The 57,671-nt window shown below is 40.1% G+C and carries 46 protein-coding genes and 1 tRNA gene (1 of these 47 running past the window's edge); 30 read left to right on the plus strand and 17 right to left on the minus strand.

The genetic code is table 11. From position 1 onward, the window contains the following. The first annotated feature begins 284 nt into the window (after positions 1 to 284). The 3 genes from H6A61_RS00005 to H6A61_RS00015 all read left to right on the plus strand — a co-directional run bounded on the left by H6A61_RS00005 (position 285) and on the right by H6A61_RS00015 (position 7,059). Positions 285 to 3,425, plus strand: a complete 3,141-nt coding sequence (locus H6A61_RS00005) for a SusC/RagA family TonB-linked outer membrane protein (RefSeq protein ID WP_204390306.1) — start codon at positions 285 to 287, stop codon at positions 3,423 to 3,425. Between the two features lie 11 nt (positions 3,426 to 3,436). Next, positions 3,437 to 5,140 (plus strand): RagB/SusD family nutrient uptake outer membrane protein, encoded by a 1,704-nt coding sequence (locus H6A61_RS00010; RefSeq protein ID WP_204390307.1) that lies wholly within the window; start codon positions 3,437 to 3,439, stop codon positions 5,138 to 5,140. Between the two features lie 212 nt (positions 5,141 to 5,352). After that, positions 5,353 to 7,059 (plus strand): DUF5597 domain-containing protein, encoded by a 1,707-nt coding sequence (locus tag H6A61_RS00015; RefSeq protein WP_204390308.1) that lies wholly within the window; start codon positions 5,353 to 5,355, stop codon positions 7,057 to 7,059. Between the two features lie 56 nt (positions 7,060 to 7,115). Here the strand turns inward: H6A61_RS00015 and H6A61_RS00020 are convergent, their stop codons facing one another. The 7 genes from H6A61_RS00020 to H6A61_RS00050 form a co-directional block, all read right to left on the minus strand. After that, positions 7,116 to 8,396, minus strand: coding sequence for a murein hydrolase activator EnvC family protein (locus H6A61_RS00020; protein WP_204390309.1), 1,281 nt, complete (start codon positions 8,394 to 8,396; stop codon positions 7,116 to 7,118). A gap of 6 nt (positions 8,397 to 8,402) precedes the next feature. Next, complete coding sequence (locus H6A61_RS00025) at positions 8,403 to 9,227, minus strand: DUF4292 domain-containing protein (protein ID WP_204390310.1); 825 nt, start codon at positions 9,225 to 9,227, stop codon at positions 8,403 to 8,405. Between the two features lie 10 nt (positions 9,228 to 9,237). Beyond that, entirely contained in the window at positions 9,238 to 11,022 is a 1,785-nt protein-coding gene (locus H6A61_RS00030; RefSeq protein WP_204390311.1) for a tetratricopeptide repeat protein, read from the minus strand. Between the two features lie 13 nt (positions 11,023 to 11,035). Then, entirely contained in the window at positions 11,036 to 11,470 is a 435-nt protein-coding gene (gene dut, locus H6A61_RS00035) for a dUTP diphosphatase (protein ID WP_154043395.1), read from the minus strand. Positions 11,471 to 11,523: 53 nt separating this feature from the next. After that, positions 11,524 to 12,855 carry a deoxyguanosinetriphosphate triphosphohydrolase gene (locus H6A61_RS00040; RefSeq protein ID WP_204390312.1) on the minus strand — a complete coding sequence of 444 codons (1,332 nt, stop codon included), beginning with the start codon at positions 12,853 to 12,855 and terminating at the stop codon, positions 11,524 to 11,526. 137 nt (positions 12,856 to 12,992) lie between these two features. Further along, positions 12,993 to 13,970 (minus strand): GNAT family N-acetyltransferase, encoded by a 978-nt coding sequence (locus H6A61_RS00045; protein ID WP_204390313.1) that lies wholly within the window; start codon positions 13,968 to 13,970, stop codon positions 12,993 to 12,995. Between the two features lie 27 nt (positions 13,971 to 13,997). Beyond that, positions 13,998 to 14,816, minus strand: coding sequence for a 1-acyl-sn-glycerol-3-phosphate acyltransferase (locus H6A61_RS00050; RefSeq protein WP_204390314.1), 819 nt, complete (start codon positions 14,814 to 14,816; stop codon positions 13,998 to 14,000). 504 nt (positions 14,817 to 15,320) lie between these two features. On the opposite strand from H6A61_RS00050, the gene rsmH reads away from it, so the two are divergent. From rsmH to H6A61_RS00125, 15 genes are all read left to right on the plus strand, one after another. Continuing rightward, positions 15,321 to 16,235: a 16S rRNA (cytosine(1402)-N(4))-methyltransferase RsmH gene (gene rsmH / locus H6A61_RS00055; RefSeq protein WP_204390315.1), complete on the plus strand. Its 915-nt coding sequence runs from the start codon at positions 15,321 to 15,323 to the stop codon at positions 16,233 to 16,235. An 8-nt stretch (positions 16,236 to 16,243) separates the two neighbouring features. Next, positions 16,244 to 16,600 carry an FtsL-like putative cell division protein gene (locus H6A61_RS00060; RefSeq protein ID WP_154043400.1) on the plus strand — a complete coding sequence of 119 codons (357 nt, stop codon included), beginning with the start codon at positions 16,244 to 16,246 and terminating at the stop codon, positions 16,598 to 16,600. After that, positions 16,600 to 18,714, plus strand: a complete 2,115-nt coding sequence (locus H6A61_RS00065; RefSeq protein WP_204390316.1) for a penicillin-binding protein — start codon at positions 16,600 to 16,602, stop codon at positions 18,712 to 18,714. Before H6A61_RS00060 ends, H6A61_RS00065 begins: the two co-directional genes overlap by 1 nt. 43 nt (positions 18,715 to 18,757) lie before the next feature. Then, positions 18,758 to 20,209, plus strand: coding sequence for a UDP-N-acetylmuramoyl-L-alanyl-D-glutamate--2,6-diaminopimelate ligase (locus H6A61_RS00070; RefSeq protein ID WP_204390317.1), 1,452 nt, complete (start codon positions 18,758 to 18,760; stop codon positions 20,207 to 20,209). A gap of 26 nt (positions 20,210 to 20,235) precedes the next feature. Then, positions 20,236 to 21,504: a phospho-N-acetylmuramoyl-pentapeptide-transferase gene (locus H6A61_RS00075; RefSeq protein WP_154043403.1), complete on the plus strand. Its 1,269-nt coding sequence runs from the start codon at positions 20,236 to 20,238 to the stop codon at positions 21,502 to 21,504. A gap of 10 nt (positions 21,505 to 21,514) precedes the next feature. Then, positions 21,515 to 22,849, plus strand: a complete 1,335-nt coding sequence (murD, locus tag H6A61_RS00080; protein ID WP_204390318.1) for a UDP-N-acetylmuramoyl-L-alanine--D-glutamate ligase — start codon at positions 21,515 to 21,517, stop codon at positions 22,847 to 22,849. Between the two features lie 12 nt (positions 22,850 to 22,861). Then, a complete protein-coding gene (locus H6A61_RS00085) occupies positions 22,862 to 24,145 on the plus strand; it encodes an FtsW/RodA/SpoVE family cell cycle protein (protein ID WP_204390319.1) in 1,284 nt (427 codons plus the stop codon). A gap of 142 nt (positions 24,146 to 24,287) precedes the next feature. Continuing rightward, the gene (murG, locus tag H6A61_RS00090) at positions 24,288 to 25,418 is read left to right on the plus strand and encodes an undecaprenyldiphospho-muramoylpentapeptide beta-N-acetylglucosaminyltransferase (RefSeq protein ID WP_154043406.1); all 1,131 of its coding nucleotides are present in this window, start codon (positions 24,288 to 24,290) and stop codon (positions 25,416 to 25,418) included. Then, on the plus strand, positions 25,408 to 26,784 hold the full coding sequence (locus H6A61_RS00095) for a UDP-N-acetylmuramate--L-alanine ligase (RefSeq protein ID WP_204390320.1): 1,377 nt from the start codon (positions 25,408 to 25,410) through the stop codon (positions 26,782 to 26,784). The genes murG and H6A61_RS00095 overlap by 11 nt, the downstream gene beginning before the upstream one ends. Then, the gene (locus tag H6A61_RS00100; protein ID WP_154043408.1) at positions 26,781 to 27,515 is read left to right on the plus strand and encodes a cell division protein FtsQ/DivIB; all 735 of its coding nucleotides are present in this window, start codon (positions 26,781 to 26,783) and stop codon (positions 27,513 to 27,515) included. Before H6A61_RS00095 ends, H6A61_RS00100 begins: the two co-directional genes overlap by 4 nt. An 8-nt stretch (positions 27,516 to 27,523) precedes the next feature. After that, positions 27,524 to 29,299 (plus strand): cell division protein FtsA, encoded by a 1,776-nt coding sequence (gene ftsA, locus H6A61_RS00105; RefSeq protein ID WP_204390321.1) that lies wholly within the window; start codon positions 27,524 to 27,526, stop codon positions 29,297 to 29,299. Positions 29,300 to 29,364: 65 nt separating this feature from the next. Beyond that, the gene (ftsZ, locus tag H6A61_RS00110) at positions 29,365 to 30,672 is read left to right on the plus strand and encodes a cell division protein FtsZ (RefSeq protein ID WP_154043410.1); all 1,308 of its coding nucleotides are present in this window, start codon (positions 29,365 to 29,367) and stop codon (positions 30,670 to 30,672) included. A 45-nt stretch (positions 30,673 to 30,717) separates the two neighbouring features. Next, on the plus strand, positions 30,718 to 31,167 hold the full coding sequence (locus H6A61_RS00115; protein WP_154043411.1) for a GatB/YqeY domain-containing protein: 450 nt from the start codon (positions 30,718 to 30,720) through the stop codon (positions 31,165 to 31,167). Between the two features lie 119 nt (positions 31,168 to 31,286). Continuing rightward, positions 31,287 to 32,204, plus strand: coding sequence for an ABC transporter ATP-binding protein (locus H6A61_RS00120; RefSeq protein WP_204390322.1), 918 nt, complete (start codon positions 31,287 to 31,289; stop codon positions 32,202 to 32,204). Positions 32,205 to 32,231: 27 nt separating this feature from the next. Continuing rightward, entirely contained in the window at positions 32,232 to 33,530 is a 1,299-nt protein-coding gene (locus tag H6A61_RS00125) for an ABC transporter permease (RefSeq protein WP_154043413.1), read from the plus strand. A gap of 103 nt (positions 33,531 to 33,633) precedes the next feature. Here H6A61_RS00125 and recO read toward each other — a convergent pair whose 3' ends face one another. The 3 genes from recO to H6A61_RS00140 are packed head-to-tail and all read right to left on the minus strand — an operon-like array spanning position 33,634 to position 36,294. After that, positions 33,634 to 34,359 (minus strand): DNA repair protein RecO, encoded by a 726-nt coding sequence (recO, locus tag H6A61_RS00130; RefSeq protein ID WP_204390323.1) that lies wholly within the window; start codon positions 34,357 to 34,359, stop codon positions 33,634 to 33,636. A gap of 34 nt (positions 34,360 to 34,393) precedes the next feature. Beyond that, a complete protein-coding gene (locus H6A61_RS00135) occupies positions 34,394 to 35,845 on the minus strand; it encodes a catalase (RefSeq protein ID WP_204390366.1) in 1,452 nt (483 codons plus the stop codon). Between the two features lie 11 nt (positions 35,846 to 35,856). Further along, on the minus strand, positions 35,857 to 36,294 hold the full coding sequence (locus H6A61_RS00140; protein ID WP_204390324.1) for a flavodoxin family protein: 438 nt from the start codon (positions 36,292 to 36,294) through the stop codon (positions 35,857 to 35,859). 174 nt (positions 36,295 to 36,468) lie between these two features. Between H6A61_RS00140 and H6A61_RS00145 the strand changes: the two genes are divergently transcribed. The 5 genes from H6A61_RS00145 to H6A61_RS00165 all read left to right on the plus strand — a co-directional run bounded on the left by H6A61_RS00145 (position 36,469) and on the right by H6A61_RS00165 (position 43,005). Continuing rightward, positions 36,469 to 37,353: a LysR substrate-binding domain-containing protein gene (locus H6A61_RS00145; RefSeq protein WP_204390325.1), complete on the plus strand. Its 885-nt coding sequence runs from the start codon at positions 36,469 to 36,471 to the stop codon at positions 37,351 to 37,353. 194 nt (positions 37,354 to 37,547) lie between these two features. Beyond that, positions 37,548 to 37,619: transfer RNA gene (locus H6A61_RS00150), tRNA-Glu, on the plus strand. Between the two features lie 42 nt (positions 37,620 to 37,661). After that, on the plus strand, positions 37,662 to 37,916 hold the full coding sequence (gene rpsT / locus H6A61_RS00155) for a 30S ribosomal protein S20 (protein ID WP_154043419.1): 255 nt from the start codon (positions 37,662 to 37,664) through the stop codon (positions 37,914 to 37,916). Positions 37,917 to 38,103: 187 nt separating this feature from the next. Continuing rightward, complete coding sequence (gyrB, locus tag H6A61_RS00160) at positions 38,104 to 40,065, plus strand: DNA topoisomerase (ATP-hydrolyzing) subunit B (protein WP_154043420.1); 1,962 nt, start codon at positions 38,104 to 38,106, stop codon at positions 40,063 to 40,065. A 261-nt stretch (positions 40,066 to 40,326) separates the two neighbouring features. Further along, positions 40,327 to 43,005 carry a 4-alpha-glucanotransferase gene (locus H6A61_RS00165; protein ID WP_204390326.1) on the plus strand — a complete coding sequence of 893 codons (2,679 nt, stop codon included), beginning with the start codon at positions 40,327 to 40,329 and terminating at the stop codon, positions 43,003 to 43,005. Between the two features lie 163 nt (positions 43,006 to 43,168). Here H6A61_RS00165 and H6A61_RS00170 read toward each other — a convergent pair whose 3' ends face one another. Beyond that, on the minus strand, positions 43,169 to 43,738 hold the full coding sequence (locus H6A61_RS00170) for a hypothetical protein (protein ID WP_239469040.1): 570 nt from the start codon (positions 43,736 to 43,738) through the stop codon (positions 43,169 to 43,171). 98 nt (positions 43,739 to 43,836) lie between these two features. Beyond that, positions 43,837 to 45,384 (minus strand): sigma-70 family RNA polymerase sigma factor, encoded by a 1,548-nt coding sequence (locus tag H6A61_RS00175; protein WP_239469041.1) that lies wholly within the window; start codon positions 45,382 to 45,384, stop codon positions 43,837 to 43,839. Positions 45,385 to 45,625: 241 nt separating this feature from the next. On the opposite strand from H6A61_RS00175, the gene H6A61_RS00180 reads away from it, so the two are divergent. The 3 genes from H6A61_RS00180 (at position 45,626) to H6A61_RS00190 (ending at position 48,333) form a co-directional block, all read left to right on the plus strand. Continuing rightward, positions 45,626 to 46,228: a ribonuclease HII gene (locus tag H6A61_RS00180; RefSeq protein ID WP_204390327.1), complete on the plus strand. Its 603-nt coding sequence runs from the start codon at positions 45,626 to 45,628 to the stop codon at positions 46,226 to 46,228. 453 nt (positions 46,229 to 46,681) lie between these two features. Beyond that, on the plus strand, positions 46,682 to 47,119 hold the full coding sequence (locus tag H6A61_RS00185; protein WP_154043423.1) for an Hsp20/alpha crystallin family protein: 438 nt from the start codon (positions 46,682 to 46,684) through the stop codon (positions 47,117 to 47,119). 278 nt (positions 47,120 to 47,397) lie between these two features. Next, complete coding sequence (locus H6A61_RS00190) at positions 47,398 to 48,333, plus strand: DnaJ C-terminal domain-containing protein (protein WP_204390328.1); 936 nt, start codon at positions 47,398 to 47,400, stop codon at positions 48,331 to 48,333. A gap of 37 nt (positions 48,334 to 48,370) precedes the next feature. On the opposite strand, the gene H6A61_RS00195 is transcribed toward H6A61_RS00190, so the two are convergent. Then, positions 48,371 to 48,763 (minus strand): antitoxin HicB, encoded by a 393-nt coding sequence (locus H6A61_RS00195; protein ID WP_154043425.1) that lies wholly within the window; start codon positions 48,761 to 48,763, stop codon positions 48,371 to 48,373. A 39-nt stretch (positions 48,764 to 48,802) separates the two neighbouring features. Then, a complete protein-coding gene (locus H6A61_RS00200; protein WP_154043426.1) occupies positions 48,803 to 48,991 on the minus strand; it encodes a type II toxin-antitoxin system HicA family toxin in 189 nt (62 codons plus the stop codon). A gap of 218 nt (positions 48,992 to 49,209) precedes the next feature. Between H6A61_RS00200 and gpmI the strand changes: the two genes are divergently transcribed. The 3 genes from gpmI to H6A61_RS16160 all read left to right on the plus strand — a co-directional run bounded on the left by gpmI (position 49,210) and on the right by H6A61_RS16160 (position 51,869). After that, entirely contained in the window at positions 49,210 to 50,724 is a 1,515-nt protein-coding gene (gene gpmI / locus H6A61_RS00205; RefSeq protein WP_204390329.1) for a 2,3-bisphosphoglycerate-independent phosphoglycerate mutase, read from the plus strand. 77 nt (positions 50,725 to 50,801) lie between these two features. Then, positions 50,802 to 51,383 (plus strand): DUF3109 family protein, encoded by a 582-nt coding sequence (locus H6A61_RS00210; protein ID WP_204390330.1) that lies wholly within the window; start codon positions 50,802 to 50,804, stop codon positions 51,381 to 51,383. A 357-nt stretch (positions 51,384 to 51,740) separates the two neighbouring features. Continuing rightward, complete coding sequence (locus tag H6A61_RS16160) at positions 51,741 to 51,869, plus strand: hypothetical protein (protein ID WP_262897240.1); 129 nt, start codon at positions 51,741 to 51,743, stop codon at positions 51,867 to 51,869. Between the two features lie 78 nt (positions 51,870 to 51,947). On the opposite strand, the gene H6A61_RS00215 is transcribed toward H6A61_RS16160, so the two are convergent. From H6A61_RS00215 to H6A61_RS00225, 3 genes are read right to left on the minus strand one after another with little or no spacing between them, the layout of a single operon-like run. Next, positions 51,948 to 53,663, minus strand: a complete 1,716-nt coding sequence (locus tag H6A61_RS00215) for an outer membrane beta-barrel protein (protein WP_204390331.1) — start codon at positions 53,661 to 53,663, stop codon at positions 51,948 to 51,950. Positions 53,664 to 53,668: 5 nt separating this feature from the next. After that, complete coding sequence (locus H6A61_RS00220) at positions 53,669 to 56,677, minus strand: tetratricopeptide repeat protein (protein WP_204390332.1); 3,009 nt, start codon at positions 56,675 to 56,677, stop codon at positions 53,669 to 53,671. 11 nt (positions 56,678 to 56,688) lie between these two features. Continuing rightward, the gene (locus H6A61_RS00225) at positions 56,689 to 57,213 is read right to left on the minus strand and encodes an NUDIX hydrolase (RefSeq protein ID WP_154043433.1); all 525 of its coding nucleotides are present in this window, start codon (positions 57,211 to 57,213) and stop codon (positions 56,689 to 56,691) included. 273 nt (positions 57,214 to 57,486) lie between these two features. Here H6A61_RS00225 and H6A61_RS00230 point away from each other — a divergent pair, with 273 nt between their 5' ends. Continuing rightward, positions 57,487 to 57,671, plus strand: partial view of an Lrp/AsnC family transcriptional regulator gene (locus tag H6A61_RS00230; protein WP_154043434.1) — the beginning only. Its footprint extends 280 nt past the window's final position; the window shows 185 of its 465 coding nt (coding positions 1–185); its start codon is at positions 57,487 to 57,489; its stop codon lies beyond the right edge, outside the window.

The raw sequence follows: 57,671 nt of genomic DNA on the forward strand, positions 1-57,671 counted from the left end.
TATATTGTAACATACGTGATAAAAAATGTAACATTCATCTTCTTTTGTGTTACATCTAAGAAACTATTGGTAACGTCTGAAATTTTATCTTATTGATTAATACGTACCTTTGTTTTGTCAATAACAATTGTTTTACTTTAATATACTAAGTATGAAAAACGGTTCAATTTAAGTATATAAAAAAATTGTTATTAGGTTACTTATTACCTATATATTAATTAATAGAAGAAGTGATATTAATTTATAAAGCTTAATACTTAATGTTTAATTTAATTATTTCAATCATGAAAAGCACAAGAAATCTGAAACCTTTATGGTTATTGATGTTTTTTTGCCTGATACCTTTTTGGGCAATAGCACAGACTGTAACTATTAGTGGTAACGTTAAGGACTCATCAGGCATACCGGTTATTGGTGCCAGCGTGCTAGAAAAAGGTACTACCAATGGTATTATCACCGACTTTGACGGAAACTTCACTTTATCTGTAGAAAGCAACTCTACACTTGTTATTTCTTTTGTCGGATATAAGACACAAGAAATAAATGTAAATGGTCAGACTTCATTCAATGTGGTATTAAAAGAAGATACAGAAGTATTGGAAGAAGTTGTTGTCGTTGGTTATGGTGTTCAAAAGAAGAAACTTGTAACAGGTGCTACAGTGCAAGTAAAAGGAGATGACTTACAGAAGTTAAACACCGTAAGTGCTTTAGGTGCATTACAGAGCCAAAGTCCGGGCGTGAACATTACACAAAGTTCCGGTATGCCTGGAGAAGGATACAAGGTTAATATCCGTGGTATGGGTACTATTGGCTCTTCAGCACCTCTATATGTTATTGATGGTGTGGCTGGTGGAGACATAAATATGCTTAACCCATCAGATATCGAATCTATCGACGTATTAAAAGATGCTGCTTCGGCTGCAATCTACGGTGCCCGTGCGGCTAACGGTGTAATCCTTGTCACAACCAAACAAGGTAAAACAGGAAAAGTACGAGTATCATATGACGGATATTACGGTGTACAGCAAATAGCTAAAAAACCGGAGTTATTGAATGCCAAGCAGTATATGGAGATAATGGATAGAAAAGACGGCGCATACGATTGGGAAAGCTTACTTCCGTCATACCTTTATGATTCTATTATGGACGGTTCATGGAACGGAACAAATTGGCTTGATGAAGCAACAAACAATAATGCACCTACACAGAACCATGCATTTAATATCACAGGCGGAAATGAATTCTCGAAATTCTCATTAGGTTTATCATATACTTCCCAGGAAGGAACTATCGGAAAACCTGTAGAACCTAATTATGAACGTTATACATCTCGTCTAAATTCAGAACATGTAATTTTGAAGAACAATGATTTTGATGTTATCAAGTTCGGAGAAAACATGACCTACAGCTATACAGAAAGATCAGGTATAGGAATTGGTAATATATATTGGAACGACGTCCATAACTTCCTTGTAGCAAATCCTTTGATGCCTGTTTACGACAGCGAAGGCAATTATTATGACCAGGACGACAAAGTAGCAGAAGGTTGGGGGTTTGAACCTAATGCTGCCAACCCTATTGCTTCGATGGTTTATCAAAGAGGTAAAAACCTTACAAGGAATCATGCTTTCCGTGGAAACTTCTATTTGGAAATACAGCCAATAAAGAATTTAAAATATAAAACCAGCTTTGGCTATCGTTTCAATTCATCAAGTTACAGATCTTATACAGACAAGTTCAATTTATCTGCAGCCACAATAAATACAAACGATAGAGTAACCCAAACTCAGAGCATGGATTTGGCATGGACATGGGAAAATACTTTAAGCTATAGCCTGAAAAAGAACTATCATGCTTTTGATGCCGTTATCGGTCAATCAATGGAAAAATGGGGTATAGGAGAAAATGTTTCTGCTACAAATGCAAACTCATTGTTCCCTGGACTGTTTGACTACGCTTATTTGAGCAATACACAAGGTATTAATTCAAGTTTGACAACTGTCAGCGGAGCACCTCAGACCGCAGGTCGTCTGGCTTCTTTCTTCGGTAGAGTTAACTACAACTATAACGAAAAATATATGTTCTCTGCAACTTTACGTGCCGATGGTTCAGGAAACTTTGCAAGAGGAAACAGATGGGGCGTCTTCCCATCATTCTCAGCAGGTTGGGTAATTACTAATGAATCGTTCATGGAAAGTGTTCAAAACTGGATGGACTTTTTGAAGATCCGTGCCAGCTGGGGTCAGAACGGTAACTCAGACATAACTAACTTCCAGTATCTTTCAACTATTGCTTTTGATGCCCAGAACTCATATGTATTTGGAACAGATAAAGTTACACAAACTACAGGAGCCTATGCAAATATATTGCCAAATAAAGACATCTCATGGGAAACATCAGAACAGTTAGACTTGGGTATTGATGCACGTTTCTTTAATTCCAGACTTGGATTAGCTTTCGATTACTATCACAAAGTAACTAAGGACTGGCTTGTTCAGGCTCCTATCCTTGCCAGCTACGGTACAGGTGCTCCATACATAAATGGTGGTGACATTGTAAACAAAGGTTTTGAAATAGCTTTGAACTGGAATGAAAGAATAAGAGACTTTAATTATGGTATCAATTTCAACCTGTCACACAATAAAAACGAAGTTACAAGAATCGCCAATACAGAAGGCATTATCCACGGTCCTAGCGATGTGCTTACAGCTATGAGTGGCGGTGAAATTTACAGAGCCGAAGTCGGTTATCCAATAGGATATTTCTGGGGATATAAAACTGCAGGAGTATTCCAGAACCAGGCACAAGTAGATGCTACAAAAGCTAAATTATCAACAGCTGCTCCAGGTGAACTTATATTTGTTGATGTAAACGGTGACGGAGAAATATCAGAGGCTGATAAAACTATGTTAGGTGATCCAAACCCTGATTTCCGTATGGGATTCTCTTTCAACCTCGGTTATAAAGGATGGGATTTGTCTGTTACAACTAACGGTGCTTTCGGACAGCAAGTTGTAAAATCATACCGTCAATATTTGGGTGAAACAAAACAGAACTTTACAACAGATGTTTACGAATGCTGGAATGGTGAAGGCACATCAAACACTATGCCGTCTATCTACAAGATGGAAAGTAGCGAAAGCTGGAAAAACTTCTCTGACATTTTCGTTGAAGATGCCAGCTATCTGAGAATACAGAACATCACATTAGGATATGATTTCAAGAAATTGTTCCCTAAAATGCCTCTTGAACAAGCCAGAATATATTTGTCTGTTCTTAATGCTTACACATTCACAGGTTATTCTGGTATGGATCCGGAAGTTGGTGCAAGCGGTAACGATTCTTATAGCTGGGCTTCAGGTATAGATTTAGGTTTCTATCCAAGTCCCCGTACATATATGGTTGGTGTAAATCTTAAATTTTAAATAGTATAGTCATGAAACTAAAATATATATACGCAGCAATTTTTGCAGCACTTACATTAAACAGTTGTGAAAACTTTCTCGATACTGAGAATTACACACAGAAAACTACAAGTAACTTCCCTAAAACATCTGAGGATATCAGTATGATGTTGTCAGGTTTGTATTCAACATTGAATCATCAAAACAGACAGCACACTGTCAATATATACTATGTGGCAGGAGCAGCTTCAGACGAATTATTCGGCGGTGGCGGTTCTGCAGATAAAGCATTCCAAATGACAGACAAGCTTTTAAATGTAGGAGTTGATGCATTCCAATCATTCTGGGAAGAAAATTATAAGGGAATATATCGTGCAAACATGATACTTGAATACGTTGGCAATGTAACTGATTGGGTTGACGAAGCAACGAAAAATCAGGCTATCGGCGAAGCCAAGTTCATGAGAGCCTTGCTTTATTTCCAGATGGCACAAATGTTTGGCGAAGTTCCGATGCCGTTAACTTCTGAGGCGCAAAACCTGCCAAAATCTTCTGCCGAAGAAATATATGCCCAAATAACTACAGATTTGAAAGAATGTATTGAAAGCATGCCTGACAAGAAATATTCTCCTGATTTCTCCGGTCATGCAACAAAATATGTAGCAGAAGCTTATATGGCAAGGGTATTCTTATTCTATACAGGTTATTACAAGAAAGATACTTTACCTTTGACTGATGGTGGAAGTGTTACAAAAGATGAAGTTATAATCTGGCTGGAAGATTGCAAGGATAACAGTGGTTATGATCTTGTAAATGATTATAGGGAATTATGGCCATATACTAATCCTTATACTATAAATGACTATTCTTATACAAAGGGGCAAAATGCAATTGACGGTACAAAACTGGCATGGGAAACGGATGTGAATAATGAAGTGCTTTTCGCTACTAAATATAACGTATATGGTTCATGGGATGATGTAAGTCTTTCAAACATGTTTCCACTTTTCTATGGTCTCAGAAATCAGGATTACGCCAAGACTTTCCCATTTGGCCAAGGTTGGGGATGTGGAACTGTAAACTCGGTATTATTTAATGACTGGTTGGCAGACGAGCCTAACGACCCAAGACGTAATGCTTCTATCTTAGATGTTAAAGAAGAAGGAATAACATATTCATGGGACGGTAATGACCAAATGGAATATACAGGATATTTCCAGAAGAAATATATGAATATAAATGCTAAAGCATCTGATGGTTCACTTGTGGTATATTCATATTTAATGTATGGTGCACAAAACAATATGCAGCTAGGTCAGACTCAGGATTTGGTAATGATGCGTTATGCCGATGTTCTTTTAATGCACTCTGAATTGACAGAAACAGCAGATGGCTTGAATAAAGTACGTAACAGAGTAGGACTTCCAAGTGTTGACTATTCACTGGACAACATAAAAAAGGAAAGAAGATACGAACTAGCATTCGAAGGTATCCGTTGGTTTGACCTTATGAGATGGGGCGATGTAGAAACTCAATTGGAAAGACAGATAGGCGTAAAAATCATAAATGCCGGAAAAGAAACTACAATGCAATCATTCGGTGGCGGATTTACCAAGAGATATCAGGAAACAGGTGGTTTCTGGCCAATACCTAAATCTCAGATGGATTTGTCAGGCGGTGTACTAGTTCAGAATAAAGGATGGGGTACTACTGATGCTGAATTCTTAGGCTGGTAAAAAATCTAAATTCAAAATACTTAAAATAAAACCGACATATATCGTAATTAAAAAAATTGATATATGCCGGTTTTTTTATACTCATTAATATAAACAACGAATATGTTACAAATGCTTCCGTATATATTACATACACCATTTTTACATCAGATATTATTATTTTGAAGAAATAAAATAATTTACCTTTGTCTCATTCTCAAAATATAATATCAATGAAAAAACATTTATTATCCATGGCATTATTTTTTGCCATATCAGCATCGTACGCACAAGAACTGCCTCATTGGACCAGACAAGGGACAGCCACACAAATGACAGTCAATGACAAGCCCATGCTTCTTCTGGCCGGTGAACTTGGAAACTCCTCGGCTTCATCGCCAGAAGACATTGAGAGTATATTCCCAAAATTAAAACGTATCGGACTGAATACCGTACTAGTACCGGCTTATTGGGATCTGATAGAGCCGGAAGAGGGGAAATTCGACTTCTCACTCATTAACAAGACCATCACTGAAGCAAGGGATCAAGATATGAAAGTCGTTTTCCTGTGGTTCGGCGCATGGAAAAACTCCATGAGCTGTTATGCCCCGCTATGGTTCAAAAGCAATTACAAGAAATATCCACGGTGTTATACTGAAGCCGGAAAGCCACTGGAAATAGCCAGTCCTTTTTCGGAAAATGTTTTCGAAGCCGATTCCAGAGCTTTCGTGAAACTGATGAGCCATATAAAGGATTTTGATTCAAAGGAGAATACGGTAATCATGATTCAGGTGGAGAATGAGATAGGTATGCTGGAAAGCGCCAGAGACCACTCAAAGACGGCTGATAAGCTGTTCAAATCTCCGATACCTGAAGAGCTGAAAAAATATCTGAAGAAGAATATCAATACTCTTCACCCATGGCTGAAAGAAAAATGGCAGAAAGCCGGTGGAAAAACGGAAGGCACATGGGAAGATGTCTTCGGAAAAGACATTTTCACTGATGAAATATTTATGGCATGGCAATATGCCGCATACGTAGAGAAAATGATTCAGAAAGGAAGGGAAGTATATAACCTGCCAATGTATGTCAATGCAGCGATGAACAGCCGTAACAGGAAACCGGGCGAATATCCTTCAGCGGGACCGCTTGCACACCTTATTGATATATGGAAATGTGCAGCTCCAAGCATAGACCTTCTGGCTCCGGACTTGTATGACAAAGGATTTGTGGACTGGGTTGCACAGTACAAACTTCATAACAATCCGCTTTTCATTCCCGAAATAAGGCTCGAGCCTAATGATGGGGTGAGAGCATTCTATGTGTTCGGACAGCATGATGCCATAGGCTTCAGTCCTTTCTCAATAGAGGATGCTCCCGACGACGGCAATTACAAACTCACCAAGGCCTATGCCAAACTTGAAGAACTTATGCCTCTGATCACCAAATATCAGGGTAAGGAACAGATGAAAGGCATATTATTCGACCAGACGAACAAGGAAAAGAACATTAAGTGGGACGGGATTACGCTTTCATGCAAGCATTTCTTCACTCTTCCTTGGGATGCCCGTGCCACTGACGGAAGTGTATGGCCCGAAGGCGGAGGTATCATAATAAAGCTTGACAGTTACGAATATATTGTTGCCGGAAGCGGTATTGTAATAGAATTCAAGAATCCTGATGAATTGAAGGGATTTATACAGAAGAAGCTTGGCGAGGACGGTTTCATTGCTGCCGGTGGTAATACTGCCAATGAAGAAAAATGGTATGCGGAAAAACGTATAGGAATAGGTTCGGTAGATGAGGTCAGTATAGACGAGGAAGGAAATATGAAATATTTGCGCCGGCTTAACGGCGATCAGGATCATCAGGGCCGACACGTCAGAATTGGAGTCGATGACTTCAGTATTTTACACGTGAAACTATACGAATATAGATGAGCGTTCATTTAATTTAAAACGACAGTTCATTTTACATCGAATGAACTGTCGTTTTTTTATCTTGCTATCCAAAGCTCTGGATTAAGCTTTTCTTTCTCCTTTCGTAACTGAAAATGAAGTACTGTATTGCCGTCTGTATCAGTATTTATCTGCCCTATTACATCACGCGTTTTCAACTGGCTTCCTTGTTTCACAATCACTGATTCCAGATTACAATATACGGAGATATAACTTCCGTGACGAACCAGAACATTTGCCAGACCGTTATATTGGAACACAGCAGTAACTTCTCCATCAAATATGGTACGTGCCATCGCACCGGATTTAGCCTTAATGTCTATACCTTTATTATCGAGACGAACATTTTTCAATCCTTCCACCTGATACTGACCGTAACGACCGACAATTACATATGGGCCTGTAACAGGTATAGGAAGTCTTCCTTTATTGCGTTCGAATGTTCCTGATAATTTACGGTCCGAATAATCAACTTTATAGACGTCCATCTGTTCCTTTTCTTTCTTGACACTTTCACCTGCAGGCTGTTTTTTGGTCTGTGCCTGTTTACGCCTGCGTTCCTCCTCTGCCCTTTTACGTGCCGCTTCTATTTCTATGGCAATCAGACGATCTATTTCCGCATTAAGTCTGTTTGCTGCCTTTCGTTGTTTTTCCAACTCACTTCGCAGTTGTATCTGCTTTTTTTGCATAGATGCAAGCAGTTTCTTTCTGTCAGCCTCTTGAGTTTCAAGTTTCTTTTTCTCGGCTTCCTGATGCTTAAGCAATGCAATCTTTGCCTGATAGGTTTCTTCGGTCACCTTCTTCTTCTCCTGAATCTCAGACATTTTCGCCTTTATTTCCTCACCTTTAAGACGCTGGAAGTTGGCATACTGTCTCACATAGCGCAAGCGCCGGTACATCTGACTCAAATTATCTGCAGAGAAAATGAACATAAGTTTTTCCTGTATAGTGCTGTTACGATGAAGATATTTGAGAGATTTTTCATAACCGGCACGTTTACGTTCCAAATCTCCTTCCAATACTTTCATCTCACTTTCCAGACGGTTTATTTCCTGCTGTATGCTATTTACATCACTCTGTATAGCTGATAGATAGCGGCGTCTTTCGGCAATCTGTCCGCTTATAAGAGCCAGATTGTCCAACTGGCTTTTAACGTCCTTCCCTGCCGACTGTAAAAGTGTTTCAGATTCGTTTATGCGCTGATGAAGTTCATTACGTTCTTTCTCCAACTGCCTTATCTTGGGAGTTGACTGTGCACAAACAAACTGTACAAGTTGTATGCAAATAAATAGTAATATGTACCTTGATGAAATATACATCTTTGCTTACTGTTTTATAAATAGTTTCAACAGTTCCTGTACTGACATTTTTCTATATTTTGATGATAGTTCAGTCTTGGAATCCCAATTGGAATCTGTATTGATACGGGATAATTTCATATCCAATGAATACTTCTTGTCAGTTCCTTCGGACATCATTTCTATAGACTGAGGGAATACGTCATTTCCCAACATGGTGAAATCCGCATAACGGCAATGAAGCGAATATGGCAAGTCCTTAAGCGCTATGACTGTCTCTTCCAGACGACCGTCTGTGGCCGACGTAAAGAAACTATAACCGATACGCTTTGTTCCTTTCACCTGCAATCGTGCCCTGTCTGCGTAAGGAGACAAAGTAAATCCTGAAGCATCAGCCACTGAAAGCTTATCCTTTCCGGGAATAAATATTTCATTCAATATTAAAGACTGGAGAATATTAAAATCCAGTTCAGTATTCAGAAGACTGCTTATTTCGGCAAAACCTAACTCAACATAACGCTTGTTCATCCTGTCAACTGCCATGATTTTATCAGGAGTTATGTCTATACGTGCCACTTCTATACCCAATATAGGAGCCACACTGAAACGTATTATCTCACCACGACGCACACGCATATTTGCATTAACACTCATAGGCGAGGATGAGCCTACATTCAACTCTATACGGGCACGGGCGGTCAGATTATCACGTGATGGAGTCCACTCTATCACCTTTTCCATATATTCAGTTCCGGAAAGACCACCAATCGTAGTATTACGCAATGTATTCCTGGAAGTTGAACACGATGTCAGGATTAATACAAGCAGAACTATGTAGCTGATTTGTTTCATAAAAGCACTATTATTCAATGTATTTACGCAGGGCTATTTTCTGTTTCAGTCTTTTTATCTCTTTTTCTGGACGTGGAGTTGCACCCTCTTCCTTAGAATCATCAATAGTTAAAGCTTTCTTCCATAACTCCAGGGCCTTTCCTTTCTCTCCCAATTTGAAATATATGTCACCGCAATGCTCTACTATTACCTGACTGCTGTCGCCACCGTTTTTCATCGCCTGTTCTATATATATGCGTGCTTCAGTAAATTTACCTTTTTCAAACAGTATCCATGCATACGTATCCAGATAAGTAGAGTTTTCAGGCTCAGCTTTAACAGTCAAGAAACTCATCTCCTCAGCCTTATCCAGATTTGTACGTTCTACAGAAAGATAGTAGGCATAATTGTTAAGTGTATTGATATTATTAGGATTATATACCAAAGAAGAGTCGTATGCAGCATAAGCCTCAGCCTTCATTTCACGCGAATGATATAAATCGCCCAGTATGGAATAAAAATCCGAAGCTATATTCTTATCACTCTTTTCGTTTATCTGCTGTACTCCTTTTTTGAACACTTCAAGAGCCTTTTCTGTCTGGTCTTTCTGATAATGCGCCAAACCCAGATAGTAATAAAACTCCATAGCGTCAGGATTATATACCAATGCCGGAGTCGCCACACGTATAACTTCATCAAGATTGTTATCCGCTATGGCATAACTTAGCAATTGAAGTCTGGCTGGTTTATTTTCAGGATCAAGTTCCAGTACCTTATTCAATACAGGAACCGATTCTTTTTCCATTTTCTTTGTTATAAGATACTGTGCATAAAGCATCGGCACATCGGCATTCGGCTGTTTTCCAGTAAGAATTGTCTCAAAAAGACTTATGATTTTTGTACTGTCCTTATCTGTCTGTTCCGATTTTACTATAAGCTGACGCATAAAGTCAAGTTTGAGTTTTGTATCTACATTCTCATTGACCAGAATTGAATCAAGCTGAATGTTATACAAGCTGTCCTGACCGGTTTTCTGATAATATGAAGCCAGAGAAACCATGGCAGGAGCATAATCAGGTTCTTCTTTAAGAATATCCTGATATACTTTCAGGGCCTCTTCATTGCGTCCGTTGCTGAGATAAACATCTCCAAGCACCGTACGATAACGCATATCATATGGATATTCGTCCACCAACGACTGTATTTCCATAAATGCCTTATCCATATTGTCCAACTGGAGATATGCACGGAATTTCTCCATACTTATCTGCTCTGATTTTCCGTCAAGTTCTTCTATGCGGTCAAGTGTAGAGACAAGGCTGTCATAACTCTTGGTTCTGTTATATAAGTCTGCCAGTGAAAGCAACGGTTCCAGACGTGACGGAAATATCTGTGCCATATCCTCATATACAGATATAGCTTTAAGCCAGTTTTGCTTTGACTGGTAATATGAAGCCAATGTCTGCTTATACCAAAAATTGGTATCATCCGAACGAGACGCCTGTTTCAAAGCTTCTTCTCCTTTGGCCTCCTGTCCAAGGAACATATAGAACTGTGATATTTCATACAAAACGGCAGCCGACTGCGGATATATGTCCAGACAATGGGTATATAGCTGAAAAGCAGCATCGTATTCCCCCTTCTGTTTCATACGGACAGCTTCCAGAAAATAATAGTCAAACTTTCGGCGTTGTTCGTATGTCAAAGGATCTTTCAATTCAGACGATACCTTATTAGCGCGCTGTTTTCTCTGATTTAATGTTCCACATGACGAAAGCAACGGCAATATAAGAATTAATAAATAAATGTACTTCATTGTTTTTATATTATTATTTCTTTCCGCTGTGACCGAATCCTCCTGCTCCACGCTCGGTTTCATCAAGCGTATCTGTCTCTTCCCATTCAGCCTGTTCATGACGTGCTATGACCATTTGAGCCACACGCTCTCCGTCTTCTATTACAAAAGGTTCGTTAGACAGATTTACAAGTATTATACATATTTCACCCCTGTAATCGGCATCAATAGTGCCCGGGCTGTTCAATACCGTTATACCTTTCTTTATTGCAAGTCCGCTACGTGGGCGCACCTGTGCCTCATATCCTTCAGGCAGAGCTATATAAAGACCTGTCGGAACAAGACAACGCTGAAGAGGTTGGAGTGTTATTGGAGTATCTATATTGGCACGAAGGTCAAGACCTGCCGAAAGAGGTGTTGCATACTGTGGCAACGGATGTTTTGACTTATTGATAATTTTAATTTTCATACGAGTAATATTTTTACGTCACAAAGTAAATAGAAATATTTTATTTCTCAAAATCAAACGGCAGGCAGGCTGTTCCCGTTAATTTTTCTATACAAATCAAGAGCATACACATCTGTCATTCCTGAAATATAGTCCAATACCGCTATTATTCTTCCGTAAAGCGTAGGAGCAGAAATGTCATACTGGGTAGATACCCTGTTTATCAACAATTGAGAATATGCCTTTTCAGGGTAGCGTACGGCTTCTATCATCAAATCGGTAAGTGTGGATATCACCTGATAACCTGCCAATTCTATATCAACCACATCTTTAGAGCAATATATACGCTTGAATGCAGTTTCCGAACATATTTCGTACGCCTTTCTGACATGTTCGTCAAGATGACTTATCAACGGACCGGTAAAAGTACCGTCCAATATGCTTTCTTCATTTTCTACGAACACACGTGTACACTCCTTTACCAATATTCCTATAGCCGTACTTCGAAGATATGCTATTTGTTCGTTCGTATCAGTCACCATAGAACATATCATGTCTGTGCGTTCAAGCCTTTCTTTGCTCAGAAAGCCTCTATACAGCTGTTTGGTTTCTTCGGTTGTCAGGATTTTAAGCTTATGCGCATCCTCTATATCCATCATCTGATAACAAATGTCATCAGCAGCCTCAACAAGATACACTAAAGGATAGCGTGCATATCTCACCGGTTCTCCGTCTTTGCTAAGTCTTATAATACCTAATTCATCAGCTATCTTCTTGAAATATTCTTCTTCTGTGATAAAGAAGCCGAATTTCTGTTTCTTTCCCGCCAGAACTGAAGAATAGGGATATTTTACAATCGAGGCCAGAGTGGAATATGTCATTACGAATCCTCCCTGACGACGCCCCTTAAACTGATGCGTAAGCAAACGGAAAGCATTGGCATTTCCCTCAAAATGTATGATATCGTTCCATTCTTCAGGAGTAAGCATGTCTTTCAATATCTGTCCTTTTCCTTCCGAAAAATAAGTTCCGATAGCTTTTTCACCAGAATGTCCGAAAGGAGGATTACCAAGGTCATGGGCAAGACACGCAGCCGACACTATTGCTCCTATCTCACTAAGATGAGTATTTGCCAGTTCAGGATGTTTTTCAAGAAGTCTTTGAGATACCTCATTCCCCAACGAGCGTCCCACGCACGACACTTCCAGGCTATGGGTAAGACGGTTATGAACGAAAATGCTTCCCGGTAGCGGGAAAACCTGAGTTTTATTCTGCAATCGGCGGAAAGTAGCCGAAAACACCAGTCTGTCATAGTCACGCTGGAACTCGGTTCTGTCATCCTTACGCAATTCGTGAAGATGTTCCAGACCGAAACGTTTATTTGATATAAGTTGTTGCCAATTCATGTACATTTGTATTAACTATGCAAATATATAGTTTTGTTTCCCAATATTCAACTTTTTGATAATCAATAAGACTTACACACAAAAAGGGCAGAGATAGAAACCTCTGCCCTTTACATATATAATAATTCATTTTAAAATCATCTGACAATAGGATTTGCTCCTGATGTTAAGTTCAATGCTTCAGGATGCTCTTTAATATAAGATTCGATATGACGCACACGCTTTTCTTCCAGAATTTCATCTACCGCTATAAGTATTCCTGTTTCCTCCACATCGCCAAAACCGTAATTGATGGCTGTACCGAACATACGCATTGTAGGTGACAGACTCATATAAGCATTAACCAAAGGAGGTATGTTATATCCTAATTTACGGACTTCAGCGTTCAAGATCTTATAGTCTTCCTTAAACGTATTGCAACAGAACAGTTTTTCAAGAGCTTTCTCGTCAGTCTCTATTTTAAGAGGTTGTTCCGGCAAAATAAGTCCGTCGGGATCATTGAAATGTTTGTTCAGGAAATAAAGTATCATGTCACGACCAAATCTGTTATAACTTGGATACATTGTCATCTTACCGAAAAAATATTTCATTTTAGGATTTATAACTGTAAGTGCTCCAAGTCCGTCCCATAAATTGTCAAGGGCAAACAACCCCTTAGAACCGGCACGGCTAGACTGATATTCCAAAGTTACAAATGAACGTCCTAGTTCAACAGTGTATGGCATGTATTCTTTAAGGAATTTTTCTGAAAAGTTGAACATGTGGGCAGTTGCCAATACAGGCTTGCCATGTTCGTCGAATTCCACCTCATCTCCAAACAGATAACGATAACCACCAAGTATCTCTTCGGCATCAGGATTCCATACAACCAGCTGTTTGTAAGGATTTTCCATCAAGTCATATTCGTCAAGGTCAAGCGATTTACCGGTACCTCCACCCGCCTCACGGAAAGCTATCTCGCGAAGACGACCAATTTCTTTAAGGACATTAGGAGAGTCTTTCCATGTAACAATATATATTTCATTGTTACTTTTATTGGTAAATCTCAATCGTTTTTCTTCTGTCAATTCCGATTTAAGGACTTCCTTGTCAATCGGAGCAATAATATCTTCCATATATCTTCTTGTTTATTTTCTTCTTTTCTATAACTTGTAAACAAGTTCGCGGACATAAGCTGCCCATGCTGCCTGAGAGCGCGATTTATCGAATGTCTGCCAAGGTATAGGCTTTCCAATAGTAATCTTAAACGTCTTATGTCTGTTCTTATACATCTCGTCAGCAAGATACAGCATGGCAATATTGAATTTTATGCCAAAAAATTTGCACAAATTTGCCAAATTATAAAAGAAATCGGAGTTTCTTCCCTCAAAATGAATAGGTACGACATCTCTCTGAGTTTCTACACTCTTCGCTATAAAAGTTTTCTTCCATTCCAGATCCCTTATTACGCCATTACGTCGTCTGGAACACAAACCGGCAGGAAACATAATGATATGCTGATCGGAACGAAACCCCGCTTCTACCATACGCGGAAAATCCCTTGACTGGGAACCTGTTTTATTAATCGGAATACAAAGCGGAGCAAGTCCGTGCAGATTCATCAAAAGGTCATTTACAAGGTATTTTATTTTTCCATCATAGTGTTTGCCAAGAACATAGCCGAGAGCAATACCGTCCTGACCTCCCAAAGGATGATTGGAAACGAATGTACATAATCTGTCGTCAGGCAGGTTTTCCAGTCCTTCAACCTCAAGCTTTATGTCAAGATAGTCCATACATGCTTCCAGAAAATCCACTCCTTTCTTATCAGACACGCTTGACAGGAATGCATTTATCTCATCCTGATGAACTATGCGTTTAAGATAAGAAACAACAAAACGAGGAACACGACGAGCTTTGCTGCCCGCTTTTTCCTTTAATATTTTATCAATATCAATCAGAAAAACTGAACCGTCTGACATATTAATTCTTGTTTTTTTGAAGTTATACAGCGCAAAAATAGTGTATCTTTTGCAAAAAGTTACATTTTCAACGGAAAATTATACAATAATACGCTAAAAAAGATGTAATAATATATTTTAGGGAAGGAATTTTACAATTGGTTTAAATATTCTTTTTTATGCTACGAGGAGTAGTATTATTACAGAAGTAAGTTCATAAACAGGTGCCGACAATCGTCGGCAGAGCGTATCATAATGGTCAGCAATGCATACCACGATGGTCAGCAGCATTACCGTCCATCGTCAGCACCACCCCAAAAGGCACTGGTTTCTCCTCGATACACTAAATTTGAGTAACACTAATAATCCAAACAAAAAATTAATGCCAAATTCATATTTTCTTACCATACCTGTTGATAACTTTTAGAAAGATTTTCCGTTTTCGGTAGCTAATCTTTGTAAGGAAATTTATAATTTTACGCCTAAATTGGATAATAAGGTATAAAGCATAAAAAAACGACATATATGGACGATGTAAAACAGACATATCACGTACCTGTCCTACTGGAAGAGAGTATAGATGGACTGAACCTTAAAAAGGGAGGAATCTATGTTGACGTTACTTTCGGAGGGGGAGGTCACTCCAAAGAGATACTGCGCAGGATGGACAAAAGCTGTAAACTCTACAGTTTCGACCAGGATGAGGATGCCGAAAGGAACATTGTCCATGATGAAAGATTCACATTTGTCAGAAGCAATTTCAGATATCTGAAAAATTTCCTCAAGTATTATGGTGTTGAAGAAGTTGACGGGATACTGGCAGACCTTGGTGTTTCATCGCATCATTTCGATGACTCAGAAAGAGGGTTTTCATTCAGATTCGACGGAAAACTGGACATGCGAATGAACAAAAGAGCCGGTATGACTGCAGCCGATATATTAAACAATTATGATGAAGAGAAATTGGCAGATATTTTCTACCTATATGGAGAATTGAAAAACAGCAGAAAACTGGCTTCGGTAATAGTCAAAAGAAGAAGCGTAAAACCTTTTGACACTATTGGTGATTTTCTTGAAACGGTAAAACCGCTATACGGTAAAGAAAGAGAGAAAAAAGAGATGGCAAAAGTATTTCAGGCTCTTAGAATAGAAGTAAATCAAGAGATGGAAGCCCTGAAAGAGATGCTGTATTCAGCTACAGAAATGCTTAAGCCGGGAGGAAGACTGTCAGTCATTACCTACCATTCACTTGAAGACAGAATGGTAAAGAACATAATGAAGACAGGGAATATCGAAGGAAAAATGGAACAGGACTTTTTCGGAAACGTAAAGACCCCATATAAGACAATAAACAATAAAGTCATTGTACCGGACGATGATGAAATAGAAACAAATCCACGTTCTAGAAGCGCGAAACTGAGAATAGCAGAAAAAAGATAAATTAAATTATGAGTAACAAAGGCGACACAAAAAATGAACATAAAAGCGCGAATATCACCTGGGGTAGTATTCTGGGAGGAGATATTCTGGCTCATGACTTCTTCAAAAGACAGGTCAACCTGCTATGTCTGATTGTGGTGCTTACAATTGTATATATCGACAACAGATATTCAAGCCAGAGAGAAATGATAGAAATAGACAAGCTCAAAAAGGAACTGACAGACATCAAATATGATGCTCTGACCATTTCATCTGAACTAACAGAAAGAAGCAGGCAGTCAAAAATTGAGACCTATATTTCTGAAAAGAGCACTCCTTTGGCTACTTCTACAAAACCACCATACTTGATCAAGGAGGATTATTGATGATACCCGGACATAAAAACCTAACTCTAAGATATACGTTTTTCGTACTGATTATGGCTTTACTGGCCATAGCCGTAATAGTTAAGGCAGGCATAATAATGTTTGCCGAAAGACAGTATTGGAAAGACGTTGCCGACAGGTTCGTCAGAGAAAATGTAATTGTATTCCCTACAAGGGGTAACATAATATCGTCCGACGGTAAACTTATGGCAAGCAGTCTGCCGGAATTCAGAATATACATGGATTTCAAGGCTGGTGGCGTACAGAAAGACACAATGTTGATGAACCACTTGCAGGAAATATGCGAAGGACTGCACAGAATATTTCCCGACCAGAGTGCCGCTGAATTCAGAAGAACAATACTGAAAGGGAGAAAAGCCGGAAGCAGAAATTATCTGCTTTATCCTAAAAGAATTTCCTATATCGAGTACAAAGAAGTGAAAAAGCTTCCCGTTTTCTCACTTAGCAGATACAGAAGCGGACTTCATGAGCTGGCTTATAACCAAAGAAAAAAACCGTTCGGTTCACTTGCCATGCGAACATTAGGAGATTTGTATCCGGACACAGCTTTGGGAGCAAAAAACGGTCTGGAACTGACATACGACAAGTATCTTAAAGGAGAAGTTGGTATTACACACAGGCAAAAGGTCAGAAACCAATATCTGAACATTGTAGATAAGGCACCTGTTGACGGATGCGACCTGATAACAACAATAGATGTTGATATGCAGGATATTGCCGAGAAGGCATTGGTTGACCAGCTAACCAATCTTGAAGCTGAAGCCGGTGTAGCAATAGTTATGGAAGTAAAGACAGGAGAAGTCAAGGCTAATGTAAATATGACAAGAGCCGGAGACGGGAAATACTACGAGATGAGAAATCTTGCAGTAAGCAACCTTATGGAACCAGGTTCTACATTCAAGACAGCCTCAATAATGGTGGCCATGGAAGACGGATACATAACACCCGACTACGAAGTAGATACGGAAAAAGGTATTGTGAACATGCATGGCAGCAGGATGAGAGACTGGAACTGGTATAAAGGAGGATATGGAGTAATTGACGTTACAAAAATCCTTGAAGTGTCTTCAAATATAGGTGTTTCAAAGATTATAGACCATTTCTATGGTGATAATCCTCAGAAATTCATTGACGGTCTTAAAAGAATGAGTATTGACACCCCATTGGAACTGGGATTTACAGGTGAAGCCAGTCCAAGAATTTTAGGTCCTAAAGAAAGATATTTTGCAAAGACTACCCTACCATGGATGAGTATAGGATATGAGACACAAATTCCTCCTATATATATACTCAATTTCTACAATGCAATAGCAAACGACGGAAAGATGGTTAAACCCAAGTTCGTCAAGGCTATCACAAAGGATGGTGACATTATAAAGGATTTCCCGACAGAAACCGTAAACGAACAGATTTGTTCTGAAAAGACTTTGGAGCAAATAAGAGCAATACTTAAAAGTGTTGTAGCAAACGGACTTGCAAAACCGGCAGGAAGCAAACTGTTCAGTGTATCCGGTAAAACAGGAACAGCTCAGATTTCACAGGGAAAAGCGGGTTACAAGAGTGGAGGTACAAAACACCTTGTAAGCTTTTGCGGTTATTTCCCTTCTGAAAGCCCTATGTACAGCTGTTACGTAGCTATACAGGCTCCAAAGGCTAGTCCATCAGGAGGTGTGCAGGCAGGTAGCGTATTCAGCAAGATTGCGGAACGTGTTTATGCAAAACATCTGTTCTTCGATTTGGCACAAGCCAAAGACTCAACTTCAATAATGATTCCTGATACAAAAAACGGGCTCAAAAGTGAAATTACATATATATTAAACGAATTGGATATCGACTGTAACGAGCCTGGAGATGAAATCGTATGGTGTAAAACTGCAAATGGCAGCAACAGTGTTCAATTGAGCGAACTCAACACCAACGAAAAATCTGTTCCAAATGTAAGAGGTATGGGAGCTAAAGATGCAGTATTCCTCCTGGAAGAAAGAGGTCTGAGAGTAAGAATAAGCGGTATGGGTAAAGTTGTTTCACAAAACATACCACCCGGAAGTACCGTAAGAAAAGGACAAACCATAACATTAACCCTCAGACAATAAGAATACATAAGTACAAGAATTAACAAACTAAAAGTTCAAACATATGTTACTGAAAGAACTATTACAGACAGCCGGAAAATATGAGATATCCGGTTCTGACGAGATTGAAATCAACGGTATAGAAATAGACTCAAGAAAGATAAAAGACGGCAACGCATTTATAGCAATAAGAGGTACACAGGCTGATGGTCACGATTATATCTCAAAAGCCATTGAACTGGGAGCAAAAGCCATTATATGCGAAAAGTTGCCTGAAACGACTATAGAAGGTATAACATATGCTATTTTCAGCGATACGGAAGATGCGGTAGGTAAAATTGCAACCACATTTTATGGTAATCCGACAGAAAAACTAGACTTGGTAGGTGTAACAGGAACTAACGGAAAAACTACAATCGCTACATTATTATATAATATGTTCAGAGCTTTCGGATATAAAGCAGGACTTATATCAACAGTATGCAATTATATCGACGGGGAAGCTATACCGACAGAACACACTACTCCCGATCCTATCACACTTAATCAGCTGCTGGGAAAAATGGCAGACGAAGGATGCAAATATGCTTTCATGGAAGTCAGTTCACATTCTGTTGCACAAAAGCGTATAGGCGGGCTTAAGTTTGCCGGAGGAATATTTACCAATCTGACCAGAGACCATCTGGATTATCACAAGACCGTAGAGAATTATCTGAAAGCTAAAAAAGCATTCTTCGACGGGCTTCCAAAGACTGCATTTGCCCTTACAAACGCAGATGACAAGAATGGAATGGTAATGGTACAAAATACAAAGGCTAAAGTAGCCACCTATTCCCTGCGTACCATGGCAGACTTTAAAGGTAAAGTTCTGGAAGACGGATTTGAAGGTATGTTGCTGGATATAAACAATACAGAGGTAAATGTACAGTTTATAGGCAGATTCAACGCATATAACCTTTTAGCTGTTTACGGAGCAGCAAGTCTGCTTGGCAAAAAGCCTGAAGATATTTTATTACAGCTGAGTACCCTCAAACCGGTAAGCGGACGTTTTGATTCACTGCGTTCACCTGAAGGCTACACGGCAATAGTTGATTATGCACACACTCCGGATGCACTTACTAATGTGCTGGATGCTATACACGATGTGTTAAAAGGCAGAGGTAAGGTTATAACTGTAGTAGGAGCAGGCGGCAACAGAGACAAAGGTAAGAGACCTATTATGGCCAAAGAGTCTGTAAGACAAAGCGACAAAGTAATAATTACATCCGACAATCCACGCTTCGAGGAGCCGCAAGATATCATAAACGACATGCTTGCCGGACTAAATAAAGATGAGATGAAGAAGGTCGTTGCCATAACAGACCGAAAAGAAGCTATACGTACAGCATGCATGATGGCTTCGCAGGGTGACGTAATTCTGATTGCCGGTAAGGGACATGAGAATTATCAGGACATAAAAGGTGTGAAATATCATTTTGACGACAAAGAAATAGTAAGAGAAATTTTCTCTAATTAATATAACCTATAATATAGAAGAACTGAATGTTATACTATCTGTTTAAATATTTAGAACAATTTGACTTCCCGGGTGCTAGAATGTTCGGCTATGTCTCGTTCAGAGCTTTAATGGCTGTCATCCTGTCGCTCCTTATTTCTGCAATTTTCGGTGAATTTTTCATTAACAAGCTTAAGAAAAAACAAATCACCGAGGTACAAAGGGACGCTTCGATAGACCCTTTTAACGTAAACAAGAAGGGGGTTCCTACTATGGGAGGAATAATAATCATAGTAGCGATACTGATACCATGCCTGCTTTTAGGTAAACTGCATAACATATATATGATACTTATGCTGATTACAACCATTTGGCTTGGTACATTGGGCTTTCTTGACGACTATATAAAAGTATTCAAGAAAGACAAGGAAGGGCTTCACGGCAAATTCAAAATAATAGGTCAGGTTGGTCTTGGCTTCATAGTAGGCCTGACACTTTATCTCAGCCCGGACGTTGTAATCAGAGAAAATGTTGAAGTACAGAAAAACGGAGAGGTGGTAGATGTGATACACAAGGCACAGGACGAGAAATCAACCAAAACCACAATTCCATTTTTCAAGAACAACAATCTTGATTATGCCGATATAGTAGGCTTCATGGGTGAACATGCACAGGCTGCCGGATGGGTGGTATTCGTAATTATAACCATATTCGTTGTGACAGCAGTTTCAAACGGTGCAAACCTTAACGACGGAATGGATGGTATGACGGCCGGTAACTCCGCTATAATAGGTGTCACATTGGGTATATTGGCATACGTATCGAGCCACATAGAATATGCATCATATCTGAATATAATGTATATACCTGGCAGCGAGGAACTTGTTATATATATATGCGCCTTTATAGGTGCCCTGATAGGTTTCTTATGGTATAACGCATTTCCGGCACAGGTATTTATGGGCGACACCGGCAGTTTGACCATAGGTGGTATCATCGCTGTCTTTGCTATTATCATACACAAAGAACTGCTGATACCTATACTGTGCGGAGTTTTCCTTGTAGAAAATCTTTCTGTTATCCTACAAGTGAAATATTTTCAGAGAGGTAAGAAGAAAGGAGTCAAACAAAGAGTGTTCAAACGTACACCGATACATGATCATTTCAGAACGACCATGGCACAACTTGACCCTAACTGTACATATATATTTACCGGACCAAGTAACGTTTTCCATGAATCAAAAATAACTGTCAGATTCTGGATTGTTACCATAGTTCTGGCTGCAATAACGATTATAACTTTAAAGATCAGATAAATTTATCATCATGGCAAAAAGAATTGTCATTTTAGGAGCCGGAGAAAGCGGAGCGGGAGCTGCCGTACTGGCAAAGAAGAAAGGATTTGACACGTTCGTATCAGACATGTCACTCATCAAGGACAAGTATAAGTATATGCTTGACAGTAAAGGTATTGCCTGGGAAGAAGGCAAACACACTGAAGAACTCATTCTCAATGCAGATGAGGTTATTAAAAGTCCGGGAATACCGAACGACGCACCTATGATTTTAAAGATCAAGGAGAAAAACATTCCAATCATATCTGAAATAGAATTTGCAGGCAGATATACTAATGCAAAGATGATATGTATTACAGGAAGTAACGGAAAAACGACAACAACGTCGCTGATTTATCACATATTCAAAAAAGCAGGACTCAATGTAGGTCTTGCAGGAAACATTGGCCAGAGCCTGGCATATCAGGTTGCTGAATGCAATTATGACTATTACGTAATAGAACTAAGCAGTTTCCAGCTTGACAACATGTACGATTTCCATGCAAACATTGCCGTACTTATGAATATCACTCCGGATCATCTGGACAGATACGAATATAAGATGCAGAATTACATTGACGCAAAATTCAGAATCATCCAGAACCAGACAGAGAACGACGCATTCATTTTCTGGAATGACGATCCTGTAATACAAAGAGAACTGCATAAATATGGAATACACGGACACTATTATCCTTTTTCAGAGACAAAGGAAGAAGGTACTGTGGCTTATGTGAAAGAAAAAAGAATTTGCTTCACCGAACCTATAGCGTTCAACATGGAACAGGAAGAACTTGCACTGACAGGAAAGCATAATCTGTTCAATTCCATGGCTGCCGGACTTTCCGCCAATATTGCTGGTATAAAGAAAGAGTGTATCCGCGAGGCTTTGAGCGATTTCAAGGGAGTGGAACACAGACTTGAAAAAGTTGCCAGAATAAAAGGAGTGGAATACATAAACGACTCTAAAGCAACAAACGTAAACTCATGCTGGTATGCACTCCAGAGCATGACTACAAAGACTGTACTAATCCTTGGCGGAAAAGACAAAGGAAACGATTACAACGAAATAGCCGACCTGGTAAAAGAAAAATGTAGCGGTCTTATATTCATGGGACTGCATAACGAAAAACTACATGACTTCTTCGATGGTTTCGGACTTCCAATAGCAGAAGTAAAAAGCATGAAAGATGCAGTTGATGCAGCATATAAGATGGCAAAAGACGGTGAGACTGTTCTTTTGAGCCCTTGCTGCGCAAGCTTTGACCTGTTTAAAAGCTACGAAGACCGAGGTGACCAGTTTAAGGAATGTGTAAAAAAACTATAATCTGCAACAAAGATGGATTTGCTAAAGAAATTATTTAAAGGCGACAGAATAGTATGGATTATCTTCATGCTATTCTGCCTTATATCAATCATTGAAGTTTTTAGTGCTTCCAGTACACTTACATTCAAGTCGGGTGACCACTGGAGACCGATAACTTCACATATTTCATTGATAATGGCAGGTACCATCATAGTATTTTTCACACACTTGATGCCATGCCGGTGGTTCAAAAAATTCAATATGCTTCTTCCGATATCATGGGGATTGCTTTTGGTAGTACTCATAATTGGTGCCATGACTAACGGGGCAAAAAGGTGGATTGATTTGGGAGTATTCCAATTCCAGCCGTCAGAAGTTGCAAAAATGGCTCTGATAATATCTGTTGCAACTACACTGGCAAAATTCCAGCAGGAAGACGGTGCAGACAAAAAGGCTTTCAAATACATACTGATATCAACAGGTATAACGGTAATGCTTATTATTTCAGAAAACCTGTCAACAGCTGCCCTACTCTGTGCCACAGTGTTCGTTATGATGTTTATAGGAAGAGTACCGATGAAGCAGTTGGGCAAACTGGCAGGCGCAGCAATACTATTCATTGTAATAGCACTCAGCGCCATAAAGTTCATACCGGACAAAGCCTGGGACGCAGTAGGACTTCACCGTTTCACTACATGGAAAAGCCGACTTGACAATCATTTCAATCAGGCTCAGGTTCCTGCAGCCAAATTTGATATTGACAATGATGCTCAGGTTGCACATGCCAACATAGCAATAGCTACAAGTAACATTATAGGAAAAGGTCCCGGCAACAGTGTGCAACGTGACTTCCTGTCGCAGGCATTCTCGGACTTCATCTATGCTATCATCATAGAAGAGCTAGGACTGGTTGGAGGAGCTTTTGTGGCACTGCTGTATATAGTACTATTACTTAGAATAGGTAAAATAGCACGAGGGTGCGATGAACCTTATTACGCTTTACTCGTTATAGGTATAGGCATATTATTGTCAATACAGGCAATGTTCAACATGCTGGTGGCAGTAGGCATAATACCGGTAACAGGACAACCTCTACCACTTATAAGCAAAGGAGGAACATCCATACTTATCAATTCGGTTTATATCGGTATAATATTAAGTATAAGCCGACACGTATATGACCTTCAGGCAAAAGAGGAAGAGGAAAAAGCTGCAGAAGAAGCCAAATTACATGATGCGGCAGTCTCAATACTGAAGAATGCAGCATTGGAACTGGCAGAAAAAGATCCAAAAGACAAAGATGAGAATTTCAACTAAAAAGTTGGGATATAACGATATAAATATATTAATTTCTTATTATTCTGTTTTTATTTGAAGTTTATTAATAACTTTGCGAAAAATAGTTTTAAAAGAAAATATAAAATAGCAGGGTTTTAAAGGCCTGACAAAATATAAAACAATGAACGATAATCTACGTATAATAATAAGCGGAGGTGGAACCGGAGGACATATTTTCCCGGCAATATCCATAGCAAATGCCATAAAAGAATTGAGGCCAGACACAGAAATACTCTTTGTAGGTGCAGAAGGAAGAATGGAAATGCAAAGAGTTCCGGCTGCGGGATATAAGATAATAGGTCTGCCGGTAGCAGGTTTTGACAGGAAAAATCTCTTAAAAAACTTTGCAGTGATAGTGCGACTTATAAAAAGCCAGATGATAGCGCGTAAGATTATCAATGACTTTAAGCCACATGCAGCTGTCGGAGTTGGTGGATACGCAAGTGGTCCGACTCTGAAAATGGCAGGGGCAATGGGAATACCTACTCTTATTCAGGAACAGAACTCATATGCCGGAGTGACAAACAAATTACTTGCCGGAAAAGCATCTAAAATATGTGTGGCTTATCCTGGCATGGAAAAATTCTTCGATAAGGATAAAATAATAATGACGGGAAATCCTGTAAGACAAGGATTATTGGAAAACAATCTGTCTAAAGAGGATGCAATTAAGTCATTCGGTCTTGACACTAAAAAGAAGACAATCCTTATTATAGGCGGTAGCCTGGGAGCCAGAACACTGAACAACTGCGTGATGCACTCTATGGGAAAGATTAAATCATCAGATGTGCAGTTTATATGGCAGACAGGTAAATTTTACATCAACGAAGCCAAAGAATGCTACAATGCCGAAGGCAATCCGGAAATGATTCACACTACGGACTTCATATCTAATATGAATGCTGCTTATACGGCTGCCGACCTGGTAGTCAGCAGAGCTGGTGCAGGTTCTATTTCAGAATTCTGTCTTTTGGGCAAGCCTGTGATCTTGGTTCCATCACCAAACGTGGCAGAAGACCATCAGACAAAAAATGCTATGGCCCTTGTGGATAAAGGAGCTGCCGTTTATATAAAAGATTCGGAAGCTGAAGATAAACTAATAGCCACTGCCATTGAACTGGTAAATGATGAATCAAGACTAAAAGCCCTTAGTGAAAATATAAAGAAACTGGCCTTTAACAACTCTGCAACTATCATTGCTGAAGAAGTTTGTAAACTGGCTGATAAATACAAGAACGAACATGAACATTAATTCTATAAAATCCGTATATTTTATTGGTGCAGGCGGTATAGGAATGAGTGCACTGGTCAGATACTTCCTGTCAAAAGGCAAGAAGGTGGCCGGCTACGACCGTACTCAAAGCGAACTTACCGACAGACTGATAGAAGAAGGAGCAGAGATACATTACGAAGAGAATATTTCCCTGATTCCGGAAGAATGTAAAGACAAAGAGAATACGCTGGTTATATACACCCCGGCAATACCTTTGACACATAAGGAATTCGTTTACTTCAAAGAAAACGGGTTCGAGATTCTAAAACGTGCTCAGGTGCTTGGAATGATAACAAAGACCGAAAAAGGATTGTGCGTGGCAGGTACACACGGAAAGACTACAACATCTACGCTTACCGCACATCTGCTTCACCAGTCACATATAGGCTGCAATGCATTCCTTGGCGGTATCTCTAAAAATTACAAGACAAATCTTCTATTATCCGATACCAGCGAATATGTAGTAATAGAAGCAGATGAGTTTGACAGATCATTCCACTGGCTTACACCATTTGCAACTGTTATAACAGCAACGGATTCTGACCATCTGGATATATACGGAACACGTGAAGCATATCTGGAAAGCTTCAACAAATATACTTCGTTAATACGTCCGGACGGATATCTCATTGTGAAAAAAGGAATAGACCTCTCTCCAAGAGTACAAGATGGTGTAAAGACATATTCATACGGAATCAACGAAGGGGATTTCAAGGCTGAAAATATAAGAATCGGGAATGGCGAAATAATTTTCGACTATATATCCCCATTCGGCAATATAAAAGATATAAAGCTCGGAGTGCCTGTATATGTTAATATAGAGAATGGTATAGCTGCAATGGCTCTGGCACAAATAGCAGGAGTAAGCAACGAAGAGATTAAAAGCGCAATGCCTACATTTGGAGGTGTTGACCGACGTTTTGACTTCAAAATAAAGGAAGACAATCTGGTGTTCCTGAGCGACTATGCGCACCACCCGGCAGAAATAAAGCAAAGCATTTCTTCAATAAAAGCACTTTATCCTGACAAAAAAGTTACAGCTGTATTCCAGCCGCACTTATATACCAGGACCAGAGACTTCTATAAAGAATTTGCAGAAAGTCTGTCACTGGCAGACGAAATTATACTGCTTGACATTTATCCTGCCAGAGAGCTTCCTATTGAAGGAGTTACAAGCAAGCTGATATATGATAATATTGCATCCGGAAAAACAAAAAGTTTATGCAGCAAAGACGAACTTCCTGAAATAATCAGGAACAAGGATATTGAGGTTCTCATAACTTTGGGCGCCGGCGACATAGACAACATGGTTCCACAAATTTATAATATACTGAAAAATAAATGATAAAACGAATTCTTATACTCTTGGCTTTGATTGCAACATCGGTTTATCTGGTGTTGGCAGTCACTATGTTTAACGCAAAGCCTCTTGACAGGCCTTGTGAGGGTATGGAATTGGAAATTATGGACGACATTGATTATGAGTTCATAACACTACGTGATATCGAAGCAATATTAAAGAACAAAAAACTTCTACCTACAGGTAAAAAACAAAAGGAGATAAATGTCAGGAACTTAGAAATAGAACTTGAGAAGAATTCTTTTGTAAAAGATGCGGAATGTTACATCACCAAAGGCGGTAAAGTAAAAATAGATGTATATCAGAGAATACCACTGATGAGGGTAATGAGCAGCAACGGCGACAATTATTACATTGACAATGAAGGGAAAGTGATGAACGCAAGCGGTAAAGCCGTACACGTTGCCGTAGCTACAGGATACATTGACAGAAAATTTGCAAGCGACAAACTTTTCCAACTTGCATGTTTTCTCAAATCGGATAAATTCTGGAATTCACAGATTGAACAAATCAACGTGACTCCCAAACAAGAAATTGAACTTGTGCCAAGAGTAGGAAATCATATACTATTCTTAGGGAAGCCTGAAATGTTCGAAACTAAATTCAAGAAACTAAAGGCATTCTACACTGAAGGTTTAAATAAAGTAGGATGGAATAAATACCAACGTATCAGCGTTGAATTCAACAACCAGATAATTTGCACAAAAAAGGAGTAATATAAGATATGGCAGCAACAGATTTCATAGTAGCGATTGAATTAGGTTCAACAGAGATAACCGGCATCGCAGGTAAGAAAAATGCAGATGGCAGCTTGAATATACTGGCTTATTCTTCTGAAAAGTCAGCCGACTGTATTAAAAAAGGAGTTATCTATAATCTGGATAAGACCACACAAAAGCTCACTTCAGTTATAAAAGGGCTTGAAAACAAACTTCAGGCCGGTATAAAGAAAGTTTATATCGGTGTGGGCGGTCTATCACTAAGAAGTGTCAGGAATTCCGAAAACAGACAATTGGGAGAAGACACCAGAATATCGCAAGCCATAATTGACAGTATGATGCAGAATAATCTGGACATACCTCCATTGGACTATGAGATACTTGCTGTTGAACCTCAAGAATATAAGATAGGCAACAATCTGCTTACTGAGCCTGTAGGTACTACAGCCAACAGCATAGAGGGAAACTATCTGAATATCATCGCACGCCCTTCTGTCAAACAAAATATAAGACAGTGTCTGTCGCATACCGGATATGACATTGCCGGATTTGCTATATCACCTATGGCTACAGCTGATGCCGTGCTCACTACTAACGAAAAAAGATCAGGTTGTGCACTTATCGATTTCGGAGCCGATACTACAACTGTAAGTGTCTATAAAAACAATATATTGCGCCATGTCTGTGTAATTCCATTAGGTGGAAACAACATTACAAAAGATATAACCAGCAAACAGATAGAGGAAGACGATGCTGAACTGATAAAACTGAGATATGCATCTGCCTATACAGAACACAAAGAAGGTGAAGAAGTACAGGACTCAGAGTTCACTATCGACGGTAAATTCACCATACAGTCAAGGGTACTTGAGGATATTGTGGAAGCCAGAGTAAATGAAATTCTGAACAATGTATTCAACCAGATAAAGCTTTCCAACTATAGCGATTCATTAATGGCCGGTATCATCGTTACCGGAGGAATGGCTAATATGCCGGATATTGACAAAGCCATAACAAACATTACAAAAATCGAAAAAGTAAGGATAGCTTTAAACAGCGAGACAAATATTGTAGGAAACACTGTTATACCTAAAAACGGTAAATCAAATACCCTAATAGGAATATTGATGTCCGGCGAAGAAAATTGCTGCAGAATTGATCCGAGAAAGGGACATCAACTTGACTTTAATGAAGAAGCTGTAGCCGGAAACGACAAACAAGAGAATAATAACTCGGAAGAGCAGCAAAAAGAGTCGGAAGAAACCAAAGCCGAAGAGACAATCAAAGAGGTTGAAACTATAGATAACACAAAAGAATGTCATCAACTGGTAATTACAGCATCACAGCTGATATTGAGCAGAGGATATTCTGAAGCGATTGAAGTATTGGACAAGGCCAAGAAGCTGAACGTAGAAGCCAAAGCCAGAGAAATCGACTCACTGGAAAAAGAAGCAAAGAGACTTCTGGAAGAAGCCGAAAGAGTGAGAGCTATAAAAGAGGCAAAATTACAGGCTGAAAAGCAACGTGAAGCACATAAAAAAGAAGAATGTAATAAATTGTTGGAAGAAGCAATAGAGCTCATAGACAAAGAAAAATACAAAACCGCAAAAGAAAAACTTGACGCTGCAAGGGTATATAATATTGCGGAATGTAACCTGATTATAGAAGATCTGGAAGAAAAAATTGTGAAGACCCAGAAAAACAAGAAAAGAAGTATCTTTGACAGGATAAAACAAGGTATGAGCAAAGCTTCTGAAGAGTTTTTTGATGGAATAAAATAAAAGGCATCCATCATTTGATACCAACAATAAACAGTTATAACTAATAAACTAAAACTTAAAACGATATGTCAGACGAAACAACAATGCCTTTCGATTTTCCGAGAGACGTACAACATATAATAAAAGTCATTGGTGTAGGTGGCGGTGGCGGTAATGCCGTCAATCATATGTACAGGGAAGGTATCCATGATGTAAACTTTGTAGTCTGCAATACAGATAACCAGGCCTTGGATGAGTCGCCTGTACCTATAAAGCTACAGTTGGGTAGCGAAGGTCTGGGAGCCGGTAACCGTCCGGAAAGAGCCAGAGCCGCAGCCGAGGAAAGTATCGAACAGGTAAAAGATATGCTCAACGACGGATGCCGCATGGCTTTCATCACTGCCGGAATGGGTGGTGGAACAGGAACAGGTGCAGCCCCAATCATCGCCAAGGCAGCCAAGGATATGGACATCCTTACCGTAGGTATCGTTACCATTCCATTCCTTTTTGAAGGAAACAAGAAAATTGACCAGGCTCTCGACGGTGTGGAAGAAATGAGCAAACATGTCGATGCACTTCTGGTTATCAACAACGAAAGACTTCGTGATGTATATTCAGACATCAGCGTAATGAACGCTTTTGGAAAGGCCGACGACACCCTGTCTGTTGCAGCCAAGAGTATAGCAGAGATAATAACATTGAGAGGTAAGATAAACCTTGACTTCAACGATGTGAAGACCGTACTTAAGGATGGTGGTGTGGCAATCATGAGTACAGGTTATGGCGAAGGTGAAGGTAGGGTTTCAAAGGCCATCAACGACGCTTTGAACTCGCCATTGCTGAACAACAACGATATTTTCAATTCAAAGAAAGTACTTTTCGTCATTACATATAGTCCGACAAGCGAACTTATGATGAACGAGATGGATGAAATCCACGATTTCATGAGCAAATTCGGAAAAGACTTCGAAACCAAATGGGGTCTTTATGAAGACAGCTCTCTTGAATCGAAAATCAAGTTTACAATACTTGCCACAGGTTTCGGTATTTCGGATGTTCCGGGAATGGACAATGTAATACAGAAACATACCAAAGAAGAAGAGGAACGTCTGGCTGAACAGGAAGAAATCAGACAGAAGAAGGAAGACCGCCGAAGCAACTACTACGGGGCGAATATAGTAAGAACAAACAGAAAGAGAAGACATCACTTGTATGTATTCAGCCAAGAAGATCTTGACAACGATGATATCATAAGCATGGTAGAAACCATACCTGCCTACAAGAGAACAAAGAGTGAGCTTGAAAGCATACAGTCGAAAGCAGCTATGCAGGAAAACCCATCACAGAATTCGGAATCCAACAATTCTGAAAGTACTGTCATAAGCTTCTTCTAATACCAACAAAGATAAAATACTTATAAACTTAAAAACTCATATATTATGGATTTATTCGAACAGATCAGCAACGATATCAAGGAAGCCATGAAGGCTAAAGACAAAGTTAAACTTGAAACTTTGCGTAATGTGAAAAAATTCTTCCTTGAAGCAAAAACAGCTCCTGGAGCTAACGATACACTGACAGACGATGCAGCACTGAAGATTATGCAGAAACTCGTGAAACAAGGAAAAGATTCAGCTGCTGTGTATGAAGGACAGGGCCGTGCAGACCTGGCAGAAGCTGAAATGGCACAGGTAAGAGTAATTGAAACTTACCTTCCAAAACAACTTTCTGCAGAAGAACTTGAAGCAAAGCTTAAAGAAATCATTGAGCGTACAGGTGCAAAAGACGGAAAAGACATGGGTAAGGTCATGGGAGTGGCATCTAAAGAACTTGCAGGCCTGGCAGAAGGAAGAGCAATATCAGCAAAAGTGAAAGAGCTTCTGAACTAATATTACTCACAAAATTAGAATATAATGACAGCGGTATATATATTATGATTTAGACAAAAGCTTATTTCATAACTATATATACCGTTTTTTCTTATTATAAGATTAAAGACCAAACATTTATGAGCGAATTCTTTTTGGAAGCGCATAACATAGTGAAAAGTTATGCCAACCACACAGCCCTGAACGGCGTCAGCATCAATGTCCCAAAAGGAAAAGTATTCGGACTTCTGGGACCTAATGGAGCCGGAAAGACAACATTGATAAGAATAATAAACCGTATAACTGCCCCTGATTCAGGAGAAGTATATTTCGACGGTCATCTGTCACAACCTGACGATATCTACAGTATAGGATACCTGCCTGAGGAAAGAGGACTTTACAAAAAGATGAAAGTTGGCGAACAGGCTATCTACCTTGCACAACTCAAAGGATTGGACAAACGTGAAGCGACAAAACGTCTGAAAGAATGGTTCGACAAATTCGAAATAACCCAATGGTGGGACAAAAAGCTGGAAGAGCTGTCGAAAGGTATGCAACAGAAAGTTCAGTTCGTTATAACAGTACTTCACAAACCACAATTGTTGATATTCGATGAGCCATTTTCAGGTTTCGATCCTGTAAACGCAGAGCTTCTGAAAAGAGAAATCCTGGAACTTAAAAATCAGGGACACACAATAATCTTTTCTACTCATAACATGTCTTCAGTAGAGGAAATTTGTGATAACATCGCCTTGATAAACCACTCACAAGTAGTACTGCAAGGGGAAGTAAACGAGGTACGTTCGCAATTCAAGTCTAACACATACAGACTAGGATTACACATGGGAGACAAACTGGCCGAGAACAGTATGTTCGAAATCCTATCATCCGAAATCAAAGGAGGAGAACATATTTATACCATAAAGAAGACAAACGAGATGAGCAATTCACAACTTCTGACAGCTATTGCTGCTGGAAATGAAGTGACATCATTCTCCGAATGCCTTCCTTCGATGAACGAAATATTCATTAAGACTGTGGAAAACAGCAAACTGTAAAAAAACACCTTCTATTTGCCTATACTTATGAACAAGACATTCATTATAATTCACCGCGAGTTCATGAACCGCGTGAGCAAAAAATCATTTATCATACTGACTGTTCTGATGCCGTTCATTTTTGCAGCACTGATATTCGTACCACTGATGCTTTCGATGGTAAAGAGCGACGAACAGAAAAACATTGCTGTGATTGACCATACTGGAAAATATTTCCCTATGATGGCCAATGACGAATCATATTTATTCTTCCCTGAGACAGAAATGAAAGATGAGTTCCGCTCGGATACGACAGCCTACAGCGCAGTTATAGAAATCACAGCAGATCTGATAGAAAATCCTGATGCGGCAGCTATCTATTCGCGCAAGGAAATCCCACAGGGACTGTCGCGTATAGTTAACAATGCCATAAACGAACAGATCCGTCACGACAAACTGACGAACTACAATATTCCTCAGTTGCAGAGGATTATGAACGATTTCGAACAGACCTACAGCATACGCACAATCAAATGGAGCGACGACGGCAGCGAGAGCGAATCGAATGCAGGAGTAGCCGTAGCAGCAGGTATGATACTGACATTCCTCATCTATATGTTCGTTATGTCATACGGAGGTATGGTAATGCAAAGCGTAATGGAAGAGAAGACTAACCGTATAGTAGAACTTATGATTTCGTCTGTACGCCCATTCCAGCTGATGATAGGTAAAATCATAGGAATCGGACTTGTAGGAATATTGCAGCTTGCCATTTGGGGAGTAATGCTTGTTATAATACTTACTGCTGCCGGATTAATGTTCGGAGTATCAGCAATGTCAAATCCTGATGCAATGATGGCTGCAACTTCAACACCGATGCCGGAACCTACAGAAGCAAATGCCATACTTGCATCTATCAACAACCTTAACCTGCCTGCACTGGGTGGTATATTCGTACTGAACTTCATAGGCGGTTATCTGGTTTATGCTTCTATATTTGCAGCGATAGGCGCATCTATCAATGAGGCTGAAGACTCACAGCAGTTTATGACTCCAATAGTGTTCCTTCTTATTTTTGCACTATATGCAGCTATATACAGTGCGGAAAATGCCGATGGCCCGTTAGCCGTATGGTGTTCAATGATTCCTTTCACATCTCCGGTGGTCTCAATGGTACGTGTATCTCTCGACGCTCCTGTATGGCAGACAACTGTTTCTCTGATAATTCTATATATATCTGCTTTCACACTGATATGGCTTGCAGGAAAGATTTACAGAGTGGGAATCCTGATGTACGGAAAGAAGCCTTCTTTAAAAGAGATGATTAAATGGATAAGCTATAAATAAGTTTTCTAATGCCGACTACTGTCGGCATATAAAAAAGACTATAAATACGAAAACTTTATACCCGTTGGCAGAGTTAAATTATAGTTCTGCCAACGGGTATTTCTTATATAAACAGTTCCTGTAATACGGACAAAGATTTCAGTTCCGGAAAATCCGGCAGATGCAACCGGTAATATTCGTTTATAATATCCAGACATCTGTTTCTCTCCATACGGTTCATGGCAAACAGATGCATATTGTCGTACTTCATACGCATCAGGTTGACTATACGTGCCGATTCCTCAGGATGAAGGAACATTCCATGAAAAGGTTTCTCTATAGTAAAACATGCATTCATAAGGTCGAAATAAGCACCTTCTGCGTAATCCTCAGTATTGGGATAGAGTCCGAGAAATCTTGACAGGCGGATGAGGAACACGAGATGAAAATTAGAAAAACTTTTTTCGCAGGCATCAAGCCACATTATCGAACCTGCCAAATACGAGAAAAGAGCTTCATCTCTACCCTCTTCTTTCAAGGCACGGAAAAGGAATTCTGACAGGAACATTGCTATTCCCGATTTATATGGATCATATGGAAGTGAACTCAGGACATGCCACAATCTGGCTTCACGTACAGGATGCAACGAAGCTCGCGGGCGGACTTCTGCATCAATCTCTACCATTGCAAAAGGCTGAAACAAAAGACTCATCGCACCTTTTTTCTTCGATCGCGACACAGGTATAAGAAAAGACATTCGCCCATTCTCACGTGTGAAGATATGGGCGATGTTCTTTGTGTCATTATACTTGAATGAACATAATACTATTCCTTGATATCTCTGCAACATAACAGTGCAAAGTTAAAGAATATATCATAAAAAATCAATCAATTTCCAGTCCAAGTGCTTTTGCCACTCCACGACCGTAAGCCTCATCAGCTTTCATACAGTTATTGATATGTCTGCGCTTGATTTCTACAGGTATATCACCCATAGCACGGGCAGTATTTTCAAACAATACCTGCTGCTGTTCCGGTGTCATCAGGCGGAAGAGGGCTCTCGGCTGTGAATAATAATCAGTGTCGTCCTCACGGTAATCCCACTGGTATGCTGCACCGTCGAGTTCCAAAGGCGGCTCCTTATATTCTGTCTGGTTCATCCATTCTCCGAAGCTGTTAGGCTCGTAGCCGATAGTAGAACCGTGATTGCCATCCACACGCATCTGTCCGTCACGGTGATACATATTGAGGAACGGACAACGGCTGCGGTTTACAGGTATCTGATGATGGTTCACGCCCAAACGGTAACGCTGTGTATCTCCGTATGAGAACAATCGCCCCTGAAGCATGCGGTCAGGCGAGAAGCTGATGCCCGGAACTACATTTGCCGGATTAAAGGCCGCCTGTTCCACATCGGCAAAATAGTTTTCAGGATTACGGTTAAGTTCCATAATACCCACCTCTATCAGCGGATATTCTTTCTGCGACCATACCTTGGTCAAATCGAACGGATTGTAAGGACAGTTTCTTGCCTGTTCCTCTGTCATAAGCTGTACGAACATCTTCCATTTCGGGAAGTCACCCTTCTCAATGCTTTCATACAAATCACGCTGATGACTTTCACGGTCTTTTGCTATGATAGCCTCAGCCTCTTGGTCTGTCAGGTTCTTGATACCCTGCATGGTGTGAAGGTGAAATTTCACCCATGTGCGCACACCTTCGGCATTGATAAACGAGAATGTATGGCTTCCATATCCGTGCATGTGTCTGTATGAATACGGAATACCTCTGTCACTCATAGTGATTGTTACCTGATGTAGTGCTTCTGGAAGCAGTGTCCAGAAATCCCAGTTATTCTTAGGACTACGCATGTTTGTGCGAGGGTCACGTTTCACGGCATGATTCAAATCAGGGAATTTAAGCGGATCGCGCAAGAAGAATACTGGAGTATTGTTTCCCACGAGATCCCAATTGCCTTCCTCTGTATAGAACTTGATGGCGAAACCTCTGATGTCGCGTTCCGCATCGGCTGCTCCGCGTTCGCCTGCCACAGTAGAGAAACGAACAAACAATTCCGTTTCCTTTCCTACTTCAGAGAAGATGGCAGCTTTAGTGTATTTGGTAATATCATTAGTAACGGTGAATTTTCCGAAAGCGCCCGACCCTTTGGCGTGCATACGTCTTTCAGGAATTACCTCTCTGTCAAAATGTGCAAGCTTTTCAAGAAACCATACATCCTGTAAAAGCATAGGTCCTCTTTTTCCGGCTGTAGCCACATTCTGATTGTCGGCTACCAGTGCCCCCTGGGCTGTTGTTAGTTTTTTGTTTCCATAAATACCTCCTTAAATTATTTAGTTAACATGTTACTTTGTATAAAAGTATCCAGTTTAGTTTTGTCTTCGTCTGTCAAACGTGCTGTCTTCGATTTCAAGAAACCGCTTACTCCCTTTCCGGTCATATTCATAGCCTTTCTCATCCTGCGGTACATACTTCCGGTCCTTATCTTGTAGGTAGTAAAAAACATGACCTTGCGTTCATCCATATAACCTGCAACAGACTTGCTGAAGTCAATCCACTTCCGATGCGGATGCTGTCCTATAACAAACCAGCCGCAAGTCCAACACCCTGATAACACAATGTCTGATTTCAACAATCTCTGCTTGTCGAAATCCGAAATTGAGGACAGGCTAACATCAAGTCCCTTCGACCACAGGTACATAGCTATCTCTCTGGCATATGCAGCTGTCCGGCCGGTATGGCTATAGTATAAAACCGTCGCTTTCATTATTATTAATACTTTACTATTATTACTTCGTTGTCAAACAAATCAGATATAATCAACAAAGTTTTCATACGCATTTAAAATTTGTAACAAATATAAATATGCAAAAGATATTTCACTATATTTGTGAAATTCTATTTTCCGATAACAGTTATTGATAAAAACGATATAGCACAAATGGAACTAAGACAACTAAAGTATTTCGAGAAGGCATGCGAACTTAAAAACTTCTCCGAAGCATCCAGAATGCTTCATATATCGCAAAGCACACTGTCGCAACAAATCAAGCAACTGGAGGACGAACTCAACGTTCTGCTTTTCGACAGAATAGGCAAAAGAATTATACCGACAGAAGCCGGTATGGCTTTTCTGCCATTTGCAAGAAATTCCATACTGGAGGCAGAAAACGGAAAACAGATTATAAAAGACCTTAAAGGTATTATGACTGGAACGCTCAATATCGGTGTAACCTACAGTCTAAGTCATCTGTTGAGATGCTCCATAACCGATTTCAAGAAAGCTTATCCGGGAATAAATGTCATTATAAATTTCGGTACGTCAAAAGAACAGATAAGGCTTCTTGAGAATAAGCATGTGGATTGCGTTCTGTCATTCGAACCGGAAGAAATAGATGAAGAATATGAAAAAATCAAACTCTTCTCATCCAAACTCTATTTCATAGTTCATGAATCACACCCAATGTCTTACCTGTCATCCATATCGTTAAAAAAACTACAGGAAATCGAGTTGATTTTACCGGCTGTAGGATTTGCCACTCGCATGAAAACAGACGAGGTGTGCAACAAGAACAACCTCAAACTAAATATGGTAATGGAAATAAACGATGTGCAGACCATAATACATCTAATAAGAAAAGGAAACTGGGGAACTATACTGACCAGAGCAGCAATAAAAGACGAACCTGACCTAAAGGCCATACCTATACTTACAGCCGAAACACTAACATCGCAGGCGTACTTGTTCTGGCCCAAAGGCAGCTACAGAAAGAAATCAGCAACAGCTTTTGCCGAATTCGTACTAAATACCATAAAAAACGGATAATCAGAACTGCATAATACGCTTAAAGTCACTTGAAAACATAAACTGACACCATCGAAGCAGTCTAAAACATAAATTCTCACCTCTTTAGAAAAAAAATAGCAAAGAAGTTTTGGTATTTTGAAAAAACTTCATACCTTTGCATCCGCAATCGAGAAATAATAACCTCGACAACATCGGAATATCCGATTTAGGATGGCCCGTTCGTCTATCGGTTAGGACGCAAGATTTTCATTCTTGAAAGGGGGGTTCGATTCCCCCACGGGCTACATAATAAACAATATCACGAACAATATTAAAGATTAGTCGAGATGGCAAATCACAAATCATCTATCAAAAGAATTAGACAGGAAGAAAAAAGAAGACTTCACAACAGATATTATGCTAAAACTATGCGTAATGCTGTAAGAAAACTTCGTGCTACAACAGACAAAGCTGAAGCAGTAGCATTGTATCCAAAAGTACAGAAAATGTTGGATAAATTGGCTAAGGTTAACATTATCCACAAGAACAAGGCTGCTAACTTGAAGTCAAAATTAGCTGCACACATCGCTAAGATTGCTTAATTTTGGTACCTTAAAAAGATATTAAGGCTAGGTTTTTACCTAGCCTTTTGTCGTTTATACACTTCACATCCGAAAGCCAGGTGAAAATCAAAAAACATGCTGATTTTCACCTTTTTTTTGGCTATTTGGAAAGATTATTACACAGATTTTTCGTAACTTTGAACGATTAAATAAACTATTTAAAAACATGAGTGAAGAACTGACACCAAACAGCGGAAGTAACTACTCGGCAAGCAGTATTCAGGTGCTTGAAGGACTTGAAGCCGTACGTAAACGTCCCGCTATGTATATCGGCGACATCAGCGAAAAAGGTTTGCATCACCTCGTATATGAAGTTGTGGACAACTCTATCGACGAAGCTCTGGCCGGATATTGTACACATATAGAAGTAACCATAAACGAAGATAATTCAATCACCGTACAGGACAACGGACGTGGTATCCCTGTTGATTTTCATGAGAAAGAGAAAAAATCGGCTTTGGAAGTCGTTATGACAGTGCTGCACGCCGGAGGTAAATTCGACAAAGGTTCATATAAAGTTTCAGGAGGTTTGCATGGTGTGGGTGTATCGTGTGTGAATGCACTTTCTACTCACATGACAACAAACGTATTCAGAAACGGAAAAATTTATCAGCAGGAATATGAATGCGGTAAGCCACTCTATCCTGTAAAGGAAGTAGGTACCACTGATTTGAGAGGTACGAAACAGACTTTCTGGCCGGATGCATCAATATTCACCGTAACCGAATATAAATATAACATTCTTCAGGCACGTCTTAGAGAACTGGCATATCTGAACAAGGGTATCACTATCACTCTTACAGACAAGCGCGAAACAGAAGAAGACGGAAGCTACAAGAGTGAGGTATTCCACTCTGACGAAGGTGTTAAGGAATTCGTACGTTTCCTCAATTCTACAAATACTCCACTTTTTGATGATGTAATCTATCTGAACACTGAAAAACAGGGTGTTCCTATAGAGTGTGCCATCATGTACAACACAGGTTTCCGCGAGAACCTGCATTCATACGTAAACAACATCAACACTATAGAAGGCGGTACTCACGAAGGTGGTTTCCGTGCGGCACTTACACGTGTATTGAAGAAATACGCCGAAGAAAGTAAGGCACTGGAAAAAGCAAAAGTTGAAATCTCAGGTGAAGACTTCCGCGAAGGCCTTATCGCAGTAATCTCTGTAAAAGTTGCCGAACCTCAGTTCGAAGGTCAGACAAAGACCAAACTTGGAAACAGCGAAGTAAGCGGTGCCGTACAGCAGGCTGTAGGTGAAGCTCTTTCAAACTATCTTGAAGAGCATCCTAAAGAAGCAAAAGTCATTGTTGACAAGGTAGTACTTGCGGCAACAGCACGTATCGCAGCAAGAAAAGCACGCGAGTCTGTACAGCGCAAGAGCCCTATGGGCGGCGGCGGACTTCCTGGAAAACTGGCCGACTGTTCAAGCCGTGTAGCAGAAGAATGCGAGTTGTTCCTCGTCGAGGGTGACTCTGCAGGTGGTTCTGCAAAACAGGGACGAAGCAGACAATTCCAGGCTATCCTGCCTCTGCGAGGAAAAATCCTTAACGTAGAGAAAGCGATGTGGCACAAGGCATTCGAGAGTGATGAAGTAAACAACATCATTCAGGCACTTGGAATCCGTTTCGGTGTTGAAGAAGAAGACAGCAAGAAGGCAAACATCGAAAAACTCCGCTACCACAAAGTGATAATCATGACCGATGCCGACGTCGATGGTTCTCACATCGACACACTTATCATGACTCTGTTCTACAGATATATGCCTGAAATCATTCAGGAAGGTCACTTGTATATAGCTACTCCTCCATTGTACAAATGTACAAAGGGTAAGGTTAGCGAATATTGCTACACCGAAGAAGCAAGACATGCTTTCATCCAGAAATACGGTGACGGAAGCGAACAGGGAATACACACTCAGAGATACAAAGGTTTGGGTGAAATGAATCCGGAACAGCTTTGGGAAACAACAATGAATCCTGAAACTCGTATCCTGAAACAAGTACAGATAGAAAATGCCGCTGAAGCGGACTATATCTTCTCTATGCTTATGGGAGACGATGTAGCTCCACGACGCGAGTTCATAGAAAAGAATGCTACTTATGCCAATATTGACGCATAAGGTAGTTTATATGTTTAACTAAATTTTTTACCTCCTCACATCTTACATGGAGGAAAGCCTCGGAATTCACAAAGTTCCGGGGCTTTTTTATTTATAAAAATCTTATATTTTATACAGTATAAATCATGCTCAGAAAGCGTATGAGGCCGTTTCATGCCATAAAACATTTATATTTTTTAGATTTAACGATTAAGCATTATTATAAAATAACTACATTTGGAAAAAGAAACAACTAAATAAAAACTAATACCTAAGAAAGATATGAAACTGACATTTCGTATTAAGTATCGTACAGTATGGGGCGAAAGCATGAGAGTTATTATCAACAACGATGAAGAAAACTCACTTCCCCTATTCACTCGCGACGGACAAGAATGGCAAGGAACTTTCAACTACGATTTGCCCGAAAATGAAGATATGGCAGCATACAGATATGCCGTATTCAGAAATGAAAGATGCTTAAGAAAAGAATTCGGCGCAATTCCTCACTCTATTATAAAAGGTAATGCACAGCAACACCATTTTATTTTTGACGATTGCTGGCGTGACCTTCCGGAAGGAAATCACAGATACAGTTCCGCATTCAATGGTATCCCACATACAGAAGAGCCAAAGAAACTTACTGACAACGTAGGCAGCTGTATAACATTCAGAGCATTATGTCCAGGACTGAGACACAAAGAACAGGAACTGGGAATAATAGGCAGCTGTAATGCACTTGGCAACTGGGAGTATTACCGTCCGCTCAGAATGCAGGAGATATTGCCTGACGTATGGTACATATCCATAGACACTTCATCACTCACATTCCCTTTTGAATACAAGTTTGTAGCAATCAGCTCTAAAACCGGAGCTGTAGAGGAATGGGAATGCGGATACAACCGTACATTCCACATCCAGCCATTAATGCGTGGCGAAACTTACTTCCCTACGGAAACGGAAGTGTTCTTCAATCTGCCTGAAAGAAAAGTTGCAGGAAGTGCGATACCGGTTTTCTCACTCCGCTCGGAAGGCAGTTTCGGTGTAGGCGATTTCGGCGACCTGAAAACATACATAGACTGGGCAGCGGAAACAAACCAGCAGGCAGTACAGATATTACCTATAAACGACACCACAAGGACAAAGACATGGGTAGATTCATATCCGTACAATGCTATCTCAATATACGCGTTCCATCCTATGTATATTGACCTGAGACAACTTCCGGCTCTTAAGGATACAGATAAGGCTGCAGAATATGAAAATGAACGCCAGAAACTGAACAGTCTTCCACAAGTGGAATACGAAGGAGTAAACAACACCAAACGTGCATACCTGAAGGACATATTCACTCAGGAAGCCGAAAACATCCTTTCATCGGAAGATTTCAAAACATTCTATTGCAAAAACGAAGAATGGCTTAAACCGTATTCGGCATTCAGCTATCTGAGAGATCTGTATGGTACAGCCGACTTCAATACTTGGCCGGAATACAGCACATACGTTTCCGAAGAGATAGACAAGCTATGCGACAAGGAAGCCGAAACATATCCCGAAATTTCATTCTATTACTTCCTGCAATACGTACTGCATGTACAGCTCCTCGCAGCTGCCAACCATGCACGCAGCAAAGGTGTGATTCTGAAAGGAGATATTCCTATCGGTATAAGCCGCGGAAGTGTGGAAGCATGGGTAGAACCATATTACTTCAATATGAACGGACAGGCAGGTGCGCCACCTGATGCTTTCTCAGTTAACGGTCAGAACTGGGGATTCCCTACATACAACTGGGATGTGATGGAAAAAGACAACTACCAGTGGTGGAGAAAGCGCTTCTCAAAAATGGCTGAATACCTCACTGCTTACCGTATCGACCACATACTTGGTTTCTTCCGTATATGGGAAATTCCTGTACACTCTGTACACGGACTGTTAGGACAATTCGTTCCGGCACTGCCTATGAGCGCGGATGAGATAAAAGGTTTCGGACTGAACTTCCAGAAAGAGTTCATGACAGAACCTTTCATCAACGACTATATGCTTAACACCATATTCGGCGACAAGAGTGATGAGGTACGCAACACTTTCGTACAGCATGACCACCATGACATCTACCGCATGCGTCCTGAGTTCGATACACAGCGTAAAGTCGAAGCTTACTTTGCAGGAAAGACCGATCAGGAAAGCCTCAACTTGAAGGAAGGCCTATACTCATTGATAAGCAATGTTCTGTTCGTAAAAGACAGAAAGAATCCTGAGATGTATCACCCGAGAATATCTGTACAGAACGACTTCATCTACAAGCAGCTCAACTGGCAGGAACAGGAAGCCTTCAACAGACTATACAATCATTACTACTACCAGCGCCACAACAAGTTCTGGTACGACGAGGCAATGAAAAAACTACCTGTCCTCACCCAGTCAACTTCAATGCTTGTTTGCGGTGAAGACTTGGGAATGGTGCCAGACTGTGTGCCATGGGTAATGAACCAGCTGCAGATTCTTTCTCTCGAAATACAGAGAATGCCTAAAGACCCGAAAGACGAGTTCGGACATGTCTATAACTATCCGTTCCGCTCGGTATGTACCATAGGTACGCACGATATGTCGAGCCTTCGCGGATATTGGAAAGAAGACCCGCAGATAACAGAAAGATACTATCATTACGAATTAGGTCATTGGGGAGATGTACCTCAGGATGCGCCAGGATGGCTGTGCCAGGAAATTATCAACCAACATCTGGCAAGTCCGTCACTCCTCTGCATCCTGACATGGCAGGACTGGACATCTATAGATGAAAGTCTCCGCAATCCGAATATTGATATAGAACGTATCAATATTCCGGCGAATCCACGCCATTACTGGAGATGGAGAATGCACATCACTCTGGAAGAACTAATGAAGAGAGATGATTTCAACAAACAGATAAGAAACATGATTTCTGAAAGCGGAAGAATCTAATATTGAATTGAGTTATTAACATCTGAACAGGGTTTAAACAGTATTTAAAGGCTGTTTAAACCCTATTGTTTTTTAACACCAGCCATCAAGACTTGAGTAGTTTACCCTTTGGATTTGAAGATTTTTTTGAGAGAATTACCAAAGAAGAAATTTCTGACCAAGTTTAATCAGATGCAATTTTGATAGTAATCTTTAGAAAGTTTGCATCCTCGCTGATAGAAACATTGGGGTCATTGGAATGAATCTCAATAATTTTTATTCCATTACCTCCAAACATCTCTATATCAGGATGTGAACAAGTGTAATGAAACAAGCCTTTGAATATATACTTAAAATCTTTAGCCTTTATAGTAAGTGTCGATTCTCCATATCCTTCTTTCCTGTCATCAGAATAATTCATCGAAGATTCCATAGGAAGAGGGAAAACAGTCCTTATTATTTTCTCATCTCCTATTTCAACGGTATGAAAAGGTATTTTATAGCCATCCCTTCCAATAAAAGACAATCCATTCATAATAGCCTCATTATCTATAAGACTATTACCTTCTGAATCCAATACATCAATCAATACATCATTGAATATAGATGATGCAACTGTCGGATAGTCTGGTTCTTCAGATTTACTGCACGAAGACAATAATAATAGTGGAAGAAAGAGACAAACAAATTTAGTTAGGTCGCACTTTGATAGAGAGATTAATGAAAGGCAACTGATTCTAGTAAGATTTCTCATAATGTTTTTTTTAAATGTTTCTAATAGTAAGAGTGGCATAAACTTTAAACTTTGCATGAAATCACAAAAAAAATTAGAATCATCTGCCATTTTAACAATTACCACGTAAAACGCAAGCCTACAGGAAGCGAGAACTCAAAAGGCTTGTCCTGCCTGATTGTAGGATAGCTGCTCCTTGACTTAAAATAATAGTTTATAGACGGCTCTGTATAGATACCAATTTTCGGCGTGAAATGATATTCAATCCCTATTCCTCCATATACAGACCATTGCATGGGCAATGCGTAATTATGTTCTTGCATTTCACCGTCATCTATTCTTTCATTCACCTTGCCTCTTAGTGGAAACTCCACCATTCCTCCAATGCCGGAAGAAAGTGAGAATTTGTCAATAGACAAAATCTTAAAACGAAGTTTCAGAGGAACTCCTAAATAATGTGCTTTTATATACTGATTGGTTACAGAAACGGACTGTTTATCGTTTATGGTTGTTGTGGTTCGTTTTGTCCGCAATAATGTGTATTGCAGCCCGCTTTCTAAATTCCAACATTTAGAGAGGAGTTTAGAAATATTCAAAGCAAATGTAATTGGCAGATCGTGTTCAGATTCCTCTATAACCTTGTCATTAGAACCTGCCCAAATAGGATTATCACTTGGTTTCAAATATGAATTTTCTGTATTAAATGCTCCTATTACAGAACCTCCAACAGACACGCTAAAGTTACGATTTTTTCTTTTTGTTATAGGCAAGTCATTGGAATGATGTGCGCAGGCAAAAAATTCCATTTTGTTTGGATTAGAACAAATATCATGCTTAGCTGTATCAGAGTCCTCTCCATTATCTGTTTTTGTTTCAGCAAGAAGATTTTCTGCTGTAGTGGAGAGGTTAAGGGAATCTTCCTTTTCCACACAGATTTCCGAAAGTAATGCGGTATTCCTACTGCTTTGCAGGGCAATCTGCTTTATTGATTCTTCATTTTGTACTACCTTGTTCTCTATATCTTTATTTGTTTCTGTTCTTAATTTTGTTGGTTCAAAAATTGTTTGAACTCTATGGTCATTTTGATTATGCTGGAAAATCATGGAAATTATGATAATGGCCAATATCACCATTCCTTTTTCTATTTTATACTTCACAATTATTTCGCGAAGCATAATCCGTGCATGGAATAGTTGAGAACCTGATGTCTGAGTTGAAATACCAAGCAGTTTAGCGATTTCTTTATGAGTTTTGTGCTCCAATACTGCAAGTCTGAACACCTTTTGATAACCCACAGGAAGACGGTTGATCATTATCTCCAATTCTTCCATTGTGATAGATTCCTCAAAGTCTGGAATGTCAGGCGTATCATAGTCTTCTGCGAGCAGTTGGGTAAAATCCTGTTCTTTAAGATATCGCAAAGACAAATTTTTCATTATCGTCCCCATCCAGTATTCCAGTTTTTCCTCATTCTGAAGTTGATTGATACGGCTGAAAATGATAAGGAAACCATCATGTAATATATCTTGTGCAGCATCCAAATCATGTATATAGTGACAGATGACGCGCATCATCCGCCTTGAAAAGGTTGTATAAAGTAATCCTAATGCTTCTTTATCTCCTTTTTTACACCGTTCTAATAACTCTTTGATATCAATAGTTGCCATTACAATAAAGATGAATATTATCGCATTATTTTGCATACAGCAGCACTGCTTTTAACATTTTTTACATGAATCTATCAAGAAGGTTATATGATTGTTTGATGTTTAATTTCATGGAAGACAAAAATAAAAGGACTATCAACATAGTATGTGAATAACACATTAATAACTCCATACATAAATATTGCTACAAGAAAAACAAAATGCGTACCTTTGCACCCGGAAATTTTAAAACCCCATAAAGATGCTTTTACCATACTTGAATGAAAACCTTATAGAAGCCGGATGCGATGAAGCAGGACGAGGATGTCTTGCCGGAGCAGTTTATGCCGCAGCTGTCATTCTGCCGAAGGACTTCAAGAATGAGATGCTGAACGACTCGAAGCAACTGTCTGAAAAACAGCGCTATCAGCTGAGAGAAATTATAGAAAAGGAAGCATTGGCATGGGCAATTGGTATTGTAGAACCGGAAGAAATTGATAAAATCAACATTCTGAACGCTTCGTTCCTCGCGATGCACAGAGCAATTGACCAACTGAAAATTACTCCAGAACATTTGCTGATAGACGGCAACCGTTTCAACAAATACAAGAACATTCCGCATACCACAATAGTAAAGGGCGACGGAAAATATCTTTCAATAGCAGCCGCTTCGATACTTGCGAAGACTTATCGTGACGACTATATGAACAGGCTGCACAGTGAATATCCTATGTACGCATGGGATATGAACAAGGGATATCCCACAAAAAAACACCGACAAGCCATAAAGGAATTCGGCACTTCTCCTTATCACCGCCTGAGTTACAACCTTTTAGGCGACACTCAGCTTTCGCTGGATTTCTAAATCAAGTCTTGGATTTCAACATCAACAGGAGTTATTAACAACCTGTTGAAAACCTACGTTATTAACAGCCTGTTAATAACTCTGCCTTCATACCTTCTAACTTTGGCACGACCGAATCAATTCATATAACATTTTTCCAGTCCAAACACATTAAATACAGAAGTAAGAGTCCGCAAAAGGACATTTTGACACGTAAAACAAGATAACCAAATGACAATTTGTCAATTTCCAACTTTATCAACACCTGTGAATATATTAATAATGTTTCCACATGTTTAAAACAATGGCCTGAAGGTTTAAAATCAGATTATAAACATTAAACACCGTCTGACAAAAATTCAAACTCACGGCATCGGCACACAGTTTGCAATATCAATAGTGAACTTGAGGTTCAAAAACCAAGAGTTCGGAAATAATTGAAAATGTATAACTTAAATATAGGAGATTAAAACTATGATGCCGATTAGAAAGTATTACAATCAGAACTGGTTACCAAGTATCTTTAATGATTTCTTCGATAACGACTGGATGGAAAAAGCTAACGCTACAGCCCCGGCTATCAATGTTATTGAGAGCGAAAAGAACTACAAAGTAGAGGTTGCAGCTCCAGGAATGACAAAAGACGATTTCAACATCCATTTGGGAGATGACAATGAACTTGTTATTTCTATGGAAAAGAAAGTTGAAAACGAAGATAAGAATAAAGAAGACAAGAAATACTTGCGACGCGAGTTCTCTTACACAAAATTCCAACAGTCACTTTACTTGCCTGACAATGTTGATAAGGAAAAGATAAGTGCTAATGTTTCAGACGGTGTATTGACTATCGAGTTGCCGAAGTATTCACCAGAAGAAAAAGCTAAGGTTAATCGTGTTATTGAAATACATTAATCATTGGTAAACCAAATAAGAGCCTCCCGCCAACAGTCAACGGGAGGCTCTGTTTTTATAAGTAAACAACTTAAATAAATGCTTATGAGAACTTGAAATCATCTTTACATATTCTATAAATACAACTTATATTTACATATCTATAGATTGTATTTTTATATATATAACTTGTATTTATAAAAACAAAGGTTGTATTTATAGAATATGTAAGGTTGTTTACAAGAATTGCCAGGCATAAAACAACTTTATAAACCACCAACTTTAAAAACTCAAAATATATGGCTTTTATAGATTATTACAAAGTACTGGGCGTAGAACGTAATGCCACACAAGATGATATCAAGAAAGCCTATCGTAAGATGGCCAGAAAGTATCATCCTGACCTGAACAAAGACGACCCTAACGCCAAAGACAAGTTTCAGGAGATAAACGAAGCTAACGAAGTTTTGAGCGATCCTGAAAAAAGAAAGAAATACGACGAATACGGCGAACACTGGAAACATGCCGACGAATTCAAGGCTGAACGTGAAGCATACCAGAGAGCACAAGAGAAAGGCGGACAATCTGCATACTGGTACTCCGTAAATGGCGACGATTTCATGGGCGGATTCGGAAGAGGAAATGCAAGCGGATTCTCCGACTTCTTCGAGCAGCTGTTCGGACATGGATCCTCAGCGGGCAGAAGCGGAAGAGATTACAACATGATGAGCCGTGGAGGTGATATAGAAGCACAGATGAATCTTTCACTCCGTGAGGCAGCTGTCACGCACAAACAGACTTTCAGCGTGAACGGCGAGAACCTGCGTATAACCATACCTGCAGGTATTGCCGACGGACAAATGATAAAGCTGAAAGGCCACGGCGAGAAAGGCAGCAACGGAGCTCCTGACGGTGACCTTTACATCACCTTCCAGATAGCTCCAGATCCAGAGTTCAAACGTGAAGGTGACGACCTGTTCACAGATGTCGATATAGACCTTTATACAGCTGTTCTTGGAGGTACTGTGAACGTCAAGACCATAGACGGAATGGTTAAGCTGAAAGTAAATCCGGGCACTCAGAACGACACAAAAGTCAGACTGCGTGGTAAAGGATTCCCTGTTTATAAGAAAGAAGGTACTTTCGGCGATTTGATTGTGACATATCATGTGGATATACCTACATCTTTAAGCGAAAAGCAGAAAGAACTGTTCACACAGTTGAAAAATAGCTAAAATTGAAGCGATAATCCATAGATAATAACTTTATCAATTACAACAGATTTATGGCAGCCAATTCCTCAGTCAGTGCGTTAATACCTTTCTGAATCTTCTCCAACTGCTGCTTGCGAGGTTTATGCACTCCGGCCGCATAATGCCACAACTGGCGTTCATTGATGCCGGTTATCCGACTCAATGCGGCCTTAGTGAAAATACTACTGTAGTAGTTGATAAATGTAGAAGCATCTATTTTAAATTTTAAGGAAAATTCCCCTTTGAGAATTTCGCAAGGATTCGGATTGTCCTCCAAATATAAGTCTATAGCTTCTTTCATGTTATCTTCAATCTCCCTTATGTTATTACCAACCGTAATAACAGGAGCACCTTCGATATAAGCACTAAGATTGTTGCCGGCATGTTCCACAATAACTTCAACTGTTCTCATTTTGACCACCATTTTATAGTTAAACAAAAGAGGCTGGGGCTATTTTAGCCCCGCTTGCCTCAAAATGCTGTAATAAGTGCCTTTTTCAACGCCTTTCTTTCCATGATTCGGAACGACTACCGTTATTCCGTCTTTTTCAAACTTCATGTGGCTGCCCTTCTGGCTTTTTAGAACGAAGCCGTTGTCAAGCAACATAGTTACAACCTCCTTAACTGACTTGTAACTCATAGCGTTTTTGACTTTATTACTTTGCAAATATAGTAAATCAACGAATAATTCACAAACAATATATTCTCATTTTTACTATAATTGAAAGTATATTCTAAATTATCCATTATAAGCTCTATATTAAAAATACTCAAAACATTCGCTCAAAAAGCAGATATTTTGTACTTTTGCAGCCGGAAAACAAATTGGATTTCAAACTTCTAAAACATATTACAATTATGGCAAAGAAAGCACTTTTAATGATCCTCGACGGATGGGGCTGCGGCGACCATCAAAAAGACGATGTAATCTTTAACACTCCTACTCCTTACTGGGACAGCCTGTTGGCTAACTACCCTCACTCACAATTGCAGGCAAGCGGTGAAAACGTAGGTCTTCCTGACGGACAGATGGGTAACTCAGAAGTTGGTCACCTCAACATCGGTGCAGGACGCATCGTTTATCAGGATTTGGTAAAAATCAACCGTGCTTGTGCCGACGGAAGCATCATGAAGAACCCTGAAGTTGTTTCTGCCTTCACATACGCTAAGGAAAACGGTAAGAACATACACTTCATGGGTCTTACTTCAAACGGTGGCGTTCACTCTTCACTAGACCACTTGTTCCGCCTTTGCGACATCGCTAAAGAATACGGAATCGAAAATACTTTCATCCACTGCTTCATGGACGGTCGTGACACAGACCCTAAGAGCGGTAAAGGATTTATTGAAGAACTTACTGCACACTGCGCTAAATCAGCAGGTAAAATTGCTTCTATCGTAGGTCGTTTCTATGCAATGGACCGCGACAAACGTTGGGAACGTGTGAAAGAAGCTTACGACTTGCTCGTTAACGGTACAGGCAAGAAAGCTACAGACATGGTTCAGGCTATGCAGGAATCATACGATGAAGGTGTTACTGACGAATTCATCAAACCTATCTCTAACGCTAACTTCGACGGTACTATCAAAGAAGGCGACGTAGTTATCTTCTTCAACTACCGTAACGACCGTGCAAAAGAGCTTACTATCGTTCTTACTCAGCAGGATATGCCTGAAGCTGGTATGAAGACTATCCCAGGACTTCAGTACTACTGTATGACTCCATACGATGCTTCATTCAAGGGTGTACACATCCTCTTCCCTAAGGAAAACGTACAGAACACTCTTGGCGAATACCTCGCTGCAAACGGAAAGACTCAGCTTCACATTGCTGAAACAGAAAAGTATGCACACGTTACATTCTTCTTCAACGGCGGACGTGAAACTCCATACGACAACGAAGACCGTATCCTGGTTCCTTCTCCAAAGGTTGCTACTTACGACCTGAAGCCTGAAATGAGCGCTTACGAAGTAAAGGACAAACTGGTAGAAGCTATCAACACTCAGAAATACGACTTCATCGTTGTTAACTATGCTAACGGTGACATGGTAGGCCACACTGGTATCTACGAAGCTATCGAAAAGGCTGTTGTCGCTATCGACAACTGCGTGAAAGATACAGTAGAAGCTGCTAAGGCTAACGACTACGAAGTAATCATCATCGCTGACCACGGAAATGCTGACCACGCATTGAACGAAGACGGAACTCCTAACACTGCTCACTCACTTAACCCTGTTCCATTTGTTTACGTAACAGCAAACAAGGACGCTAAGGTTGAAAATGGTGTATTGGCAGACGTTGCTCCTTCTATCCTTCACATCATGGGTATGGCTCAGCCAGCTGATATGACAGGAAAAGACCTGATTAAATAATTATTATCAGAATATTAAATATAAAGGGGTGGATGCACAAACATCCACCTTTTTTTTAATCATAAATCAATAATAACGTGGTTCAGATAGACGATGTAGTAGTAAGCCTCGACGTATTCCGCGAGAAGTTCCTTTGTAATCTTGACGCTTGCAAGGGTGAATGCTGTATAGAAGGCGATGCCGGCGCACCGGTAGAGCTCGACGAGGTAGAAAAACTGGAGGAAGTACTTCCGGTGATATGGGACGAACTTTCGCCGGAAGCACGTGCTGTTATAGACAAGCAGGGAGTAGTTTATACAGACCAGGACGGTGACCTGGTGACTTCCATCGTAAACGGCAAAGATTGTGTTTTCACATGTTACGACGAGAAAGGCTACTGTTATTGCGCAATAGAAAAAGCCTATCGCGAAGGCAAATGTAATTTCTACAAACCGATATCTTGTCATCTGTATCCTATCAGAATAGGCGATTACGGCCCTTTCAAGGCTGTAAACTATCACAGATGGGACGTATGTAAAGCTGCGGTTCTGCTTGGAAAGAAAGAAAATCTGCCGGTCTATAAATTTCTGAAAGAACCTTTGATAAGGAAGTTCGGTCAGGCATGGTATGATGAATTGGAGAATGTGGCAGAGGAACTGAAGAAACAGAAGCTGATATAATTTTTTCTTTACCCCAAAAAACAAAATAAAACTCCAATAATATCCATATAGTAATATTTTTTCATACCTTTGTATCAATTCCGTTGAACTGATTTCCAGCATCGGAAGGACATAATTAAACGAAAGGTGTTATTGAAATTATCTTCTTAGATTAAACTTCGCAACTTTAATTTTTAGCATGAAGATAATTACAATAGCACCCACGCTGTGATATATATTCATCTTTAAGGGTGAACTATATACCAACTGGTGTGGGGCTATTGTTTTATCCATGCTAAAGGTAATGCGAAGACCTAATCTAAGGATAGAGCGATATGTTTCCCACACCTTATTTTTTACAACCTTCATAAGGGGAACATGAAGGGCAATTCACTCACTATGGATTTTATTATCGGATTGGCAATTTTTATCGGAGGTGGTCTTTTCGGAATGACAGTTATGGCATTAGCGTCAGCCAACAAAGATGAAGATGAAGAATGCGAATAAGCCTAAACAAATTGAAATAATAAAGGCTACCATTCAATAGAAAGGCAGCCTTAGTATATAATTCATTTAGAATAGGCATCAGAAATTCAGACTCACTCCCGCCATTACATTAAAGCCTTGAACAGGATATCCGCTTTCTGTCACATAATTCTTGTTCAAGATATTGTTCAGCTTCAGGAATACATTCACCCTGTCGTTGAACAGATATTCTGCACCTAAATTCAGTTCATTCACAGCATCAGCCTTTATACCCAATGTTTTTTTACGACCTTCGTAATTATATTGTGCCATTGCATGGAAGCCTTTGAATACCTTGGCACGGGCATTAAATCCGATACTGTAAAGCGGTTTCAACCATAACAGATGCTCCATTTCATTCTGAACATTCCAACTGTAGAAATTACCGTTAAGACCAAAGTCCAGCATATCTCTGAAAGAATAATCAACAGAAAGACCAGCATATGCCACACGCGCCTTTGCCTGTGCTATCTCATTATAAATACCTCCTCCATCTGCATAAGGCATAGAGAAAAGTTCATTTCTCGTCTCACGATATCCTCCATATATTCCTAAACCGAAACCCGCAACCGGAGATGCCTTCAGACCGAGTTTTGCATCATACGGAGTGTATGAAGAATTAAGCTGTATTGGCTGAACCCAGAACGGAGAGAAACCGTTTATTGTTCCGAAATCATTCAGACGTGTATTACCCGTAACATGAACATAAAGCACATAATTGTCGGCAAATGTATAATCAAGCTTTACATCCGGCGAAAGTTTCAGTCCGCCATCGTTCGAAATCTGGAAATCCACATTCACTCCGGCAGTAAAAGACACAGATTCTGTACTTACCGAATAATAAGGACGAAGCTTTATCAGTGAATAGTTGCTGAACGACTTGTCATAGAACACATTGTCCATACCCAATAACACACCTACATCCTGTCTGTCATCAATCCCAGCTGAAATATATCCTTGAGTATGTACTACACTCTCCGACATGCTTCCCGGAATATATATGCCATGTTTGCGGTTGAACATCTTATATCCTGTCTGTAAACCGAACTCTACCGGAAGAGCATCTTTCACAGAAGATACACCTACATATCCACCACCTGACATGAACAACTGATGTCCGAACGAAGGTACATCTGTTTTCTCTTCAGTCTGTGATGTTGACGCTGACAACTGTACATCAGGCATATAGCTGAATACCTGCGATGCAAAATTACCGCCTACGTACATGCTCACCTTATCGAAATCGTGAGTATATTTAAGCGAAGCACCTGTGCGGAAGAAACGATGCTTCCACTCTTTATCGTAATTGAGAGTCGGTATATCCGTCACCGGATCAAAATCATATACTGCATCAATATTACCTGAATAGCCATGGAATGCAGCCATTACATCCAGGACATCCCTGTCGGTGATATTCCACAAATACGAGCCTTTAAAATCAGTATTGTTTCTGTTTCCGTAAGCCAGACGCACGTAACCTCTTCTGGCTTTATCCTCTGTAACCTCCCTGTTCATAACATCCATGTGATAAACAGGAAACTTGTTCAACTGATGTACTGACGATGCATAGTTGATCTGTGTTTTCGCCACAGCCGGTTCTTCTATCTTTGGCAATACATTCACCTTGAATGCATCCATCACCTCAGGATTATACTGGTTCTCTACCACCACCGTACGGTTTACGGTAGAGTCATTCTTCTGTTGCTGTTGTGCCGCCACATTAGTCAGTGTGACAAGTCCGGCACATATCAAAATCTGTTTTCTATATTTCTTCATTGTCGTTACTGGTTAAGTTTAGCCAATCTGGTTTCTATCATTTCCGCTATGTCATCGTCTGCCTGATAGTTCTGCTGCAGAGACAACAGATACTGTTTTGCATCCAGTTTGCGTCCGAGTTTCACATACACATCACTCAACAGCACAAAACTTCTTGCAAGCCAGTAGGCGTGCGGTGTACTTACCTCGATATATTGCAGTATTTCCTTCTCGGCTGCCTCAGTCTTTCCTTCATCGAAGTAAATTTGTGCCACCAGATATTTGGCTTCGGCACCATATACATTTCTAGTATCTCTTGCAAGGGCTTTCAGGTCAGCAAGAGCTTCATTGCTCTGTCCGTTCTTGATGAATGCCTTTGCTCTATAGTATCTTGCCTCGTTTTCCAGTTCAGGTGCAAGCTTGCTGTGAGCCATCATAGCCGATGCGGCACTGATAGTTTCGTTTGTATCTCCAGCCATATATGCGCTGCGCAAAGCACCGGTCTGTGCCTGAAGACGTTCTTCCTGGTTTCCGGCACGGTCAGCCAAGCGTTTATAAAGTTCCAATGAACGGCTATACTCTTTACCATTGTAAGCCATCTGCGCGCACAGAGTCATAGCCTCTGTAGAGAATTTGCTGTCAGGATATTCCAGAACCTTGTTCAAATGTGATGTAGCTCCAGAGTAATCCTTTTCATTATATGCTATGATACCTAGATAATACGATGCGTTCACACTGAAGGCTCCCTGCGGGAACGACTGCAGATAAGACGTAAAGCTACTCTTGGCCTCAGCAATGTTTCCACGCATATACGCACGTTCGGCAGCTGTATATGTCAGTGAGTCACGTTCGTTTACGTCAAAGTTTGCACCACCCGGCAGAGATGAAGCATACGACATATATTCGTCCACCTTATTTATATCTATATATACAGATTTCAGGTCACGCTGTGCCATTCTAGCCTCTTCACTTCCAGGATAATCTGCAATAACCTTCTTATATGCGGCAATAGCTTCATTGAATTTGTCATTCTGATAATAAAGCAGAGCTATCTCGCTTGCCGCCTTGCGTGCCAGCTGGCTTTCAGGCCATTTTTCAACAAGGATCTTATATCGTCCTATAGCATTGTCTGCCTGTTCCATCTGTACAAAAGCACGTCCCTGTTCGTACAGCGCATCATCAATGTATTGTGATGAAGGATATTTTGACAGAAGGATATTTAGTGTTTCTATCTTTCCGGTATAGTCGCGCTGCAAACCTTTCACGAAAGCCTCCTGGAACAGAGAGTAATCACCGTATGAAGGCTCGATAGATACAGCCTTGGCATACTGTGCACGTGCCTCATCGAAACGGCGTGCATAGAAATAGCAGTCGCCGGCACGGTTGCACGCATCACCTCTCACCGAAGCATCTATGGCTGCATTCGTTTCAGCACATCTCACGAACCATGTCAGAGCCTTATCGTAATTCTTTTGTTTGAATGACGTATATCCCATATTATAAAGAGCAAGGCCATATTCCATACTCCTTCTGTTAGTGGCAAACTCCATATACTGGCGATAGTCGGCAGCAGCTTGTGCAAATCTGTCAAGTCGGTATTTTGCTTCGCCACGCCAGAAATACGCATCAGCCTTGGTCTGTGCATTATATCTGCCCAGTTGCAAAGACTGTGTGAAATAGTCAATGGCATTCTCGAACGAAGCCTGGGCAAAAGCCTGTGTACCTACGCGGAACAGAAGTTTCTGTTTTGCTTCCAGAATTCTGCTTCCAGGCTGGCTGATTTTGGCTATGGATTTCAAAGCTGCCATATAGCTGCGGGTGTTCATATATACCTCGATAAGATAATCATTCACCTTATCGGTATATTGCGAATGTGGAAATTCATTAAGGAAACGTTCGAACACCGTAACAGACTCTGCAAACGGAGAATACGACGTTTCATGAATACACAGGGCATAGTTATATAGAGCCTGCTCCTTTATCTGCATATTACGGTTGGATGCAGCCGCCTGTTCGAAAGCCATTCGCGCCTGGTTACGTTCTTTCAGGTTCAGATACGCAAGTCCCATGTGCAGATAAGCATTCTGCGACATGTCATCATCCGCGCCTGTCACTCTTCCCAGATTTTCTGCAGCTTCAGAATAAACTTGAGTATTGAAATAACTCATACCCAGCTTATACAGAGCATTACGCTGCGGATTAGAAGCCTCGTTACAATAAGGAGAAAGATAATTCACTGCAGCTGTATAATCCCTCTGCGAGTAAGCAGCCTCACCCGCTATTCTCTTCATTTCAAGCGATTTTTCATTTCCGGGATAGTCATTAAGATATTTCAGAGCCATATTCCTTGCTGCGGCATAATCACCTGTGATAAGGCTGATGTCTGCCATATAATATGGAGCAAGTTCCGCATAGTTCTTATTATCCTTTACAGAAGAAAAGCCTTTCATTGCAGAATCGTATCTTCCTGCCGAATAGTCTATATAAGCCAGGCTGTATGTGGCGTCGTCCGAATATTTTGCACTGGCCTCTTTCAATACCGTGAGCCATGCAGTAGCTTCCTCTGTATTTCCTATCTCAAGATAAGACTGCGCCAGACGATAGACATTATCGTCTCTTTCTTCATTTCCCAAGGCATCGAAATCACAACCTCTGTAACATGCAATGGCTTTCAGGTATTCCTTATCGAAGAAATACGAAGATGCGATAAGAGCCTGTACCCTATTCTTGTATCTTGACTCAGGATGATTTTCCAGATATGTCTCAAGTTTCTTGATGCGGTCCGGCAGGCGCAACTCGTATGCAGTACATGCCAGCATATACTCGGCCTCATCCACAAACTCCGCACAGTTACCCGAATCCATATAACGCATCAATGTCTGTCGGGCAGCAGCATAATCATGACGCATAAACAGTTGTTTTCCATCGTTGAACAGCCTGCTCTGACCTGTCAACGGTTCAGTCTGCTGCGCACCTGCCACAATCGGCATAGTCATCAACAGACCGGCTATAAATGCGTTTCCTTTATTCTTCATAAATATATAAGTTATCTATTGTATTCATTTATAAAACGTTCCACTCCCTTGCGTACAGAATCCAGTCCGAAGTCCTGAGGATTTATCTTGTCCAAAGGCATCCAGAAAGTCTCTGCCACGTCGTCCATAGCTTCCAGAACAGAGTCATTCTCTACCCTGCATAGGAAAAACATATCCATGGTGTGTACAAGAAAACCTGAATAAAGATATGTATTCGGATATGAGAACAGATACTCTGCCTTCACCACATCAAGCCCTGTCTCTTCCTTCACTTCACGCGCAACTCCTTCTTCCGCCGTCTCAAACATATCAATAAATCCTCCGGACAGGTCAAGAGTCCCTTTGGCAGGATCTTTCGCACGTCGGCACACCAAAAGTTCATTTTTGGAATTAAGGATGAAAGCTACAGTTGCCGCACTGGAGTTGAAATAATACACAAAGCCACAGTCGGCACATTTCTTCGATTTGAAATTGTGTTCCTCAAAATGCGGAGAACCGCATACAGGACAATATTTGAACAGATGTAAAGGGTGCATAATAACACAAGTTTAGTTACAGTGGCAAAGTTAACAGAAATAATGATAATATGTTACATTTCTGACATAAAGAACAATTTAGAATAAAGTTGTGTTTATATCATTTAGTCAGTTTATGAAAGTTTTGCAAAACAAAACTATAAAAAATATTGTTATATAACAGATATAATGCTCTTTTTATTTAAAAAATGATGATTTTCTGAATAAAATATCGAAATAATAAAAAAGTTTTTCTACATTTGCTTACAAAATGACATAACAAAACATACAATTATGGAAAAAATTGATAAATTAGACAAACAAATTCTGGAAATTATCTCTCAGAACGCGCGTATTCCTTTCAAAGACGTAGCAGCTGAATGTGGAGTATCACGTGCAGCAATTCATCAGCGCGTACAACGCCTGATCGATCTGGGCGTAATTATCGGTTCAGGATACAATGTCAACCCTAAGAGCTT

The organism is Bacteroides caecigallinarum (assembly GCF_016901995.1).
Classification (GTDB): domain Bacteria; phylum Bacteroidota; class Bacteroidia; order Bacteroidales; family Bacteroidaceae; genus Phocaeicola; species Phocaeicola cellulolyticus.

Coding starts and splice junctions, on each gene's coding strand:
- gyrB (WP_154043420.1), top strand. CDS start 38,104: ATGAGTGAAGAACTGACACCAAACAGCGGAAGTAACTACTCGGCAAGC.
- H6A61_RS00175 (WP_239469041.1), bottom strand. CDS start 45,384: ATGGCAACTATTGATATCAAAGAGTTATTAGAACGGTGTAAAAAAGGA.
- H6A61_RS00040 (WP_204390312.1), bottom strand. CDS start 12,855: ATGAATTGGCAACAACTTATATCAAATAAACGTTTCGGTCTGGAACAT.
- H6A61_RS00115 (WP_154043411.1), top strand. CDS start 30,718: ATGGATTTATTCGAACAGATCAGCAACGATATCAAGGAAGCCATGAAG.
- rpsT (WP_154043419.1), top strand. CDS start 37,662: ATGGCAAATCACAAATCATCTATCAAAAGAATTAGACAGGAAGAAAAA.
- H6A61_RS00070 (WP_204390317.1), top strand. CDS start 18,758: ATGTTACTGAAAGAACTATTACAGACAGCCGGAAAATATGAGATATCC.
- H6A61_RS00120 (WP_204390322.1), top strand. CDS start 31,287: ATGAGCGAATTCTTTTTGGAAGCGCATAACATAGTGAAAAGTTATGCC.
- H6A61_RS00075 (WP_154043403.1), top strand. CDS start 20,236: ATGTTATACTATCTGTTTAAATATTTAGAACAATTTGACTTCCCGGGT.
- H6A61_RS16160 (WP_262897240.1), top strand. CDS start 51,741: ATGAAGGGCAATTCACTCACTATGGATTTTATTATCGGATTGGCAATT.
- H6A61_RS00200 (WP_154043426.1), bottom strand. CDS start 48,991: ATGAGTTACAAGTCAGTTAAGGAGGTTGTAACTATGTTGCTTGACAAC.
- H6A61_RS00015 (WP_204390308.1), top strand. CDS start 5,353: ATGAAAAAACATTTATTATCCATGGCATTATTTTTTGCCATATCAGCA.
- H6A61_RS00195 (WP_154043425.1), bottom strand. CDS start 48,763: ATGAGAACAGTTGAAGTTATTGTGGAACATGCCGGCAACAATCTTAGT.
- H6A61_RS00165 (WP_204390326.1), top strand. CDS start 40,327: ATGAAACTGACATTTCGTATTAAGTATCGTACAGTATGGGGCGAAAGC.
- H6A61_RS00065 (WP_204390316.1), top strand. CDS start 16,600: ATGATACCCGGACATAAAAACCTAACTCTAAGATATACGTTTTTCGTA.
- H6A61_RS00140 (WP_204390324.1), bottom strand. CDS start 36,294: ATGAAAGCGACGGTTTTATACTATAGCCATACCGGCCGGACAGCTGCA.
- recO (WP_204390323.1), bottom strand. CDS start 34,359: ATGTTGCAGAGATATCAAGGAATAGTATTATGTTCATTCAAGTATAAT.
- H6A61_RS00125 (WP_154043413.1), top strand. CDS start 32,232: ATGAACAAGACATTCATTATAATTCACCGCGAGTTCATGAACCGCGTG.
- rsmH (WP_204390315.1), top strand. CDS start 15,321: ATGGACGATGTAAAACAGACATATCACGTACCTGTCCTACTGGAAGAG.
- H6A61_RS00100 (WP_154043408.1), top strand. CDS start 26,781: ATGATAAAACGAATTCTTATACTCTTGGCTTTGATTGCAACATCGGTT.
- H6A61_RS00180 (WP_204390327.1), top strand. CDS start 45,626: ATGCTTTTACCATACTTGAATGAAAACCTTATAGAAGCCGGATGCGAT.
- H6A61_RS00170 (WP_239469040.1), bottom strand. CDS start 43,738: ATGAGAAATCTTACTAGAATCAGTTGCCTTTCATTAATCTCTCTATCA.
- H6A61_RS00050 (WP_204390314.1), bottom strand. CDS start 14,816: ATGTCAGACGGTTCAGTTTTTCTGATTGATATTGATAAAATATTAAAG.
- H6A61_RS00215 (WP_204390331.1), bottom strand. CDS start 53,663: ATGAAGAAATATAGAAAACAGATTTTGATATGTGCCGGACTTGTCACA.
- H6A61_RS00085 (WP_204390319.1), top strand. CDS start 22,862: ATGGATTTGCTAAAGAAATTATTTAAAGGCGACAGAATAGTATGGATT.
- H6A61_RS00030 (WP_204390311.1), bottom strand. CDS start 11,022: ATGAAGTACATTTATTTATTAATTCTTATATTGCCGTTGCTTTCGTCA.
- H6A61_RS00025 (WP_204390310.1), bottom strand. CDS start 9,227: ATGAAACAAATCAGCTACATAGTTCTGCTTGTATTAATCCTGACATCG.
- murD (WP_204390318.1), top strand. CDS start 21,515: ATGGCAAAAAGAATTGTCATTTTAGGAGCCGGAGAAAGCGGAGCGGGA.
- H6A61_RS00220 (WP_204390332.1), bottom strand. CDS start 56,677: ATGAAGAATAAAGGAAACGCATTTATAGCCGGTCTGTTGATGACTATG.
- H6A61_RS00145 (WP_204390325.1), top strand. CDS start 36,469: ATGGAACTAAGACAACTAAAGTATTTCGAGAAGGCATGCGAACTTAAA.
- H6A61_RS00190 (WP_204390328.1), top strand. CDS start 47,398: ATGGCTTTTATAGATTATTACAAAGTACTGGGCGTAGAACGTAATGCC.
- H6A61_RS00225 (WP_154043433.1), bottom strand. CDS start 57,213: ATGCACCCTTTACATCTGTTCAAATATTGTCCTGTATGCGGTTCTCCG.
- murG (WP_154043406.1), top strand. CDS start 24,288: ATGAACGATAATCTACGTATAATAATAAGCGGAGGTGGAACCGGAGGA.
- H6A61_RS00045 (WP_204390313.1), bottom strand. CDS start 13,970: ATGGAAGATATTATTGCTCCGATTGACAAGGAAGTCCTTAAATCGGAA.
- H6A61_RS00095 (WP_204390320.1), top strand. CDS start 25,408: ATGAACATTAATTCTATAAAATCCGTATATTTTATTGGTGCAGGCGGT.
- H6A61_RS00005 (WP_204390306.1), top strand. CDS start 285: ATGAAAAGCACAAGAAATCTGAAACCTTTATGGTTATTGATGTTTTTT.
- H6A61_RS00010 (WP_204390307.1), top strand. CDS start 3,437: ATGAAACTAAAATATATATACGCAGCAATTTTTGCAGCACTTACATTA.
- ftsA (WP_204390321.1), top strand. CDS start 27,524: ATGGCAGCAACAGATTTCATAGTAGCGATTGAATTAGGTTCAACAGAG.
- H6A61_RS00060 (WP_154043400.1), top strand. CDS start 16,244: ATGAGTAACAAAGGCGACACAAAAAATGAACATAAAAGCGCGAATATC.
- H6A61_RS00185 (WP_154043423.1), top strand. CDS start 46,682: ATGATGCCGATTAGAAAGTATTACAATCAGAACTGGTTACCAAGTATC.
- gpmI (WP_204390329.1), top strand. CDS start 49,210: ATGGCAAAGAAAGCACTTTTAATGATCCTCGACGGATGGGGCTGCGGC.
- dut (WP_154043395.1), bottom strand. CDS start 11,470: ATGAAAATTAAAATTATCAATAAGTCAAAACATCCGTTGCCACAGTAT.
- ftsZ (WP_154043410.1), top strand. CDS start 29,365: ATGTCAGACGAAACAACAATGCCTTTCGATTTTCCGAGAGACGTACAA.
- H6A61_RS00020 (WP_204390309.1), bottom strand. CDS start 8,396: ATGTATATTTCATCAAGGTACATATTACTATTTATTTGCATACAACTT.